Origin of the sequence: Catellatospora coxensis (genome assembly GCF_016862635.1) — a bacterium.
Taxonomy (GTDB): Bacteria; Actinomycetota; Actinomycetes; order Mycobacteriales; family Micromonosporaceae; genus Catellatospora; species Catellatospora coxensis.
Genome location: NZ_BONI01000063.1, coordinates 1 through 56,852, shown reverse-complemented (window position 1 = coordinate 56,852; position 56,852 = coordinate 1). Strand labels below are relative to the sequence as shown.

Here is a 56,852-nt window from a genome sequence, read left to right as displayed (position 1 = left end):
CACACCGTGGCTCATCTCGTGGCCCGCGACGTCCAGCGAGACCAGCGGGCGGCTGTTGCCCGAGCCGTCGCCGTAGGTCATCTGCGCGCCGTCCCAGAACGCGTTGACGTACGCGTTGCCGTAGTGGACCCGGCTGGGCACGCCCGAGCCGTTGCCGAAGATGCCGTTGCGGCCGTGCACGTTCTTGAAGTAGTCGAACGTCTTGGCCGCGCCGAAGTGCGCGTCCACACCGGCGGACTGCCGGTTGGAGTTGGCCCCGGTGCCCCACGCGTTGTCCGCGTCGGTGAACGTCGTACAGGTCGACGTGCCGTTGTTCATGTCACAGGTGCGGCCGTTGCCGCGAACCGGGTCGATCATCTGGTACGTCGAGCCCGACAGCGTCGTGTCGATGCTGACGTTGCCCGAGTAGATGCCGTTGCCGGTGCCGGTGACCGTCTCGATCTCGTCGAACGAGCCGATGAGCGCGCCGGTCTGCGCGTCGGTGATGACGTGCAGCTTGGACGGGGTCTGGCCGTCGGCCAGCCAGCCGTGCAGCGTGGTCTCCCAGGCCAGGCGGCCCTGACCGGTGCTGGCGTCGACGAACAGCTCCGAGCCCCGCTCGGCGGTGATGGTGCCGGCGAAGTTGGCCTTGGCCGTCTCCAGCGCCTTCGCCGCGGTGACCTTCGGGGTGGTCGCCACGGTGATGGGCGCGATCAGGCCGTTGGACACGCCGGCGTAGGCGCCGCCGGCCTTGGTGTGCACCACGAAGTCACCGCCGTACACGCGCAGACCCTGGTAGGTGCGGGTGTACTTGGTGTGGGTGGCGCCGTTGGCGTCCTTGCGGACGCGGTCGACGGCGTAGCCGTCCGACGCCGACGAGCGGATGTCCGCCGCGTTCGCGCCGACGGCCGCGGCACGTTCCGCCGCGGCCGTGTCGGGCGCTGCCGCGCCCGAGGTTGCTGACACTGCCACGAACGCGACCGCGGTGACGGCCACGCCGGCAGTGGCGAGGATCTTCCTCACGAGTCCTCCCCGACTCTCCACAAAGTTCTCGTGGCGGTAGCCACGAGTTCCCTATGGATACCCTGTTACCCCCTTACATAGAAAGACTTGAGTATGCAGATTCATCTGTGACATACTCGCGCGCGATTCCGCGATGGCCGTCACACATTCTGACCATCCGGTCACTCAGGGATGTGCTGTGTACCGATGCGCTTGCGGAAGACCCAGTAAGTCCAGCCCTGGTAGAGCACCACGATCGGCGCGAACACCAGAGCCACCCAAGACATGATCTTCAGGGTGTACGCCGACGACGCCGCGTTCAGCACGGTGAGGCTGTTGACGGCCGGCTCGACGGTCGACGGCAGCACGTACGGGTGCAGCCCGGCGAACAGCGACGCCACGGCCAGCGCCACCGCCGCCGCGGTGCCCGCGAACGCCCAGCCCTCCCGGCGGCCCTCGCCGTCACGCGCCGGCACCCGGTTCGCGACCAACCCGCCGATCAGGCACAGCGCCGCGAGCGCCGACAGCACCACGGCCGCCGTGCCGCTCCGGTGCGCCAGCGTCAACCCGAGGAACAGCACCGCCAGCGCGGCCGCCCCGAGCCCGGCCCGGCCCGCCAGCGCGTTCGCCCGCCGCCGGATGTCGCCGCTGGTCTTCAGCGCGATGAAGATCGCCCCGTGGGTGAGGAACAGCGCCACCATCGTCGCCCCGCCCAGCAGCGCGTACGGGTTCAGCAGGTCGAGCACGCCGCCCACGTGGTTGTGGCCGCTGTCGAGCGGCACGCCGCGCACCACGTTGGCGAAAACGACGCCCCACACGAACGCCGGCACCGCCGAGCCGAACACGATGCACCAATCCCAGCGCCGCCGCCAGGCCGCCTCGGGCCGCTTACCGCGGAAGTCGAAGGCGACCCCGCGCAGGATCAGCGCCAGCAGGATCAGCAGCAGCGGCAGGTAGAAGCCGGAGAACAGGGTGGCGTACCACTCCGGGAACGCGGCGAACATCGCCCCGCCCGCGGTGATCAGCCACACCTCGTTGCCGTCCCACAGCGGGCCGATGGTGTTGATGACGACCCGGCGCTCGCGGTCGTCGCGGCCGAGCACGGGCACCAGCATGCCCACGCCGAAGTCGAAGCCCTCCAGCACGAAGTAGCCGACGAACAGTCCCGCGATCAGCAGAAACCACAGGGTGGTCAGTTCCATGGCGCACCTCTCCTAGTACGCGAAGGCCAGCGGGCGGTCCTCGTCGGACTCGGCCGGGGGCGGCGGGGTGACGTCGGGCAGCCCGGCGCGGGCGTACTTGAGCAGCAGCCGTACCTCGATGAAGGCCAGCACGCCGTACACCAGGGTGAAGACGGCCAACGACGTGATCAGCTCGCCCGCGCCGACGTTGGGCGAGTTCGCGGCGGCCGTCTTCAGCTCGCCGAACACCACCCACGGCTGGCGGCCCATCTCGGTGAAGATCCAGCCGGTGGAGTTCGCCGCCAGCGGCAGCAGCGGCAGCAGGGGGAGCCCGCGCACCAGCCACCGGTTCGTCGGCGCGCGCCCGCGGCGGATCGACCACAGCGCCCACAGCGCCAGCAGCGCCGCCGCCGCGCCCAGGCCGATCATGAAGCGGAACGTCCAGTAGGTCAGCGGGATGTTCGGCGAGTAGTCGCCTTCGCCGTACTTCTGCTCGTACTCGGCCTGCAGGTCGTTGATCCCCTCGACCCGGCCGTCGAAGCTGCCGGTGCCGAGGAAGGACAGCAGGCCGGGGATCTCCACCGACCAGACGGGCCGGCTGCCGTCGAGCGTGCCGACGGTGAACACCGAGAACGGGGCGGGCTGCTCGGATTCGTAGAGCGCCTCGGCGGCCGCCATCTTCATCGGCTGCACCTCGGTCATGATCTTGCCCTGGATGTCGCCGGTGAGCAGCATCGCGCCCATCGCGACCAGGGTGGTCCACGCGCCGATCTTCACGGCGCTGCGGTACGTGCCGGTGTCCTGTCCCGGGCGGCGCACCAGGTGCCAGACCGCGACCGCGGTGACCAGGCCGCCCGCGACCAGTAAGCAGCCGGCCACGGTGTGCGGCACGGTGATCAGCGCGACCTTGTTGGTCAGCACGGCGACGATGTCGGTCAGCTCGGCGCGGCCGGTGTCCGGGTTGATGCGGTAGCCCACCGGGTTCTGCATCCACGAGTTCGCGGCCAGGATGAAGTACGCGCTGAGCACCGTGCCGACCGCGACGACCCAGATGCATGCCGCATGGATCTTCTTCGGCAACCGGTCCCAGCCGAAGATCCACAGCCCGAGGAACGTGGATTCGAGGAAGAAGGCGACCAGCGCCTCCATGGCCAGCGGCGCGCCGAACACGTCGCCGACGAAGCGCGAGTACTCGCTCCAGTTCATGCCGAACTGGAATTCCTGCACGATGCCCGTGACGAGGCCCATCGCGAAATTGATCAGGAAGAGCTTGCCGTAGAACTTGGTGAGCTTCAGCCACTTCTCGTTGCCGGTGCGCACCCAGGCCGTCTCGAAGGCGGCCACCATGAACACCAGACCGATGGTGAGCGGCACGAAAAGGAAGTGGTAGACGGTGGTGACACCGAACTGCCAGCGGGCCAGATCCGTCACGTCCATGCCGGGACTCCTGCCTGTGCGAGGCTACTGGCAGCAGAGTGCTCCCTGAATATGAGCTGAATGACGGGGTATCCCCCGGGTGCGAGCTGAGTCACGCCCGTACGTCACTGTCCGGCTTCGGGGCCGTTCCCGAAGACATTTCGAAACGTCTATGAGAATGCCGGTCCCGGCTGAATCCTGAGGTTCTGGAAGCGCTCCCACACTCGCTCCCAGGAAAGGGATTCCCGTGTATCTCTCAGCCAGGCGCCCACCGCCCGGAAAGCGTGCCGCACATCTCACCGCGGCCGCCGCCACGGCGCTGACCGGGGCCGTCACGCTCGCCTCCGGCCTGCTGCCCGGCCAGCCGGCACACCCCGCCCACGCCGCCACCGTCGAGTCCGTCATCACCGTGTACGCCGACCGTGCCGGCGGCCCGCTGAAGAAGGCCGGACTGGGCACCCTGTTCGGCGTCGCGGCCACCCCGGACACCCCCGCCGACCTGGCCGCCGGCACGCAGCGTTATCTCAGCCAGCACCAGAGCGCCCAGGGCGACGCGTCCTACCCGACCTCGACCGAGGCCGTGGCCGGCAAGATGCGCGCCGCGGGCATGAAGATGATCGGCCGCTACAACGACCTCATGGACGGCTGGCCCTACCAGTGGAAGGGCACCGCCGACTGGTACGCCAAGGTGGACAGCGCCACCCGCGGCATCCAGGCCTACAAGGACGTGCTGCTGGCCGTGGCCCCGTTCAACGAGCCGGACAACAAGCTGCAGGGCGGCTTCGCCCAGGACACGAGCGTGCCCGGCGCGACGTACGACCAGAAGTTCTTCTGGCTGTGGACGCAGACCTTCCGGCGCATCCGGGCCATCGAGCCCACCGTGCCGATCATGGGCCCGAACTTCGAGCACTACCGCGGCTGGGAACCCGCGCTGCAGGAGCGCATGCGCGGCTTCCTGGCCAACGCGGTCGCCACCGGCACCGTGCCGAACATGATCGGCTGGCACAGCCTCGGCCCGAGCCCCGGCGACGTGCCGGAGAGCCTGTCGCGCTACTACCGGCCGCTGGAGAACCAGCTCGGCGTGCCCGGCCGCCCGCTGCCCGTGGTCATCGAGGAGTACGGCCCCGGCAACGGCGAGTTCGAGGGCGTGCCCGGTGCCATGGTCAAGCACTGGGCCGAGTTCGAGCGCTACGGCGTCGACCACGCGGCCATGGCCATCTACACCAACCCCGGCCTGCTCGGGAACACGCTGCGCCGCACCGCTTCCGGCACGCTCGCGCCGAACGCGGGCTGGTTCATGATGAACTGGTACAAGACGCTGCGCGGCGACCGGCTCGACGTCAGCCGCTGGGACACCCGCCGCTACCAGGCCAGCGACGGCGTCGCGAGCTGGGACGCGGCCGCGCGCACGGTGACCCTGCTGGCCGGCGGCGAGGACGGCGACGTCGACGTGGTGGTGACCGGCCTGGCCGCCCGCGGCCTGACCGGGCAGGTGCGGGTCCGCCTGGAGGCCGTGTACTGGGACAAGGAGCCCACCGACACCGACTCGCGCACCGAACGCGGCGGCGACCCGCTGACCGGGCCGTACAGCCAGTTCGACAAGACGATGACGGTCGACGCGGCGGGCCGCCTCACGGTCCCGATCCGCACCATGCGCCGGCACGACGGCTACCGCGTCCAGATCTCCCCCGCCGCCCCGCCCACGGCGTACCCCGGCAAGTACGAGGCCGAGACCGCGTCCCGGCAGCACGTGGTGGTGCACGGCGGCACGGACGGCCGGGCCCTGGCCTCCGGCGACGCGTACGTCGGCGGCCTCGACTTCGCCGACAGCGCGGTCACCTTCGCCGTCGACGTGCCGACAACCGGCATGTACCTGATGCGGGTCCGCTACGCCAACGGCACCGGCGCGGCGGCGAGCCACGCCGTCACTGTCAACGGCACCGCGCAGGGCACGGTCGACTACCCCGCCACCGACGGCTGGGCGAACTCCGCCCTGTCCACCGCGAACAAGCGGGTCGTGCTGGCGGCGGGCCGCAACGAGATCCGGTTCGGCCGCGGCGCCGGGTACGCCGAGCTGGACTTCATCGACGTGCGCCCCGACACCCACCGGTACGAGGCGGAGCTGGCCGCGGTCACCGCCGCCCGGATCACGCACTACGGCTACAACGAGTTCCCGGACCTGGTCGGCGGCATCGACCTGGCCGAGTCCGCGGTCGAGTTCACCGTCGACGCCCCGGTCGCCGGGTCGTACCGGCTGACCGTCGGCTACGGCAACGGCCTGCCCGGCACGGCCACCCACCGGGTGCTGGTCGACGGCGTCGAACGGGCCACGGTGTCCTACCCGAGCACCGGGGCGTGGCTGACCGGGCCGCGTCAGGACCAGGTGCTGCGCCGCGCCGAGGTCACCGTGCCGCTGCCCGCGGGCCGGCACCGGGTGCGCCTGGCCAAGGGCGACGGCTACGCGGAGCTGGACTGGCTCACCGTCACTCCGCGCCCCGCCTGACGCCCCGGCGGGCGGCGCCTGCGTCCGTGCCGGGGCAGGCAGGGCCCCGGCACGGTTCACCCGCAGGTAGCGGCCGGGTGGCGGCCGATCACCGCCACCCGGCCCCGGGGTCAGCAGAGGCCGCCGCACCCGCCCGTGCCGGGCACCGTCGGCGGCACTCGGTCCATCGGGTCCGGCAGGTCGGGACGGCTCTCCGGCAGCGGCATGGCGGCCAGCCGGGTCGGCTCGACCAGCAGGAACACGTCCCCGGCGGTGTCGTCCACCAGCATGATCGTGCTCGGGTCGCGTACGTCGTCGGGCGTCCCGTCGGTGCCGGGCGCGTGCCAGCCCTGGACCACGTCGACCGCCGCGCCGCGCAGCCGCAGCACGCCGTCGACCATCTCCTCGGTGACCATGCCGCTGTACGCCTCATCGGGGTTGACGTAACCGCCGTCCTCCTCGGGGTACTCCGTCTCGCCCGAGTAGCTGTCCTCGGGGCCGTCGAGGTCGTCGCGGGAAGTCCCCTCGTCCGTCGACTCCTTCTCCCCGTCCGGCTGATAGCGCTCCCCGCGCATCTCGCGGACCGCCGCCGCGCCGTCCACCCGGGTGTCGTCGAACCCGTTCCAGTTGCTGTTGGTCTGGCCCTTCTCGTCGCTGTAGACGATCTGCACGTGGTGGCCGGTCCGGGTCACCTGCTCGGTCGAGCCGTCGCGGTAGCGGTTGACCGTGTCACCGTCGCCGAGCTTCTCGGCGCCGATCCAGCCGCCGTGCGCGAAGTGGGTGTTCGACGTACCCGCGCTGACCAGGCTCGCGTCGAAGCGGCCCAGCTTGACCCCGGCCGGCAGGCCGGGCTTGGCCGTCAGCCCGTCCAGGCCGAGCGAGAAGCCGTCGCGCTCCAGCGAGATCCCGAACTTGTCGAGCTGCTCCGCGGAGACGCCCAGGCGGGTGAGCGTGTCGGCGCGCCCGTGCAGCGGGAACGCGCCCAGCGGGTCCACGCCCAGCTTCTCGCGGGCGGTGATGATCTCGGCGGGGAACAGCACGAAGCCGCCCACGCCGTACTCGAACGTCGGCAGCGCCCGGCCCGCGGCCAGCTCCGCCACGTGCCGCAGCGGCGGCCTGCTCGCCGGGTCGTGCGGGTCGGTGCCTGCGGCGACCTCGTCGGCGTCGCACACGCCGTCGCGGTCGGAGTCGTACGCCCGCCAGGCCACGTAACAGCCGGTCGGGTCGCACAGGCGCAGCACCCGCCGCTCGCGGTTCGGCTCCTCGGCCGCCGCCGCGGGCACACCGCCGCCGAGGACGAGCACTCCGGACAGGACGGTCGCCATAGCGATACTGATAATTCCTCGAGGCATGCGGCGACGGTCGCACCGGCCCCTCCGGCAGGCCGCCCGCTGTCGGCATCCCGCCACTCGCACCCCCTCGTCACCTGGGGATTTCCCTGGTGCCACCCCACTACTCTGTCCGCGTGCTCCCCGATGTCGATGCCGATCAGCTCCTTGCCGCCGCCCGGCGCGCCGGCGAGCCGGTGGCCGCCGCCCGGCTGATCGCCGAGGCGTTCTTCAACATGTCCCGCACCGCGGACGCGACCACCCTGCGGCCGCTGGCCGACCGGCTCGCCGCGCTGCGGTCCGACCCGGCCCGGCCGCAGACCGAGGTGCTGTTCCACACCGTCGCCGGGGTCGTCGGCGTACGCACCCGGAAACCGCACGCCACCCGGCACCTGGAGACGGCGCTGCGGCTCATCGAGACGCACCGCCTGCACGCCGACCCGCTCCACCTGGAATGCGCGGTCATCTGCACGCTGTCGATGATGCGTCCGGAGGACACCCGGCCGCGCTACGCCCACCTCATGGCCCAGGCCGACACCGAACCCGCCCGCCAGGCCAGGCTCGCGTCCATGCTCGCGCTCGGCGACGCCTGGAGCGGCGACCTGCTGCGCGGCCGGGCCGGGCTGCACGAGGCGCGTCGGCTGGCCCGCGCGGCGGGACGGCTCGACATCGAGGCCGAGGCCGTCTCGTGGCTGGTCAAGATCGAAGCGATGTGCGGGGACCTGACCGCCTCGGCCGCCTGCCTGGCGCAGGCCCGCGACCTCGCGGCGCGCGCCGGGTCGAGCTGGGTCGCGGCGCACATCGCCGAGTGCGCGGCCGCGCTGCACCTGGCCGCGGGCGACGCCGACGCCTGGCTGGGCGTGCTGGAGTACCTGGTCGGCACCGTGGTCGGGGCCAACTCCGGCCTCATCTTCGAGCACCGCTGGGAACTCGCCACCCACTACGCCCTGCACGGCCGCCCCGAGGCCGCCGCCGCGCTGCTGGCCGGGATGCCCGACCCGCCGCTCGGCTGGCCCGGCGCACCGGCGCTGCCCGCCTGGCGCTCGTGGATCGCCCAGCCGGCCGACCCGGCCGCGATGGCCCGCTTCGAGGCGTCCCTGGCCGGGCTGAACCGGCCGGTGGAGCGGCTCTCCCGGCCCCGGATGGCGTGGCTGCTCGGCGCCCAGCACGCCCGGCTCGGCCGCCGCGCCGACGCGGTCCGCCTGCTGGAGGTCGCCTGCACCGGGTACGCCGCGATCGGCGCGGCCGGCCTACTCGCCCGCGTCATGGCCGACCTGCAGCGCGTCGGCGCCACGGGCGGTGTGCCCCGCATCCCCGCACCCCGCTCCGCCGAGTCCCGGCCCACCACACCGGCTCCGCCCGACGGGCCGCAGCTGACCGAGGCCGAGACCAGGGTCGCCCAAGCCGTCGCGGGCGGGCTCAGCAACCGGGAGGTCGCGGAGTTGCTGAGCGTCTCGGCCAAGACGGTCGAGTTCCACCTCGGCAACATCTTCCGCAAACTCGGCGTACGTAACCGCACCGAACTCGCCTCGGCCACCCTGACCCTCCGATCTTGACGGTTTCCGGTCGTCCCGGTGACCACAGGCCGTCAAGAATCCGACGTGCTCGGGTCCGGTGCGAGCAGCGCGTCGGCGAGGGTGCGCGCGAGCCAGTCGTGGCAGTCGGCGAGGCTCCAGCCGCACCCCTCGACGAGCCGCTCGAACAGCTCGATCGACGTGAGGACGTAGATCTGGTCGGCGGCTCGATCGACGGCCAGGCCGGGACGTAACGCGCCGACCTGCGCCAGGTGCTCGGCCGGCCCTCGGCTGCCGGTCCGGCGCTGCTGCTCGGTCTCGGCCATCAGGTCGGTCAGCCCGCCACCAGACGCCGCGGAGCGCAGCACCCGGTGCACCGGGCCGATCCGCGCGTAGATGTCCACTGCCATCTCTGCGAACAGGAACAACTTCCGGACCGGGTCGGGCTCGGCGATGATCGCATGCACCTGGGGCCGTTCGGCCTGCGGAACGAGTTGTCCGTCGCCCGCGAGCGTCACGTCGTAGACCAGCTTGGCGAGCCCAGGTTTGCCGCCGGGGCAGGACGTGTAAAGCGTCTGCACGGCCACCCCCGCGGCCTGTGCCACGTCGGCCATGGTGGTCGCGGCGTAACCGCGGTCCAGCATCAGGGTGCGCGCGGCGTCGGCGATCCGCTGCCGGGTGGCCTGGGCGTTCTCCTGCCGCAGCTCGCTGCGGTAGCGCCGCCGGGTGTGCTCGGTCATCGCCGTCATCATGCCAGACGATTGACTGGAACCTCTTCTATTGAAATGATTCCGATCCAGTAGATCCAATGTCGACACGGAGGCAGCACCCCATGCCGCAACTGCTGATGCTCATCCGCCCGACGGCGACGGCGCTGGTCGGCCTGTTCGCCGGAGGCACCCTGTTCCTGCTGATCGCCCCGTCGCTGAGCCGGCTGCCGGCCACCGCGTACGTGCCGTACTGGCAGGCGCTCAACCGGGACTACGGCCGGGCCATGCCGCCCCTACTGCTCGGCGCGCTCGCCCTGCTCGTGACCGCGTCCGCGCTGTCGCACCGCCGGGGCGGGCTGGTGTTAGGGCTCACCGTCGCCGCCACGGTCCTGGTCACGGCGGTCGTCGTGCTCACCGTGACGCAGTTGGAGCCCCTGAACCGGCTCGCCGACACGTGGACCGCAGAACAGCCGCCGGCCGATTGGGCAGACCTCCGCCGCAGGTGGTGGAAGCTGCACACGGTACGCACTGTGCTCGCCCTGCTGGCCTTCGCCGCCCTCCTGGTCGCCTCGTCGGCGGACCAGGGCACCAGGGCTCCGGCGAGCACCGCCGGACCCCAGGCGGCCGCGCTCACCTGACCGGACCGACGTAGGCGTGCGCTTTAGAGTCGCGGAATGCGCGGCGTATTGCGAATCGGTGCCTGCCAGACGCCTGAGCTACTGGGCGACGTCGACGGGGCGCTCGCCTGCATGGTCGGCTTCGCCGCCGCGGACGCGGCACAGGACCTCGACCTGCTGCTGTTCCCCGAGGGGTTCCTGCAGGGCTATCTGGTGGAACCCGCACACCTGAACACCCACGCGCTGAGCCTCGGCTCGCCCGGGTTCACCGACGTGCTGCGACGGCTGCGCCCGGTGCGACAGACGCTGGTGTTCGGCCTGATCGAGAGCGACGGCGACGAGCTGTACAACTCGGCAGTCGTGGTCACCGGCGGTGAACTCGCCGGGGTCTACCGCAAGACGCATCTCACCGACGGTGAGCGGTACTTCGACAGCGGCGGGTCGTATCCGACCTTCGTCCGCAACGGGGTCCGTTTCGGCATCAACATCTGCCACGACACCCGGTTCCCCGAAGCCGCCGCCGCGGTCGCGGGGCAGGGCGCGCGGGTGCTGCTGGTGCCGGCGCAGAACATGATGCGGCGGCCGGCCGCGTTGCAATGGCGCGACCGGCACCACGAGATCAGGGCGGAACGCGCCAGGGAGACCCGGATGTGGCTGATCTCTGCCGATGTGACCGGAGAGCGCGACGAGCTGCGGATCGGCTACGGTCCGACCAGCGTGCTGGACCCCGCGGGCCAGGTCGTCGTGCAGGTCCCCCTAGGCACGACGGGCATGGTGACGGCGACCGTCAGCTGATCTGCTCGACGGCCGGGACGCGCCGAACCCTGCGGGCCAGTTCGCCGAGGCCGATCAGCAGCAGGCCGAGCAGGAAGAACAGGACCGAGAAGACCAGGGCGTTGACCGCGACCGCGCCGTAGCCCAGCGCCGCCACGTCGATGAAGGGGTACGGGTACCGGCCCGTGATCGCGCCGCGTACCAGCGCGAAGGCCAGGTAGGCCAGCGGGTAGGCCAGCCAGGCCCCGGCGTGCCACCAGCGCACCCGGTCGCGGTTGACCAGCAGCCAGTCGGCGGCCGCGAGCAGCGGCGTGACCGTGTGCAGCAGCAGGTTGTGCACGGTCTCGGCACCCGGGTCGGCGGTGAAGAACGGGCTGGCCGGGTTCGTCAGCACCAGGTGGTACACGGTGCCGGTGATCGTGATGTAGAGCGTCGCCGCCCCGCGCAGCCGCACGTCGCCCCGGCCGAACGCGGCGAGCCCGAACACGGCCGCGACGATCAGGTTGCTCTGCACCGTGAAGTACACCGCGATGCCCGCGTCGCCGCCGGTGTGCGCCAGCAGCAGCGCCACGCCCGCGAGGGCGCAACCGGCGGTGAGGGCGCGCAGCGCACGGGCGGTCGGCATGCGCGAGAACGTACCAATGGGCGGCCGCGGTGAACAGCCCTCGTTCACGAGCCTGTTGCGTTCGGACGGTCGGCGGTATTTCATGGCGTCCGGCGATCGAAAGATCGGCATGGTCATGCCTTGGAGGACGCGATGCTCGCACGGCTCGGTCGGATCGCGGCCCGGGGGCGGTACGCCGTGCTCGCGGTCTGGGCCGGGATCGCCCTGTGCGGGGCGGTCTTCGGCGGCACCGTGTACGACCGCACCCAGCCGCTGGACGACCTGCGCCCCGGCGCGCCCTCGACCGTCGCGCAGGCCCGCCTCGACGCGCTGACGCCGACCGGCGAGCAGGTGGTGGCGGTGCTGTCGGGGCGCAACTTCTTCGCCACCGACCTGGTCGACCAGGCCACCCGGGTCATGTTCGAGATCCGGGCCATCCCCGGCGTCGTCAAGGTCACCGACCCGTACACGGCCGGCTCGTCGCAGATCTCCACCGACAGCGAGAGCTCCCTGGTCGTGGTCGAGCTGTCGCCGGAGCTGAGCGACGACGAGGCGCTCGCCGCCGCCGACAAGGTGCGGGCCGCGCTGCACCGGATCGACGTGCCGGAGGTGCTGGTCGGCGGCAAGCTGCTCGCCGAGCGCGACTTCGGCGACCAGGCGATCGCGGACGCCGCGCTGGGCGAGTCGGTGGCGCTGGTGGTGCTGTGCGGGGCGCTGGTCGTCATGCTGGGCGGCCTGGCCTCGGGCAGCCTGCCGCTGGGCGCGGCCCTGGCCACGGTCGCCGCGACCCTGCTCGCGCTGACCGGGCTGGCCGGGGTGACCGGCGTCAGCGAGTACACGGTCAACGTGGTCACCCTGCTCGGCCTGGGCCTGGCCGTGGACTACAGCCTGCTGATCGTGGCCCGGTTCCGCGAGGAGCGGGCCGCCGACCCGCGCGCGCCGATCCCGGATCTGCTGGCCCGCACGGTGGCCACCGCCGGACGGGCCGTGCTGGTGTCGGGGCTCGCGGTCGGGGTCGCGCTGTCGGGCCTGTTCGTGTTCGCCGATCCGCTGCTGGCCGCGATGGCGCTGGGCGGCGCGCTGGTGGTGCTGCTGGCGACCGCGACCGGCCTGACGCTGGTGCCCGCGCTGATCGCGGTCGCGCACCGGCGCGTCCCCGCGCCGGGCACCCGGACCTGGGTGTGGCGGCGGCCCGCCCGGCGCGGCCCGGGGCTGCTGGCCCGCTCGGCGGCGTTCGCGCAGCGCCGGCCCGCCGCGGTCGCGCTCGCCGTGAGCGCGGCCCTGCTCACGCTGGGCGTGCCGCTGCTGCACCTGAACCTGGCCGACTCCGACGCCCGCTCGCTGCCCGCGAGCAGCGAGGCCCGGCAGGCGTACGAGGCGTACGAGCAGCACTTCGCCGCGAAGTATCCGCAGCCGGTGCCCGTGGTGATCGAGGCGGCGGCCACCGACCCGGCGGTGCGGTCGCTGCTGGCCCGGATCCGCGCGCTGCCCGGTGTGACCGATGTGGACCTGCGCGAGAACGTGCCGCCGCAGTCCGTCGTCGCCGAGGTGGAGCTGCCCGGCCCGGCCGCGGGCGAGCGCACCCAGCAGCTGGTACGCGACCTGCGCGCGCTGGACACGACGGTGCCGGTGCTGGTCGCCGGGCCCGCCGCGCAGCTCGTCGACGCGAAGGACGCCACCGGAGACCGGCTGCCCGTCGCGCTCGCCGTCGTCGTGGCCGCGACCGCGCTGCTGCTGTTCCTGCTCACCGGCTCGCTGGTGGTGCCGGTGAAGGCGCTGCTGATGAACCTGCTGACGATGGTCGCCACGCTCGGCGTGCTGGTCGCGGTGTTCCAGTGGGGCTGGGGGTCGGGCCTGCTCGGCTTCACGCCCTGGGGGGCGCTGGACCTGACGACGCCATTGTTGCTGTTCGTGTTCATCTTCGGGCTGTCCATGGACTACGAGGTGTTCCTGCTGGCCCGGATCAGGGAGGAGTGGGCCCGCCGCGGCGGCGGCTCCCGCGCCGCCAACGACCAGGCCGTGCTCGCCGGGATCACCGCCACCGGCCCCGTGGTCACCGCCGCCGCCGTGTCGATCGGCATCGTGTTCCTCGGGTTCGCGCTGGGCGAGCTGATCGCGGTCAAGGAGATCGGCGTCGGCATGGCCGTCGCGGTGCTGCTCGACGTGACGGTGGTCCGTGGACTGCTGCTGCCCGCCGTGATGTCCCTGCTCGGCCGTGCCAACTGGTGGCCCGCCCGAGGCACCGCCCTGCCGACCGGCACCGCCCCGCCGACCACTCCCGCAACCGCCCCGCCGACTCCTCCCCGCCCCCGCCGCGCACAGCCGGCGACGGCGGCCTCCGCCACCCGCCCACCCCGCTCCCCATAAACGATCCCGCCCCTCGCAGACCATCCCGCCCGCCGCGGAGGATCCCGCCTGTCATAGACGGTGGCCTATTACATCGACTGGCTGTAGATCGAATTCGATGTGATAGGCCGACGTCGATGCAAGTCGCCTCCGGCGCAGCGGGCTCGGCCACCGCGTTAAGGTGCCGTGTGCCGATCCCCCACCCTGACGCCGCGCTGCTACGCGCCCTGCTGGTCCAGCACGAGGACGCGTCCGGCACCTGGCCGGCTCTGCTGTGGCGAGCCGGCGACGGCTGGCAGATGATCTCCAGCGCCGTGCTCGGCGGCGGCACGGGCCCCCGCACGTGGGTGCTCAACGCCCAGGTCGGCCACGGGTACACCCGGCTCGACCCGGACCGGCACCTGACCGAGATCGCCCAGCGGCACGGCATGACCGGCCGAGGCGTCGGCCTGATGACGGCCGCCCGCGTCACCGAGGGTGCCTTCGCCACCGACGGCGGCGTCGAGGCGCTGGTCACGGCAGGGATCGGCGTGTGCGGCTGGGCCGCGGACCCCGCCACGCCCGCACGGGACACGGTGCCGACGCCGCCCGCACCCGCGGCCACCGTCCTCGCGCCGCCTGCACCCGCGGCCGCGGCGGACCGCGCCATGCCGGTCCCGGGGACCATCAACATCGTCGTCGCACTGCCGGTGGCACTCTCCCCCGCCGCGATGGTCAACGCGGTGGCCACCGCCACCGAGGCGAAGGTGCAGGCGCTGCTCGACGCCGGCTTCGACGCCTCGGGCACCCCCACCGACGCGGTGTGCGTGGCCGCCCGCGAGGCGGGCGAGGAGGTCCTGTTCTGCGGGCCGCGCTCGGAGTGGGGGTCGCGACTGGCACGAGCAGTGCATACGGCCACTTTGGAGGCCGCGCTGCGATACCGCGCCCGGCGACTTTCGTAGATACGGCAAGAACTTTTGCAGTATCGATCAGAAGATATGGACATCGCGATCGAAAGCGTCTAATGTCTCGATCCACCCTCCGATGTTTCTGGTGTGTTAATCGTCGGCGTCGATGACCACCCGGGCACGGCCACCTCTCTCCTCCCCCAGGAGCAACGATGGGCAGACGACTGCTACGCCGAATCCGCGGTCCCGTGCTGGTGTCCCTGGCGCTCGCCCTCGCGGGCGGGGTGTGGGCCGCGCCCGCCGCCGCGATCCCCACCCAGGAACCCGGCGTCACCCTGCGCGTGTTCGACCTCCAGGTGCCGCTCAACGAGATCTGCGTGCTCAAGACCGGGCAGACGCCCAACGTCGACAAGCTGATGCCGACGATCAACTGGACCACCGCCGCCGACTTCGGGTTCGAGGACCTGTTCCTCGCCCAGGTGATCGGCAACGTCAACATCACCACCGCCGGCTCGTACACCTTCCGGCTCACCAGCGACGACGGCTCCGAGCTGATGATCGACGGCGCGATGGTGGTCAACCACGACGGCCTGCACGGCGCGACCGCGATGGAGGGCACGGTCAACCTGACCACCGGCTACCACGCGCTGCGCATCGACTACTTCGAGCGCACCGGCGGCCAGCAGCTCACCCTGGAGTGGCGTACGCCGGGCTCGTCGACGTTCACGCTGGTGCCGAACTCGGCGCTGAGCACCGACGCGGGCGTGGTGCGGGTGACCGCCCCGGGCCGCAAGGAGTGCGAGGGCGTCGCCGACTCCCCTGGCGACGGCCTGCCGCTGACCGGGGTGCACCCCGGGTACACGCTGACCAACCTGCGGCCGGGCACGTTCCAGCCGAAGGTGACCGGCATGGACTGGCTGCCCGACGGGCGGCTGGTCATCTGCACCTGGGGCGGCACCGACCAGTCGGGCACGTCGCAGGCCGGTGAGGTCTTCGTGCTGGCCAACACCGGCGGGGCGACCAGCCCCGGCAACGTGACGACGAAGAAGATCGCCGGCAATCTCAAGGAGCCGATGGGCCTCAAAGTGGTCGACGGCGTCGTCTACGTCACCGAGAAGCAGCGGCTGACGCAGCTGCTCGACACCAACGGCGACGACGTCGCCGACCAGTACAACACCGTCGCGACCTGGCCGTTCGGCGGAAACTTCCACGAGTTCGCCTTCGGCCTGCTGTACGCCGACGGATTCTTCTACCTGAACCTGTCGGTGTCGATCAACTATGGCGGCGCGACCACCGTGCCGCAGCCCGCGAGCAACCGCGGCACCACGATCAAGGTGAACAAGGCGACCGGTGCGGTGTCCTACATCGCCGGTGGCCTGCGTACCCCGCACGGCATCGGGTGGGGGCCGGAGAACGGCGTCTTCGTCACCGACAACCAGGGCGGCTGGCTGCCCTCGTCGAAGCTGCTGCACATCAAGCAGGGCCGCTTCTTCAACCACTACACCACCCCGGCGGGCCCGTTCGACACCGCGCCGGTGACCCCGCCGGTGCTGTGGATGCCGCAGAACGAGATCGCCAACTCGCCGAGCACCCCGATCCTGCTGCCCAGCGGTGCCTACGCCGGCCAGTTCGTGATCGGCGACGTGACCTACGGCGGCCTGCAGCGGGCCTTCGTGGAGAAGGTCAACGGGGAGTACCAGGGCGCGCTGTTCCGGATGACGCAGGGCCTGGAGGCGGGTGTCTCCGAGGTCAACATCGGGCCGGACGGGGCGATCTACCTCGGCGGGCTCGGCGCGGGCGGCAACTGGGGCCAGTCCGGCAAGCTGACCTACGGCCTGCAGAAGCTGACCCCGAACAGCACGTCGGTGTTCGACATCCTGGCCGTGCGGGCCACCGGGGCCGGGTTCGAGATCGAGTACACCCAGCCCCTGTCGGCGGCGACGGCGGCGAGCCTGGCCTCGGCGTACAAGCTCAAGCAGTGGCGCTACCAGGCCACGGCCGACTACGGCGGCCCGAAGCTCGACGAGCAGACGCTGACCGTCACCTCGGCCACCCTGTCCGCGGACGGCAAGAAGGTGACCCTGGCGGTCGACGGCCGGCTGGCCGGACGCGTGGTGCACATCCGCTCGCCGCGCCCGTTCACCTCAAGCAGCGGCGCGTCGCTGTGGAGCACCGAGGCGTGGTACACCCTCAACGCCATCCCCGGCCAGACCCCGCCCCCCTCGGACGGGATCTACCAGGCCGAGTCGGCGGCCCGCAGCGGCGGCGCGACCGTCGCCACGGACCACACCGGCTACACCGGCACCGGCTTCGTCGCCGGGTACGGCACCCTCGGCGCGACCACGACGTTCACCGTGACGGCGGGCACGGCCGGGACCTACCAGGCGGGCCTGCGCTTCAGCAACGGCCCGAACCCGTTCGTCGGCCCGAAGACGGTCAGCCTGTACGTCAACGGCGTCAAGCAGCGCCAGGTGACCATGGGCAACACCGGCAACTGGGACACCTGGTCGACGATCACCGAGAGCGTCGTGCTGAACGCGGGGGCCAACACCGTCGCGGTCAAGTACGACAGCGGCGACACCGGGCACGTCAACCTGGACGCGCTGACGCTGACCGGCGGGGCCGGGCCCATCGTCGGCATCGGCGGCAAGTGCGTCGACGTCGACAACGCGGGCACCGCCAACGGCACGAAGATCCAGCTGTACACCTGCAACGGCACGGCCGCGCAGCGCTGGAGCCGGGTCGGCAGCACCTACCAGGCGCTGGGCAAGTGCCTGGACGTCGACAACGCGGGCACCGCCAACGGCACCAAGGTGCAGCTGTGGAACTGCAACGGCACCGGCTCGCAGGTCTGGCAGCCGCAGCCGGACGGCACGATCCTCAACCCACAGTCGGGCAAGGTGCTCGACGCCCTGTCGGGCAGCTCCGCCGACGGCACCCAGCTGCACATCTGGCAGGCCGCCGGGGTGCTCAGCCAGCGCTGGGCGGCGGCCGGCAGCGGCCAGCGCATCCAGCTGTTCGACGGCGATGACGTGGCTTCGTGGCAGAACTCCAGCGGCGGCGCGGCGACGTGGCCGTTCTCCGGCGGCTCGCTGGAGTCGCTGGGCGGCGACATCCGCTCCCGGCAGGCGTTCGGCGACTTCAAGCTGCACGTCGAGTGGTACGAGCCGCTCTACCCGGCCAACGTCACCGGGCAGCAGCGCGGCAACAGCGGCATCTACCTGCAGGACCGCTACGAGCTGCAGGTGCTGGACTCGTACGGCGACACTGCCCTGGACAACACCGAGGCGGGCTCGATCTACACCAAGGCGGCCGCCAGCGTGAACGCCGCAGGCGCGCCGGAGACCTGGCAGTCGTACGACATCGTGTTCCGGGCGGCCCGTTTCGACGGCTCCGGGAACAAGACGTCCGACGCCCGGGTCACGGTCGTGTGGAACGGCTTCGTGGTGCACAACGACATCACGATCAACGGGCCGACCGGCGCGGGCGCACCGGAGGGCGCGTCCGGCGGGCCGCTCCGGCTGCAGGACCACGGGGACGCGGGCGCGAACCCGCGGTTCCGCAACATCTGGCTCGAACCGCTGTAGCCACCACTCGCAAATAGGACGAAAGCTGCGCCCCTGCTGCTACAACAGCAGGGGCGCAGCCCTGTGACCAGGCAGGAAATCTAATCTCGACTAATCCTACCGGCCTTGTATAGAATAAGCGCCGTCGCCATCTCCAGCCCCGAAAGGCGTACGCCATGAGTGACCTCACCCCACCGCAGACCGCCACCGACTCCAACGCCGTCGCCCGCGCCCTGCGCGCCGCCCTCAACGAGGACTGGCTGGCCACCGCCGTCGGCCTGCTCCTGGTCGCGCTCGTGCTGACCGGCGTCATCCCGACGGGCCTGGTGCCCTGATGGTCGCCACCGAACAGGACCTCGCCGCGCCGCCCGCCGAGCGGCCCGCCCGCACCTGGCCGTGGCTCGTCCTCGGCGTGCTCGTCGTGCTCGTCCTCGGTTCGGTGGCCCGCTACCTGGAGGACACCGTCCCGGCCGCGGCCAAAGGCACCGGCCTGGAGAAGTTCGCCGCCGCCGTCGAGTACCCGATCTACGCGATCGCGCTCGGCCTCATCGGCAACGTCATCGTCTATTACGCGGGACTGCGCGAGCGCATCGCCGACGCGGTGCGCACCGAGTTCTTCATCAAGACCGGCCTGGTGCTGCTCGGCGCGTCGATCAACCTCAGCCTCATCGCCAAGGCGGCCGGCCCCGCGATCGGCCAGGCCGTCCTGCTGATCAGCAGCGTCTTCCTGATCACCTGGTATCTCGGCGGCCTGCTCGGCCTCGACGAGAAGCTGCGCGCCCTGCTGTCGGCCGCCGTGTCCATCTGCGGCGTCAGCGCCGCGATCGCCGCCGCCGGAGCCGTGCGGGCCAAACGCGAGCAGCTCGCGTACGCGGCCAGCCTGGTCATCATCTTCGCGCTGCCCTCGATCTTCCTGCTGCCGTGGCTCGCCGACGTGCTCGGGCTCAGCCCCGCCGTCGCCGGAGCCTGGATCGGCGGCAACATCGACACGACCGCCGCGGTCACCGCCGCCGGAGCGATCGCGGGCGAGCAGACCCTGCAGATCGCCACCATCGTCAAGGCCACCCAGAACGCGCTGATCGGCATCGTCGCGGTCGCGCTGACGGCCTGGTTCGCGTTCAAGGTCGAGAAGGACGCCGACGCGCGGCGCCCCGGGCTGCGCCAGCTGTGGGACCGCTTCCCCAAGTTCGTGCTCGGCTTCATCGCCGCCTCCGCGATCGGCACCTGGTACGCCGGCACGGTCAGCGCCGCCGAGGCCAAGGCCCACATCGGCGTCATCAACGACCTGCGCACCTGGTTCCTGATCCTCGCCTTCGTCAGCATCGGCCTGCAGCTGCGGGTCAGCGCCCTGCGCGAGGCGGGCTGGCGGCCGGTCGCCGTGTTCGGCGGCGCGACCCTGGCCAACCTCGCCATCGGCCTCGGCCTGGCCTCGATCCTGTTCGCGGGCTTCACCGCCTGACGGACCCCGACTCCGCGCGCCGGCCGCTGGGCCACAGGACCGGCGCGCGGCCCATGTCCCGGCCCGGCGACCGGCGCGCGGCCGCTGTCCTGAACCCGGCACCCGCGCCGGGCCTGTCCGCGAAGCTCAGGGCGGCGCGCGGACCTATCGTTCGAGCATGGACACGCCTGGACTGATCGACGCCTTCAACGGCGCGTGGAACGACCACGATCTCGAAGCCGCGCTCGACCTGTGCACGGCCGACGTGGTGTTCGAGAGCACGAACCCCGCCCCGGACGGCCGCCGCCACGAGGGCCGCGACGAGGTACGCGAAGCCTGGCGGCCGGTGTTCGAGCAGCTCGAGGGCCGGTTCGACGTCGAGGAGCTGACCATCGCGGACGACCTGGTGGTGCAGCGGTGGCGGTACGACTGGGGCACCGGCCACGTGCGCGGCGTCGACGTCATCCGGGTCCGCGACGGCCGGATCGCGGAGAAGCTCTCCTACGTCAAGGGCTGAACCGGGCCGCCCGCGGGAACGGCGCTCCCCCGCGGACGGCCCGAAACCTGCTCAGCCGAGTGGTGCGTCGACCTCCGCCGGGTTCATGGTGGCGGGCGGCGTACGCGGCTCCGGGTCCACGGCCCGCAGCAGCTTCGTCGGCTGCGGCACGGGCTCACGCAGCGGGGGCGGCGGCAGCGCCACCGGCGACTCCGGAGCTGCCTGACCCGCGACGGCTGAAGCCGCACCCGGGACGGTTCCGTCCGATGCCGACGGGCCTGCCGAAGGCGTCACCGACGGCGTCGTGGACGGGGTCAGGGGCGGCGGTGCCAGGCCCGCCTGGGCCGTCGCAGTCGCACCGGGCTGCGCCGTGGTGCTGGGTTGTGCCGTGGTGCTGGACTTCGGCTGCTGCGTGGCGCTGGGTTGGGCCGTCGCGCTGGGCTTGGGCTGCGGCGTCATGCTGGGCTGCGTCGCGCCTGTCGCCGGCGGACCGGCGCTCAGGCTCGCCGAAGGCGTGACACCTGGCGAGGCCACCGGGGCGACCACCGGCTGCGCCGTAGCGGGCGCACTCGGCGAGACCGATGTCGACGGGCTCGGCGACGCCGAGGCAGATGCGGCGGCCGAAGGCGGCGGCGCGGGGAGGGCCGAGGCCGGTGGCACGGACGGGCTCGTGGACACCGACGGGCTCGGCTTCGCGGACGCGGAGGGCGACGAGCCGGGCTTCGCGGAGGGCGACGGGCTCGGTTTCGGCGACGGGCTCGGGGCCAGGTCGGCGTCGTCGTCGGAGCAGCCGCCGCAGCTGTAGTACAGGATGTCCCAGTGGTTGCCCTCGTCGGTGTAGACGTTCCCGGACGGGGCCTTGTACTGGTAACCCCAGCCTCGGATGTAGCCGACGTAGCGGAAGTACCGCTTGATGTAGCGGCCGACGCAGTCGTACTTGCTGATGTCGATCTTCCAGCCGTTCCAGTGCGTGTACGTGCCGGAGCCGTGGCCGGTCTCGGTGCCGCCGGTGACCCGCAGGTCGCACTTGCTGGCCTTGCGCAGGGTGAGCAGGCCGTCGACGGTGCTCCGGCGGATGCGCTCGAACGACGTGCAGTTCGGGTTGTCGCGATCGGAGCACTTCCCGCTGGACCAGATCGAGATCCCGGCGTCGCGGAAGATGTCGACGGTGGTGCGGTGGCTGAGATAGGCGGCGGCCTGCGCGCCGGCGCCGGGCCAGCCGAGGACGAGGACGGTGGCCGTGGTCAGCAACAAGAGACCACGTCGCACGGTGCGGCGCATGGGTTCTCCACTGCTAGGGGAAGGTCGGGCTGCCCTGACGCTACCGACAAACAGCGTAAACCGGACAAGAATTCGCAAAATTGCCGAAATGCCCCATTACCCGGCCGGCGCGCGCCTCACCCGCCGAGCACCCGGCGCACCGAAGCCGCAGCGGCCTCGTGCACACCCCGGTCGAGCTGCGGGGCACCGGCCCGCACCTGGCCCGCGCCGCCGACCAGCGGGCCGCCCGGATGGCTCGGGGCCAGGTTGAAGTGCAGGTGCGGCACCCGGTCGCCGAAGACGTACACGTAGACCTTGTCGGCCCCCGTCGCCTCGCGCACCGCCGCGGTGGCCCGGGCCAGCACCGGCCCGAGGGTCGCCGCCTCCGGCCCGGCCAGGTCGGTGATGTACGGGATGTGCCGGCGCGGCTCCAGGTGCGCGAACCCCGCGACCGCACCCCGGAGCACCACCGACAGCCGCCAGTGCTCGTCCTCCCACACCCGGCGGCGCTCGAAGAACCCGTCCGCCTCGGCGGGCCGGCACAGCAGGCACTCCTCGGCCGGCGGCCCTGCGCTGTCGTCGTGGGTCACGCGGCCCAGTATGCGGCGGTCGCGCATCCGATCACCCGATGTCGCGGCCGGACGGGTCACGGGGCAGGAGGCAAGGTCGTCCACAAGCCGGCGCGGGAGGTGAGCAGGGTGAGGGCGTCGGGGGCCAGGCCCGCGTGGTCGTCGGCGGTCAGGTTGTACACGCCGGTGACGCCGACGCAGCAGGCGCGTTCGAGCTGGTCGCGGGCGGCCATCTTGTCGCGGTGGCCGAGGAACGCCTGGTGCAGCAGGGTCACCGCGTCGGCGGCGTACCCGGCGGACGGGGCGGGGGCGGTGCCCAGCTCGGCGGCGAAACGCCGCACGCCCGACCAGTGCGGCAGCGTCTCCGGCGCTTCGGCGGCCGCCGGCAGCCACGGGCTGACAGCCCGCACGCCCGCCGCCGCCTCACCCGCGAGCTGGTGGAACATCGCCGACGCGGCGTCCGGTGTGGACAGCACGGGGCCGGTCCAGCCCCCGGTCTTGGCGGCCGCAGCCGCCGCGGCGGCCAGGGACGCGGGCAGGTCCAGCAGCAGCGCTTCGGGAGTCGCCGCCAGCAGGGCCTTCACCTTGTCCGCGAGGCCCGTGCCGTCGAGCGGCACCGGTTCGGTGGACACGATGCGCGCGCCCTGCCCGGCGGCCTCGGCGGCGAGCGCCTCCCGCAGCGCCGGGGTGTCGCGCGCGTCGAGGCGGAGCACCCCGGCGGCGCGCTGGCCGCCCGCCGTCATCGCGGCGAGCAGCGCCCGGTGCACCTGCGCGTCGGTGGGCGCGCTGCGGAAGGCGTACGGCGACCCCGGGGCCGGGCCGGTGGCCGGGAGCACGAGCGGGGTGCAGGCGGCCTGCGCGGTGCCGGTGACGGCGTCGTCGAGCCAGCCGGCGGGCGGTCCGACGATGGCGTGCACGCCCCGGTCGAGCAGCCGGGACACGGCTTCCCGGGCGGTCGCCGGGGTGTCGCCGACGTCCTGGAGCAGCAGTTCCAGCTGCGGGGCGGGGTGTGCGCCGCCGTGCCCGGCCGCGCCGTTCAGCCCGTCGGCCCGCCGCTGCGCGCCGAGCAGGTGCTGGCGGCCGTGCTCGACGAGGCCGCCGGTCCGCGCGGCCAGCACGCCGACGCGCAGCGGGGGTTCGGCGGCGGCCGAGCGGTGTGCGGGCAGCAGTGGCGCGGCGGCCAGTCCCAGCCCGGCGGCGAGCACGGTTCTGCGGGTCAGCTGACGGGACATGGCATACCTCCGCGCACCGGGTCGTTGCCGCTCATGATCGGACCCGGCGCGCGACCAGTACATCCGATTTGTCCACATCGCGACACCCCGTCACACCCGTGGCGCGGCGGCCCGCCCGTCCGTGGTTACCTGTACGGGTGATCAAAGCGGTGGTGTTCGACTGCGACGGCGTGCTGGTGGACTCCGAGATCATCAACAACACGGTGTTCGCGGAGCTGGTCACCCGGGCCGGCCTGCCCACGACGCCGGCGCAGAGCATCGAGCGCTACATGGGCCGGGCCACCGTCGAGTGCGTCGCCGAGGTCGAGCTCGAACTCGGCCGCCCGATCGGCTTCGACCTGCCCGCCGCGTACGAGCGCGAGGTGCTGGCGCGCCAGCGCGACGAGCTGACCGCCGTCGACGGCGTACGCGAGCTGCTGGACCTGCTGCGTGCCGCGGCGGTGCCGGTGTGCGTGGCGTCCAGCGGCACGCCGCACGAGATCGCGTTCCGGCTGCGGGTCACCGGGCTGGCCGGCTACTTCGGCGAGCACCTCTACAGCGCGTCGATGGTCGCCCGGGGCAAGCCCGAGCCCGACCTGTTCCTGCTGGCCGCCGACCGGATCGGGGTCGACCCGGCGGACTGCGTGCTGATCGAGGACAGCCCGTTCGGGGTGCGCGGCGGCCGGGCGGCGGGCATGACCGTCATCGGGTATGCCGCGCTGGCGTCCGCGGACACGCTGCGCGCCGCCGGGGCCGAGCACGTGGTCACCGCGATGGCGCAGGTCCCGCCGCTGCTCGGCCTCGGCTGAGGCGTCACAGCTGCTTCAGCCGGCCCACCACGTGCTCGCCGAGGCCGTCGAGGAAGGCCACCGGCTCGGCCGTGTACGGCATCACGTGCACCTGGGTGACGCCCAGCTTCGCGTACGGCTCCAGCGACGCGGCGAACTCCGCCCCGCCGGCCGCGTCCGGGGTCACCGGGGCCGACCAGGCGATGGTCTTGCGGATGCGGTCGTAGTCGGTGCCCTCGCGCTCGCAGTGCCGCTGGAGCACGTCGAGCTTCGCCGCGATCTCCTCCGGCGCGCTGCCCGGCCCGGCGAACAGGTTGCAGGCGTCGGCGTACCTGGCGACCAGGCGCAGCGTCTTCTTCTCGCCCCCGCCGCCGATCATGATGGGCGGGTGCGGGGCGGACAGCGCCTGCGGCGAGTTGACCGTCTCCGCCAGCTGATAGTGCCGGCCCTCGAACGGGCCGTCGTCGTCGCTCCACATCTGGCGCACGATGCGCAGCGCCTCCTCCAGCCGCTCGAAGCGCTCGGCCACCGGCGGGAAGGGCACCCCGTAGGCGGCGTGCTCGCGGTCGTACCAGGCCGCGCCGATGCCGAGCACGGCCCGGCCGCCGGACAGCACGTCCAGCGTGGTCACGATCTTCGCGAGCAGCCCGGGGTGCCGGTACGTCACGCCGGTGACCAGCAGCTGCAGCTTGACCGTGCGGGTGTTCGCGGCCAGGAAGCCCAGCGTGGTGTACCCCTCCAGCATGGGCATCAGCGGACCGCCCAGGTCCATGCCCTCCATCTGCAGGTAGTGGTCCATCACCGACAGGTTGGCCACCCCGGCGTCCTCGGCCGCCCGGCCCGCCGCGGCCAGCGTCGGGCCGATCGCCGCCGTGCCGCCCGGGAACGTGAAGCTGACGAGGTGCACTCCGAGATCCATGGTGATTCTCCTGCCGTCGGCCGCCCGGCCCGCCACACCGCGGCACCCGGCGAACATGCACGAAAGCACCATCCTATGTCCGCTCCGGCCGCGTCGCGGCCCCACGCCAAGATCACCCATGGCCGGTACGGCGTGCCCGGTGGCACAATCGCCCGGTGCATCTAGACGACGTGTGGCTGCGCTACCGCCGCGGCGGCCCGTGGGTCCTGCGCGACGTCACGGCCCGGGTGGAGCCCGGCGGCATCGTGGTGGTGCTGGGCCGCAACGGTGCCGGCAAGTCCACATTGCTCCAGCTCATCGCCGGGGTGCTGCGCCCGGCGAAGGGCCGGGTGACCGGCCGCCCCGCCGTGGTGGGCTGGGTCCCGGAGCGCTTCCCCGCCGAGCAGCCGAGCACCGTCGACGGCTACCTGCGGGCCATGGCCGCGGTGCGCGGGCTCGGCCCCGCCGCGGCCGGGCGGGCCGTCGACGAGTGGGTCCAGCGGCTCGGGCTCGGCGAGTTCCGCGACGTCAAGCTGCCCGAGCTGTCCAAGGGCACCGCGCAGAAGGTCGGCCTGGCGCAGGCCCTGCTCGCCCCGCCCGACCTGCTGATCCTCGACGAACCGTGGGAGGGTCTGGACGCCGCGACCCGCGACCTGGTCCCCGAGATCGTGCTGGAGGTCGCCGCGCGCGGCGGCTCGGTGCTGGTCAGCGACCACCGCGGGGAGACGGTGCGGCTGCCCGGCGCGGGCACGTGGACCGTCGCCGACGGCACGCTGAGCACCGCCGCCGCCGACACCGGACCGCGCTGCGTCGTGGAGGTGGCGGTCAGCGCCGCCGACCTGGCCGGCGCCGTCGCGCGCCTGCGCGAGCAGGGCCACCACGTGCTGCGGGTACGCGAGGAGGTCGGCTCGTGATCGCGCTGACCCGGATGCGGCTGCACGGCTTCGTCCGCACCGGCCGGGCCGTCGCGCCCCTGATCGCCGCGCTCGCCGCGCTGTCGATCCTCTACGGCGGCGGGCAGGCCGAGGCCGGTGAGGCGTACGGCGTCTCCGCGCTGGTCGCCTTCCCCGTGCTGGCCTGGCAGACGAAGATCCTGCTGGACGTCGAGCCGGACGTGCAGCGCCGGCTGGCCCGGGTGGCCCTCGGCTCCGCCGCCCGCGAGACCGCCGCCGGGCTGCTGGCCGCCGCCGTGGCCGGGCTCGGCACCATCGCCGTCGCGCTCGCCGCGCCCTGGGTGTTCCAGGCCGTCAAGGCCGACGCGAACGTGCCCGTCGGAGTCGCCGTCCTCATCGGACTCGGCGTGCACCTGCTGGCACTGGGCCCGGCCGTGGCGCTGGGCGCGCTGGCGAGCCGGGCGGTCGTCCGTACCGCCGGAATGGGCGTCGCGGTCCTGGTCACCGGCTCCGTCCTGGCCGTCGTGCTGGGCCTGCAGGGCTCCCCCGCCCCCTGGCTGGTGCCCCCGCTGATGGCCGCCGCCCGCTACACCGCCTCCGGCGGCCCCACCCTCACCGCCCTCACCCTCACCACCCACGCCTTCCTCTGGACCACCGCCACCACCTACGCCTACACCCGCCTCCGCCGAACCCGCCCCTGACCTTTGGCAGGATGGGATGGGTGGAACGCTTCCGATCGTGGGACGGGACCGAGCTGGCCTACCGGGTGAGTGGGGGCGGGCCGCCGCTGGTGTGTGTGCCGGGCGGGCCGGGGCAGGCGGTGCGGTATCTCGGGGAGCTGGGCGGGTTGTCGGCCACGCGGACGCTGATCCTGCTCGACAACCGGGGCACCGGCGATTCGGCGGTGCCCGCCGATCCGGACACCTACCGCGTCGACCGCATCGCCGACGACGTCGAGGCGCTGCGGGCGCACCTCGGGCTGGACACCATGGACCTGTTCGGCCACTCCGCCAGCGGGGGCGTGTGCTTCCTGTACGCCGACAGGCACCCGCACCGCCTGCGCCGCCTGGTCGTCGTCGACCCGTCGCTGCGGGTGCTGGGCCTGCCGTCCGATCTGGACGTGGCGCACGTGCTGGCCGAGCGCTCGCACGAGCCGTGGATCGACGAGGCCGCCGCCGCGCTGACCGCCGAGGCCGCCGACGACGAGGAGCTGGAACGGCTGCGATGGCTGTCCGCCCCGCTGCTGTACGGGCAGTGGAACGACGCCGCGAAGGCGCAGGCCGCCGCCGAGCCGGCCGAGTTCGCCAAGCCCGCGACCGACGGCTTCTACGCCGGCTACGAGCCCGATCCGGCGCTGGTGGACCGGCTGACCGGGCTGGCCGCGCCGATGCTGCTGGTGGTCGGCGAGCACGACATCTGGCCGACCAGGCACGCCGTACGGGCGCTCGCCGGGCGGCTCAGCTCGGCACGGCTGACGGTGCAGCCGGGGTCGGGTCACTTTCCGTGGGTGGACGCTCCGGCGACGTTCGCGGCGGCGGTGGAGACGTTCCTGAGCGAGGCCGCAGCAGCAGCATGAGGCCGCCGGCCAGCAGCCCCCAGAAGGCCGCCCCGACCCCGAGCAGCGCCACCCCGGACGCGGTCACCACGAAGGTGACGACGGCCGCCTCCCGGCCCTCGGCCTCGGCCATGGCCGAGGTGACCGCCGCGCCGAGCGCGCCGAGCAGGGCCAGGCCCGCCACCGCCTCGATCAGCAGCGGCGGCGAGCTGAGCACGAACGCCGTCGCCGCGCTCGCGCCCAGCCCGAGCGTGATCATGCCGGTGCCCGCGGTCACCGACGCGATCCAGCGCCGCCGCGGGTCCGGGTGCGCGTCAGGGCCCGCGGCCAGTGCGGCGGTGATGGCGGCCAGGTTCACCGCGTGCGAGCCGAACGGCGCGGCCACCGCCGTGGCGGCCCCGGTGCCGAGCAGGATGCCGCGCAGCGGCGGGGTGTAGCCGTACCCCTGCAGCACGGCCATGCCGGGCACGTTCTGCGAGGCCATGGTGACCAGGAACAGCGGCACGGCCAGGCTCACCAGCGCCTGCCAGGTGAACACCGGCGCGGTGAGCACGACCTCCGGCGCGGCGGCGGCCCCGCGCAGCGCGCCCGGCGAGTCCAGCACGATCACGGCCGCGGCCGTGGCGAGCGCGGCGGGCACCGCCCAGGCCCGGGCGAAGCGGTTGAGCACCAGCCACACCAGCACGATCGGCGCGGCGAGCAGCGGCACGTCGACCAGCGCGCGCACCGGGGCGATGCACAGGTCGAGCAGTACGCCCGCCAGCATGGCCGCCGCGATCGGCCGCGGGATCGCCGCGATCGCCCGGCCCAGCGCCGGGAACAGCCCTGCCGCGACGATCAGCGCGCCGGTGACCAGGAACGCGCCCACGGCTGCGGCGAATCCGCCGTCGACCGCGCCGGTGGCGACCAGCAGCGCCGCGCCCGGGGTGGACCAGGCGATGCTGATCGGGATGCGGTGGCGCAAGCCCAGCACGATCGCCGTCGCACCGGCCGCCACGCATACCGCCAGCAGGCCCGACGCGGCCTGGCCCGAGTCCGCGCCGACCGCTCGCAGCCCGGCCAGCACCACGGCGAACGTGCTCGCGAACCCGACCACCGCCGTGACCACCCCGGCCAGCACCGGCTGCAGCACTCCCCTGCCCACGCCCACCCGCCTCCGTCCCGTGCCCCGCCCACCCCACCCGCCTTTCGATCGACGTTGGCCTATCACATCGAATGAATCGCGATCATCTTCGATGAGATAGGCCAACGTCTACGTCAGGCGGGGTCGGGTGAGCGCGGTGCCCTCGTTGCCGTTCCGCAAACGGAACGGTCGCTCGTGGTGCACGATAGCCCCATGAGCGCGCGTCCGGCAACCGTCCCCGGCAGCCAGCCCCCGGCCCTGGAGCCCGGCGCCGAGAGCGTCGGCCCGCGGCTGCGGCGGCTGCGCGAGGCGGCCGGCATCTCGCTGTCCGAGCTGGCCCGGCGGGCGAACGTGGGCAAGGCCACGCTGTCGGGGCTGGAGAACGGCACCCGCAACCCGACCCTGGACACGCTGTGGTCGGTGACCGCCGCGCTCGGGGTGCCGATCACCGCGCTGCTCGCCGGCGGGCAGACCGGCGTGGTGCGCGGCACCGCCGTAGAGGCCACGCTGCTGCAGGTGTTCGACGACGAGGCGGTCACCTACGAGCTGTACCGGATGGTGGTGCCGCCCGGCGCGGTCCAGTCCTCGCCCGCCCACCACGCCGGGGTGACCGAGCACATCACCGTCTTCAGCGGCGTGCTGCGCGCCGGCCCCGCCGACGACCCGCGCACCGCCCACCCCGGCGAGCACCTGTCCTGGCAGTCCGACGTGCCCCACGTGTACGAGGCCGTCGGCGACCAGCCCGTGCACGCCAGCCTGCTGATCCGCTACCCGCGCCGCTGACCGTCAGGGTTTGCGGGCGGTGAGCAGGAAGCGCTGGGAGTGGGCGACGAACGGGCCCTCGGCACGGATCCGCGCGTCCATGGCCACCAGCCGGTCGTGGTATTTCACCACGTCGAAGCCGGGCACGGTCCAGATCACCTTGCGCAGGAACACGATCACCGCGGCGACGTCGAAGAACTCGGTGCGCAGCGCCTGCGGCCGCAGCTCCGTCACGGTGAGCCCGGCGGATTCCGCCCCGGCGGCCGAGGTCTGCGGCAGCCGGCCCGTGCCCGGGTCGACGGGGCCGAGGAAGAACTCGCTCAGCTCCCGCATCGAGCCCGCGCCGATCTGCTGGGACAGGTAGTCGCCGCCGGGGGTGAGCACCCGGGCCGTCTCGGCCCAGTTGGTGACCGTCGGATGCCGGCTGGCCACCAGGTCGAACGACGCGTCCGGGAACGGCAGCGCCGCCCCGTCGGGGGCCTCGGCCACGGTCACGCCCAGCGGGGTGAGGGTGCGACGGGCCAGCGCGAGGTTCGGCGGCCAGGACTCGGTCGCGGCGGCGGTGGCCGGTCGGCGCGCGGCCCGGGCCAGCACTTCGGCGTACACCTCGCCGCCGCCGGTCTGCACGTCCAGCACCGCGGTCGCGGTCGCGGCGCGTTCGGCGAGCAGCCGCGCGTAGCCCCAGGACGGGCGCTGTTCGGTGGCCCGTCCGGCGAACCAGCCGAAGTCCCACCCGTCGACCGGTGCCTCCGCACCCTCCACCAGCAACTCTTCGAACGATCTCACCAGGCCAGTCCATCGCAGGGCTTCCGCCCGAGCAACGGGTTTACGACAGCTCGGCACCTTTGCGCTCCGTAGCGCGTTATGCGGGATGACGGCAGGAGAAGATTGATGTCAAGGCCGCAGCCACGACCCAGATCCTCTAGCGACGCCCGGCGCACGTCCCACGGCACGACTTACGTCGGCCGGACGGCGATCCAGAGCCGCGCCCTGACCATGGTCACCGAGGGGCGCCAGCGCTGGAACGAGCACCACATGCAGGTGCAGGGCATCTGCGACCGGTGCGGGCACACCTACCCGTGCGAGGACGCGCTGCAGGCGGCCTGGCAGATCGTCTACTGGGAGCCGTACCTGCCGGCCCCGGGCCTGGTCCGGCCGTACGTGGACTGAACAACCCTCCCTAGCCATCCTAGGCTGAAACCTAGTATGCTTAGGTTCATGGCACGGGCAGGGCTTTCGGCGCAGCGGGTGACGCTGGCGGCGGCCGACCTGGCGGACACCGCCGGGCTCGACGGCGTCACCATCTCCGCGGTGGCCCGCGGGTTCGGGGTCAAGGATGCGAGCCTCTACTCCCACGTCCGCAACCTGCAGGACCTGCGGCACCGCATCGCCCTGCTGGCCGCCGGCGAGCTCGTCGACCGCATCGGCGCGGCCGTGGCAGGACGCTCCGGCCGCGACGCGCTGCTCGCGTTCGCCGACGCCTACCGGGCCTACGCCCTCACCCACCCCGGGCGGTACGCCGCCACCCAGCTCCCCCTGCCGCCCGAACTCGTCACCGCCGACCCGGTGGCGTTCCGGCGCACCTACGAGCTGACCTACGGCATGCTGCGCGGGTACGGTCTGTCCGAACCCGATCTCACCGACGCGGTGCGCCTGCTGCGCAGCACGTTCCACGGGTTCGTGAGCCTGGAGGCGACCGGCGGCTTCGGCCACCCGCGCGACGTGGAACTGTCGTGGCGGCGGTCCGTCGAGGCGCTGCACGTGCTGCTCGAACACTGGCCGGCCGCGACGCCCGGCGACACCCCCCGAGAGGACACCCCCGCACCATGAACCGGCACCACCTCCAGCAGCGTGTGCAGCAGCGCGTCGACGAGCTCGTCGACTCCGGGCAGGAGACCGGCGTGCAGGTCGCCGCGTACCTGCACGGCGCGCCGATCGTCGACGCCGTCGCCGGGCTGGCCGACCCCGCGACGGGGCGGGCGGTCACCCCGGGCACGCCGTTCTTCAGCTTCTCCACCGGCAAGGCGCTCACCTCGACCGTCGTGCACGTGCTGGCCGAGCAGGGGCGGCTCGACTACGACCTGCGGCTGGCCGAGGTGTGGCCGGAGTTCGCCCGCAACGGCAAGTCGGGCGTGACGCTGCGGCACGTGCTCACGCACACCGCCGGGCTGCCCGCGCTGCCGCCCGACGTGACCGCCGCCGATCTGGCCGACTGGGGCCGCATGTGCGCGATCCTGGCCGACACGGCCCCGGAGTGGGAACCGGGCACGGCGCACGGCTACCACGTGTGGACGTACGGCTGGCTGGTCGGCGAGACGGTCCGGCGGGTCACCGGCCGCACCCTGTCGCAGGTGCTCGCCACCGACGTGGCCGCGCCGCTGGGCGTGCCCGGCGAGCTGCTGCTCCGCGTACCCGATGAAGATCTTGACCGGCTCGCCGTGCTCGACGAGCGGAGCTGGTCGGACGCGCTCAAGCAGCTCAGCGCGCAGCTGCCGAACTTCGACCGGGCGGTGCCGCACGGCGCGCGGCCCGACGCCGACCTGGGCAACGACCGCTCCTTCCTGCGGGCGGAGGTGCCCGCCGTCGGCACCATCACCGCCCGCGCGGCGGCCCGCATGTTTGCGGCGCTGCTCGGCGAGGTGGACGGGGTCCGGCTGATCTCCCCGGCGCGGCTGCGCGAGGCGACCAGGCCGGTCACCCGGGGTCCGGAGTGGACATTCGGCATGCCGGTGCGGTGGACGCTCGGGTACGCCGTCGACGGTCCGATGATCGAGGTGGGCGGGATCGGCGGCAGCCTGGCCGGGGCCCTGCCCGAGCTGGGGCTGACCATCGCGGCGACGAAGAACTCGCTGGCCGTCGGCGACGGCGACCCGATGGAGCAGCTCCGCGAAATGATCATCTCGGCGGTCCGGGAAGGGGCGCCGACGACCCTGCCGTCCCGGATCCGCCGCGAGTGATGCGCCCGGATCCGCCGTGAATATCCGGCTTTTTCATAGAATGGGCATCGACTTCGGGACTGACCCACACTACCATCCATAGAGTTGAATTCGTACGCACACGAGGGGGCGACGATGTCGACCGGCAGTGAAGTCATGGCGGCCCGCACCTACCCGTTCAGCGACCCCGACCGGCTCAACCTCAACCCGCTCTACGAGCAGCTGCGCCGCAGCGAACCGCTGACCAGGGTGCGCCTGCCGTACGGCGAGGAGGCCTGGCTCGCCACCCGCTACGACGACGTGCGGATGGTCCTCGGCGACGCCCGGTTCAGCCGGGCCGCCAGCGTCGGGCGCGACGAGCCGCGCACCCACCCGCACCAGGGCGAGTCCGGCATGCTCGCGATGGACCCGCCCGAGCACACCCGGCTGCGCAAACTCATCGCGAAGGCGTTCACCGCCCGCCGCGTCGAGACGCTGCGCCCGCGCACCCAGGAGATCGCGAACCAGCTGCTCGACGACATGGCGCGGCACGGCTCCCCCGCCGACCTGGTCGAGCACTTCGCCACCCCGCTGCCCGTGGCCGTCATCTGCGAGCTGCTCGGCGTGCCGTTCAGCGACCGGGACAAGTTCCAGCTGTGGTCCGAGGCGATCATCTCGACCACCTCGCTCACCCCGCAGCAGATCATGGAGTACCTGGGCAACCTGCACGGCTACATCGCCGGCCTGATCGCCCAGCGCCGCGTCCAGGAGACCGACGACCTGCTCGGCGCCATGGTCAAGGCCCGCGACGAGGACGAGGACCGGCTCACCGAGGCCGAGCTGGTGCAGCTGTCGGCCGGGCTGCTCGCCGCCGGCCACGAGACCACCGTGACCCAGATCCCCAACTTCGTGTACGTGCTGCTCACCAACCCCGACCAGCTCGCCGAGCTGCGCGCGGACCCGTCCCTGATCCCGGCCGCGGTCGACGAGCTGATGCGCTACGTGCCGCTGGGCACCGCCGCCGCGTTCGCCCGCTACGCCACCGAGGACATCATGCTCGGCGACGTGCTGATCCGCGCCGGGGAGCCGGTGCTCGGCGCGCTCGCCTCCGCCAACCGCGACGACAAGGTCTTCGACAACCCCGACGAGCTCGACTTCCGCCGGGAGAGCAACCCGCACCTCGGCTTCGGCCACGGCCCGCACCACTGCGTCGGCGCCCAGCTCGCCCGCATGGAACTGCAGGTCGCGCTGCACAGCCTGATCACCCGTTTCCCGAACCTGGAACTGGCCGTCGCCGAGCAGGCGCTGCCCTGGAAGAAGGGCATGCTGGTGCGCGGTCTCAAGGAACTGCCGGTGCGCTGGTGAGCGGGCAGTGGAAGGTCACCGTCGACCGCGACCGGTGCATCGGGTCCGGCCTGTGCGCGGGCACCGCGCCCGAGTACTTCGCCCTGGTCGACAAGAAGTCCACGCCGCTGCGTGACCTGATCGACCCGGACGAGGCCGCGAGCGACGCCGCCGACTGCTGCCCCGTCGAAGCCATCCTCGTCACCGACGCCACCACCGGCGCCACCATCGCCCCCGCCTGACCCACCACCGCGGCCCCGCCGGCCCGCCCCACCCCGATTTGTCATAGACGTTGGCCTATCACATCGACTCCGCGCGCGAAAAAGTCGATGTGATAGGCCAACGTCTATGGCGATCCTGGCCGGGTAGCGCGGAGGCGAGTGGGGAGGGCGTGGGGCGGCGAGGGCGGGTGGGTGAGATGGGCGACAGTGCGGGGGTGCGTTCGGCGGCTGGTTCGGTCATCGTGCGGGCTTTTGCGTACAGTTTCCGGGCGAGGTTGCAGGCGAGCACGGAACGGGCAGCGGGATGACGATCACTGAGCAGGGGCGCACCGGGATCGATGCCGCCCGCCTTGAGGCGTGCCTGAGCGTGCTGGCGGAGGTCGAGCACCTGCCGACCGAGCACCCCGACGCCGTGGCGGTGCGCCGCGCCGTGGGGCGGCTGTTCAAGACCGTCAAGCAGCAGCGCCGCCGGGACAAGCGCGAGGAGATCCTCGCCGCCGACGAGGCGGTGACCGCGGCGACCGCGACGGGCGCGCCGGGCCGCATCGACGACGAGACCGCGGGCGTGTTCGGGCTGACCTCCCCCACCAAGGGCGACGTCGCCGGGCACCTGCGCCAGCCGCGGGCCTGCTACATCTGCAAGGACCGCTACACCCAGGTGGACGCGTTCTACCACCAGCTGTGCCCGCCGTGCGCGGAGCTGAACCACGCCCGCCGCGACGCGCGTACCGACCTGACGGGCCGGCGCGCGCTGCTCACCGGCGGACGCGCCAAGATCGGCATGTACATCGCGCTGCGGCTGCTGCGCGACGGCGCGCACACCACGATCACCACGCGGTTCCCTGCCGACGCGGTGCGCCGGTTCAAGGCGATGCCGGACAGCGCCGAGTGGCTGCACCGGCTGCGCGTGGTCGGCATCGACCTGCGCGACCCCGCCCAGGTGGTGGCGCTCGCCGACTCCGTCGCGGCGCAGGGCCCGCTGGACATCCTGATCAACAACGCGGCGCAGACGGTACGCCGGTCCGCGCAGGCGTACGGGCAGCTGCTGGCGGCCGAGTCGGCCCCGCTGCCGGACGGGCCGCTGCCCGAGCTGATCAGCTTCGGCCACTACACCGGGTCGAGCCCGGCCGCGGCGGCCATCCAGGCCATGCCGCACCAGCAGCTGAGCCCGGAGCTGGTCACGTCACTGGCGCTGACCACCGGCGGGGCGAGCCTGGAGCGCATCGCCGACGGCTCCGCGATCGACGCGGGCGGCCTGGTGCCCGACCTCGACCCCAGCAACAGCTGGGTGCAGGTGGTGCAGGAGGTCGACCCGGTCGAGCTGCTCGAAGTGCAGCTGTGCAACGTCACCGCCCCGTTCGTGCTGGTCGCCCGGCTGCGCGCGGCGATGGCCGCGGCACCGGCGCGGCGTAAGTACGTGGTGAACGTGTCGGCGATGGAGGGGCAGTTCAGCCGCAAGTACAAGGGGCCGGGCCACCCGCACACGAACATGGCCAAGGCCGCGCTGAACATGCTGACCCGCACCAGCGCCGGGGAGATGCTCGACGACGGCATCCTGATGACCGCGGTCGACACCGGCTGGATCACCGACGAGCGCCCGCACCCGACCAAGATCCGCCTGGCGGACGCGGGGTTCCACGCCCCGCTCGACCTGGTCGACGGCGCGGCCCGGGTGTACGACCCGATCGTGCGCGGCGAGCTCGGCGAGGACCTGTTCGGGTGCTTCCTGAAGGACTACAAGCCCTCGCCCTGGTGACGCAGCAGCTCGGCGGCGTCGTGCTCGGTGACCGCCGACGGCGTGCCGAGCACGGTCAGCGCCCCCTGGTAGCCCGCGCCCGGCACGAGGGTGAACATGCGCGCGGCCTCGACCACCTCGGGCCGCCCGTCGAAGCGGTGCAGGCGCGGGGCCTGCGCCGGGGCCGACACCTCGATCTTGGTCATGGCCACCCGCAGGCCGTCGCCGGTCGCCTTGAGCACCGACTCCTTGCGCGTCCAGTACGTGTAGAAGCCGTCCCGGTCGAGCGGAGCCGAGGCGGCCAGCTCGGCCTCGGACAGCGCCAGCCGGGCCACCCCGAGGATGTCGCGCTGCGGCTGGGCCTGCTCCACGTCGACGCCGACCGGCCCGGCCAGGCTCAGCACGACGGCGATGCGGTCGCCCGAGTGCGACACGGACACGTCCGGGCCGCCCGGCACGGTGGGCCGGCCGTGCGGGACCGCGCAGGTGGTGCAGGCGCGCTCGACGCGTACCCCCGCGGGTTTCTCGCCCAGGTGCCGGCCGACCAGCAGGCGCAGCAGCGCCGCGGCCACCGTCTGCCGGGCGCGGTCCTCGGGCCTGCGCAGCGACTCGCGCCGGGCCCGCTCGCCCGCGCTCAGCAGCTCCTGGTGCCAGGGCTGCTCGTCGGCCGGGTCCGCCCAGTAGACCCGGCACTGCCCGGGTAGCAGGTTCACAGTTTCGCCTCGAACTTGGCCACGCCCGCGCGGGTGCCGTCGGCGGACAGCCGGCCCTTGGCCGCGGCGTCGCCCCACAGCGCCCAGCGCAGGAAGTCGGTCATGGTCTTGATGGTCTGGTCGAAACCCTTCGCGCCGGGCCCGAGGAACGCGCCGTGGTCGCCGCCGAGCAGCGTCAGGAAGGCCCGCGGCCAGGACGTCGCGTTGTACGCGTCCCGCCCGGCCTGGTAGCGCACCACCGCGTCGGCATCGCCGTGCACGAACAGCACCGGGGTGCGCGCGCCCTGGAACGCCCCCATGGAGCCGCCCGAGATCACGATCGCCGCGTCGACCCGGGCGTCGCGGTTGTTCGCCAGCATGCCCGCGGAGGTGTACCCGCCCGCGGAGTGCCCCGCCACGCCGATGTGGGCGCCGTCGAGATGCCCGGCGAACAGGTCGCCCGACTTCGTGTCGAGCTTGAGCAGCGCGGTGAGCACCGCGGACCCGTCGGCGGGCTGGTTGGCCATGTCGAGCTGCTTGAACGGGTCGGCATTGTGGTTGGTGAACGGGTACGCCGGACCGGCCACCACGAAACCCGCCGCGGCGAACCTGGTGGTGAGCTGCTGGTAGTACGTGGGCAGCCCGCGCAGGCCGTGGCTGAACAGCACCACGGGGAAGCGCCCGGCGGCGGCCGCGGCGTCCTTGCGCGGCGAGCCGCCCGCCTTGCCGGTCGCCGGATACCAGACGGTGGTCGGCAGGGCGCGGTCGCCGCGGGTGAACTTCAGCGTGCGTACGCCCACCGCGAAGGCGCTCTTCGGCGCGACCCGCACCACCGGCGTCGCGGTCGGGCGCACGCTCGCGCTCGCCGACGGCGCGGCGGACGGCGCCCCCGAGGCCGCGGCGGTGCCGCTGGGCGGGGTGAACACGGGTGTTTCGGGGGCGGGCGAGGAGCACGCGGCGACGCTCAGCACCAGGCACAGCGCGAGCAGGCGGCGGGGGGCGCGACGGTCCGGCACCCCGCCGACTCTACCGGCGGGGGCGGGCTGTGGAAGGCCACCCATCCGGATGCCGCCAGGCCCCGAATCCCTGCCGAGACCAAGCCGAGATCAGGGGGTGGACCGTGAAATCAGCGAAGCACGGCCGGGGCGGGATGCCCGTGACGGCCGCGTCGATCCGGCTGCCGGGCGGCCGGGCCAGCAACGTCCTCGCCCGGCAGTTCGTCAGCACCCAGCTCGGCGCGTGGAACCTGCGCGACCCGGACGGCGACGCGCTCATCCTCGCCTCCGAGCTGGTGAGCAACGCCGTGCTGCACGGCGGCGGGGCGGTCGCGATCCGGCTGGCCCGCACCGGCGCGGGGCTGCGCATCGAGGTGACCGATCGCAGCCCGCGACCACCGGAGCAGCGCTCGCCGGGGGTGGACGGCGGCTTCGGCCTCGGCCTCGTCGACGGCCTGTCGGCCCGCTGGGGAGTGGTGAGCGGCCGCACCGGCAAGGTGGTCTGGCTGGAGTGCCGCCTGCGCTGAGCCGTCAGGCCAGCAGGGAGGCGTCGCCGAGCAGGCGTGTCACCACGATCTCGAGCGCAACGCGGTTCGGGTTGACCCGGGGTTCGCGGTAGCGGGCGGTGTACCGGGCGACGGCGTCGGCGACCCGCTCCGGGTCGCCGGTGACCGTCGCCTCGCCCTGAAGGGTCAGCCAGAAGCGGCCCTCGAACTGGCACAGCGCCACCGCCGGGTTGCGGCGCGCGTTGGCGGCCTTGCGGCTGGCCCCGTCGCAGATGACCCGGGCCAGGCCGGTCGCCGGGTCGTAGGTGAAGCCGACCGGGGTGACATGCGGGGTGCCGTCGGGCCGCAGGGTGCTCAGCGTCGCCAGCCGCCGCTCCGCGAGGAAGAGCAGGCCCGCGCTGGAAAGGTCCCGTCTGCCGCCGTCCATCGCACTCCCCCGCCGTCGTCAGCTCCGTCCACACCGATCCAACAGCATGGACGGAGCTTCGAGCGCGCCTACACGCGGGTGACCCGCACCGCGTCGGCGATGACGTAGCCGGTCGCGCTGGTCCATCGGCTGACGCCGACGGCGTTGTAGTCGCCCGCGGCGAGGTTGAACGTGCCCAGCGAGCGCCACCCGCCGCCGCCGGTGCGCTGGTCGAGGTGGACGGTCTGGTTGCCGCCGGTGGTCACCACGACATGCGGCGCGGAGCTGCTGTAGCCGGGGTCGGCGGCGTGCCAGACGTCGACCCGGTAGTTGGCCGTTGCCGGGATGTTCACCTTGAACCAGGCGGAGTCGCTGGCCAGCACCGGGTTGGCGAAGCGGTAGTCGGCGCCGTAGCGCTGGCCGGAGAACGTCGAGGTGCCCCAGTTGGCGCTGGCCGTGAACCGGCCCGCGGTGGCGTTGTCCACGATGGTGCTGAAGCTCGGCGGCGGGGCGGTCAGACCCAGGTAGGACGCGATGCCGTTGACGTGGCCCTGCGCCGTGGCGGTGAGGAACGCCGCGTTCTTGAGCATGTTGGCGTCGGCAGCGGTGTCGATGAACAGGTTCTCGGTGAGCACCGCGGGCATGTTCGACTCTCGCAGCATGTGGAAGTTCGCGGTCTTCAGGCCGCGGTCGGTGACCGAGCCGACGGTGCGCATGCCGGAGAGCACCCGCGGGTGCAGCGCGTTGTGCAGGTTGACGGTGGCCGCGTCGGAGGTCGGGTAGCGGTAGCTCTCGAAGCCGGTGCCGCCGCCGGAGTTGATGTGGACGCTGACGAGGATGGTCGCGCCCCAGGCGTTGGCGTCGGCGGTGCGCTGGGCGAGGCTGACGGTCGCGTCGGTGGTGCGCGACATCCGCACGTCGACGGCGTAGTTGGCCTGCAGGATGTTGCGGATCTGCAGGGCGATGTTCAGGGTGAGGGCCTTCTCCTGCAGTCCGTTGGCGACCGCGCCGGGGTCGGTGCCGCCGTGGCCGGGATCGAGGTAGACCTTCGGGTTGGCGGCGAAGGCGGGGGTCGCGGCGAACGGGGCGGCCGCGAGACCGGCCGCGGCGGCCAGCAGGGTGCGGCGGCGCACGGAGGGGTTACCGAGCATGAGCACCTCTCAGGGTGTGGGGGTCGGCTCGGCGCGACTATAACGACGTTCGGTAGATCAAAGAAAGATGTCTACCGAACTCGTTGAATGTATGTAGTTTTCTTACTGACCAGCCTTACTTGATTTTGATGGAGACCGGGGCGCTGCGGTCGGTGCCGACCCTCGCGAACAGCTGGTAGGACCCTGCCGCGGGCACGGGCCCGGTGGCCACCCGCACCTGGTTCTTGGCGCAGGAGCTGCTGGACTTGCCGTTCCAGGGCACGGTGAACACCATCTCCCGGCCCGCGGCGAGCGCGGTGACCTGCTTGCCCTTCGGCGCACCGCAGTGGTCGGACGACCAGACCTTGTCCGTGCCGTGCATCAGGAACAGCTCCTGCGCGTCGGCCCCGATGTCGCGGTTGCAGGTGTGCTTGGACAGGTTCTTGATCACCAACGTGAAGCCGATCGGGGTGCCGCCCTTGACCTCGGTCTTCGACGCTCGCGCGATCACCTGCAGGTCGCCGTCGGTGCAGGACTCCTTCGCGGCGACCGGCTTCGGCTTGGCCCCGGCGGCCTGCGGCGCGTACCGCACACGGTAGATCTTCGCGGTGGACAGGATCGGGTTGTAGCCCTGGTCGGGGTAGAGCCCGGAGAAGTACAGCCCGTCCGGGCCGGCGGCGATACCGGCGACCGTCGTCTTGCCGTACCCGTTGTATTCGACCAGGGTCTTGGGCTTGGACACCGAGCCGTCCTTGGCGAAGGTGAACTCCACGATGCGCTTGCCGCGCAGCTGCGGGCCGGTGCCGTAGGTGGGGCCGCTCTCCGACACGAACGCGTTGCCGAGCTTCGTGTCCGGGAACCCGGCGGTCTGGTTGCCCTCCTTCTGGATGAAGGTGATGCCGACCGGCGCATGCGTCGGCGCCCAGTTGTAGAGCGCCTTCTTCTTCAGGCTGGAGGTGTTCGAGTTCCAGCCGTAGTCGCCGCCCTTGACGATCCGGGCCAGCCGGTCGTTGTTGGTCGAGCCGTTCTCCACCGAGTAGTGCTGGCCGTCCGCGGCCCGCCAGGCCCCGCCGAACGGGTTGCGGAACCCGGATGCCCAGACCAGATCCTTGACGGCGCTCTTGTCCGCCGGGTCGTAGAACGGGTTGTCCTCGGGCGCGGAGCCGTCCAGATTGACCCGCAGCACCTTGCCCCGGGCGTCGGTGAGATCGCGGGCACTCTTCGGCACGAACCCGTCGCCGATGTGGATGTACAGCTTGCCGTCCGGCCCGATGGTCAGGTTGGAGATCTGGTGCGAGGCGACCAGCGGATCGTCCTTCAGGTCCAGGACGGTGGTGACGGTCTTGCCGGTCAGGCCGCCGTCCTCGCTGTGGATGCGCACGACCTTCGGGAAGTACTCCGCCCCGGCCTGGTACAGCATGCTGGCGAACACGTCGCCGGTCGCCGGGTCGACGACCACCCCGGTCAGGCCGATCTCGCCGGTGCCGGGGAAGTCCGCGTACGGGTTCCAGTTGAGCAGGTTCTTCGCGTACACCCCGACCTTCAGGTCGCCGCGAACCACCTTGATGGTGCCGTACAGCTCGGTGACGTAGAACATCGGCTTGTCAGGCGCGACGGCGTGCGAGGGCACCATCGCGATGTTCACCGGCAGCTCGAAACCCGACGCCACCTCCTCGACCTTGTACCCGGGCTGGGCCACCACCCACTGCGGCGCACCGGGCAGCGGCTTGCGCTCCTTGTCCGTGCGGAACGGCCGCGAGGTGTACGGGCTCCACTCCGTCGCCGGGTTGCCGCTGCTGTCCTTGTGCCGCACCCGCAGCTCGTAGTCGCGGTCGCCGGGCAGGTCACGGCGCTGGGCGAAGGAGTTCTCGAAGACGCCGTCGCCGAAGTGGGTGTGTGTCTTCTGCACGCCGCCGATGCAGCCGGCGAACCAGACCCGCTCGTGCGGCTGCGCCGTCCAGATCTCCCAGTCGGTGCAGACGTGCTCGCTGCCCGCGTCGACGTCCTGCATGGGGCTGGTCTCCATGTGCACGTCCGCGCCGCTGAGCAGCTGGCCGTCGCTCTCGGGTTCGGTGATGACCGGGCCGAGCGGGGCCGACGTGGCGGGCAGCACGGGGCCGCCGGTGTGCTCACACGCGGCGACCACGCCCATGATGGTGAGCAGGACCGCGACCAGGATGGACTCGCCGGCGAGCGCGATCTTGCGAGCGTTCATGCGGGCTGTCCCCCGGGGTCGTGTCGTCACCTCACGCAACTCGGCGAGGGTACAGAGACTTTTGGGGGCTGTTGTGTATTACACGCCCATTATTACAATTTGCGGCCTTTTTGTCCGTTTATCAGGCCTCGTGTCATCCCAGCCGCCCGGACCGCCGGCGCGTTCTATTTCGGCCGTCCACGGCGCGGGGTCCGGGCCGTGCAGCGAGAATTCAGGCATGTGGGAGCCCGTGCTGGACCGCGACGCGCGCGGTGCCGCCGCACGGGCCGCCGCCGCACGGCTGGTCTCCGCGGGCATCCATGCCGTCGCCCTGACCTGGGTCGACAACGCCGGGGTGACCCGGGTCAAATCGGTGCCGACCGAGCGCCTCGACCATGCCGCGGCCTGGGGTGTGGGCATGTCGCCGGTGCACGACGTGTTCTGCGTCGACGACGCGATAACGGCCGGTGACCTGATCGGCGGTCCGGTCGGCGACCTGCGGCTGCACCCCGACCTGGACGCGCTGACCGTGCTCGGCGCGATGCCCGGCTGGGCCTGGGCGCCGGTGGACCGCTGGACCCAGGACGGCGAGCCGTACCCGGTGGACCAGCGGCTGTTCGCCAAACGCATGGTCGAGCGCGCCCACGCGGCCGGACTGCACCTGCGCATGGCCTTCGAGATCGAGTGGCTGCTGGCCCGGCCCGACGGCACGCCCGCGGGCGACGGTCCGGCGTACGGCATGGCGCGGCTGGCGGAGCTCGCGGACTTCGGCCGGGACCTGCTCGCCGCGCTGGCCGCGCAGGGGGTGGCCGTGGAGCAGTTCCATCCCGAGTACGGCCCGGGGCAGCTGGAGGTGTCCGTCGCGCACGCGGACCCGGTCACCGCCGCCGACCGCGTGGTGCTGGTGCGCGAGACGATCCGGGCGCTGGCGTTCCGCCACGGGCTGCGCGCCTCGTTCGCCCCGGTGGCCGTCGCGGAGCAGGTCGGCAACGGCATGCACCTGCACTTCTCGGTCTGGGCCGGCGGGGTGAACCTGTTCGCGGGCGGCGACGGCCCGTACGGGATGACCCGGCGCGGGGAGTCGGTGCTGGCCGGGGTGCTGCAGCGGCTGCCCGCGCTGGCCGGGCTGGGCGCGCCGAGCCCGGCCAGCGCGCTGCGGCAGGCTCCGCAGCGCTGGGCCGGGGCCTACCAGTGCTGGGGGCACGAGAACCGGGAGGCGGCGCTGCGCTTCGTCACCGGCGCGTCCGGCGGCCGGGACACCGCCGCCAACGCCGAGATCAAGTGCGTGGACGCGTCGGCGAACCCGTACCTGGTGGCGGGGGCGGTGTGCGCACTGGCCACCGACGCCGCCGGGGCCGGGATGCGGCTGCCCGACGAGGTGCGGGTCGACCCGTTCACGCTGGCCGAGGCCCGCCGCCCGCCCCGGCTGCCGGACTCCCCCGCGCTGGCGGCCGAGCGCCTGCGCGCCGACGCGGGCCTGGTCGCGATGCTCGGCGAGCCGCTGCTCGACGCGTTCGGCGCGGTGCACCGCGCCGAGGCCGACACCCTCGGCAGGCTCAGCCCGTCCGACCTGGTGGCGGCGGTGCGATGGCGGTACTGACCGCGGACCTGCCGCTGATCGACGGGCACTGCCATGCGATCACCACGGCTCCGCTGGACGACGCGGCGTTCGAGCTGTGGTGCACGGAGGCGGACGAGCCGGCCGCGCCCGGCACGTCCTACCTGGACAGCAGGGTGGGTCTGGCGCTGCGGCGCTGGTGCGCGCCGGTGCTGGACCTGCCCGTGCACGCCCCGGTCGAGGACTACCTGCGGCGGCGGCGCCGGCTCGGGCCGGACGAGGTCGCGACGCGGCTGCTGCGGGCCGCGAACCTGTCCGCGCTGCTGGTGGACACCGGTCCGGTCGCGGGTGGGCTGGTGGACCGCCACGTGCTGGGCACGCTGGCCGGAGCCTCGACCCATGCGGTGGTACGCCTGGAGCTGCTGGCCGAGCGGGTCGCGCCCGGCACGGACGCCGCCGGGTTCGCGGCCGCGTTCGCCGAGGCGCTCGACGAGGCCCGGCCGGGGGCGGTGGCGACGAAGTCGATCGCGGCGTACCGGCACGGCCTGGACCTGGACCCGGCGCGGCCGGAGCCGCACGAGGTGAGCGCGGCGGCGTCCCGCTGGCAGCGCGACGGCGGGCGGCTCACCGATCCGGTGCTGCTGCGCCACCTGCTGTGGAGCGCGGTCGACGCCGGGCTGCCGGTCCAGCTGCACACCGGCTTCGGCGACCGGGACGCGGCGCTGGCCCGCGCCGACCCGGCGCTGCTGCAGCCGTTCTGCGCGGCCACGCTGCCGTTCGGGGTGCCCCTGGTGCTGCTGCACTGCTACCCGTACCACCGCCAGGCCGGCTGGCTGGCGCAGGTGTACCCGCACGTGCACGCCGACCTGGGGCTGACCGTGCCGCACCTGGGCGCGCGGGCCACGGCGGTGCTGGGCGAGTTCCTGGAGCTGGCCCCGTTCGGCAAGCTGCTCTACTCTTCCGACGCGTACGGCCTGCCCGAGCTGTACGTGATCGCCGCCGCGCAGCTGCGGCACAGCCTGGGGCTGGTGCTGGCGGAGGCGGTCGACGACGGCGCGGCGAGCGCGGCCGACGCGCGGCGCATCGCCGAGCAGATCGGCGCGGGCAACGCCGCCCGCGTCTACCGGCTGGACTGATCGGGCCCGGCACACCGCCCGCCGGGTAGACGATCAAAACGTGAGGGAATGGGTATGGGCCAGAGGTCAGCCGCACCCACCGGATCGAGGTGACACATGAACCCCGCCGCCAGAACGCGCTACGGCGCCCCCGCTGGTACCACCCCGTACCGCAGGCCCCGGCGGAAACTGCTGCCTCCTCCCGCCCCGCCCGTGCCGGAGCACGAGGAGGCGGCCGGGCCCGAGGCCGGCACCGGCCCCACCCCGATGACGCCGCACGACCAGGTGCTCGTGGAGGGGCCGTTCACGCGGATCGACCTGCGCCGGATCCGGCAGCGCATCCACGAGCTGGGCGAGGCGTGGCGGCTGCCCGAACCGGTCGGCTGGGCGCTGGAGCTGGTCACCACCGAGCTGGTCGTCAACGTCGTGATGCACGCCGACGGGCACGGCCGGCTGCGGCTGTCACGCTACCCCGACTGGGTGTTCTGCCAGGTCAGCGATGTCGGGCCGGGGGTGAACCGGCCCTACACGGCGGGCTGGCAGCCGCCGACCGGCACGCAGACCTCCGGCCGGGGGCTGTGGATCGCCCGGTGCTTCTCGGAACGGCTGACCATCGACTCCAGCACGCTGGGCACCACGGTCACCGCGAAGATCTGGGCCCCGGCCGGGGCCCGCTGACTCAGGGCCAGCTCGGGCGCAGCGGCATGCCGCTGCCGCCCCGCGGGTCGAGGCGTACGCCCAGCACCTGGTGCAGCTGCACCTGGTCGCGCTCGAAGCCGAGCCGGCAGCCGGCCAGGTAGAGCCGCCACACCCGGGCCCGGCTCTGCCCGATCTCCTCGATGGACTCTTCCCAGTGCCGTTCCAGGTTCGCCGACCACTGGGCCAGCGTCAGCGCGTAGTGCTCGCGGAGGTTCTCCTCGTGCCGGATCTCGAAGCCGTTGGCGTTCATCACGCCGATCAGGTGCCCGACGCCTTCGAGCTCCCCGTCGGGGAACACGTACTGGTTGATGAACGTGCGCCGGTAACGCCCCGGGTCGCGGTTGTCGGGCCGGGTGATGCAGTGGTTGAGCAGCCGCCCGCCGTAGCGCAGCCGCTGCTGCAGGAACCGGAAGTAGCCGGGCAGCTGGGCGCGGCCGATGTGCTCGGTGAGCCCGATCGAGCTGATCGCGTCGTAGTGGCTGACCGGCACGTCGCGGTAGTCCAGGTGGCGCACCTCGGCCAGGTCGGACAGGCCCGCCTCGGCGATGGCCTTGGCCGCCCACTCGGCCTGCCGTCGGGACAGGGTCACCCCGAGCGCCTTCACGCCGTACTCGCGGGCCGCGTGCATGACCATGCCGCCCCAGCCGCAGCCGACGTCCAGCAGGCGTTTGCCGGGTTGCAGGTCGAGCTTCCTCGCCACCAGGTCGTGCTTGGCGAACTGGGCCTGCTCCAGGGTCGCCGCCGCGTCGGGGAAGACCGCGCAGGTGTACGCCATCGACGGGCCGAGCAGCCACTCGTAGAACCGGTTCGACACGTCGTAGTGGTGCGCGATCGCGGCCTGGTCACGCTCCTTGGAGTGCCGGCGGCCGTGCAGCCGCGCCTCCATCGGCGGCCGCGGCGGCGGGTTCAGCAGCCGCAGCCCGCCCAGGTCGCGCAGCGCGTGATAGCGCCCCGACCAGGACTGGTCCAGCTTCAGCCCGTTGACGGCGACCAGCGCCTCGTACATGTCGCCGTGCACCTCGAGGTCACCGGAGACGTACGCGCGGGCCAGGCCCAGCTCGTTGCGGCCGGTGGCCAGATAGGACAGCGCCCGCTCGCTGCGGACCTCGATGCCGACGGCCGCGTCGGACGGCCCCGCGGCGCTGCCGTCGAACGCGGAGAACCGCACCGGAACCGGGCCCGTGACGAGCCCCTGGACGACCTTCGCAATAGCCATCTCCGCCTCACCGAACACACTTGTCGTACAGGTCGGGCAGCCGACCGTCGGGGTCGTACTCGCCCTTCACCGCCGCGTACGCGGGGCCGTTGTAGAGCTCCCAGAACTCCTCGCGGGGGTAGTGCACCGTGGAGTAGAGGGACTTGTGCCCGCCGAGCGCGTCGACGCGCGCCTCGATGAGCCGGTTGTGGAAGTCCGCGGCCTGGCCGGGCCGCCGCGCGACGCTGGACCAGAAGCCGAAGTTGACGTACAGGTCGTCGGGCTTGAGCGGGTACAGCGGCCACGGCACGGGATCGCGCAGCCGCAGCGGGCACAGCCAGACCGGGGTGATGCCGACCTCGTCGAGGAAGAAGTCCAGGAACTCCGGGCCCTGGCGCACCGGCACCTCGACGTCCTGCACCACCGCCTCCTGCGGTGGGCGGCCGCGCACCTTGTCCAGCCGGGCGCTGAGCCCGTGCCTGCGGTCGAAGCCGACGATGCGGTGGTAGACGTCGGAGCGCCGGTAGCGGCGCGGCCACAGGCGGCGTACCAGCGGATGCTGCGCGCCGAACGCCCGCGAGCACCAGAACCAGTCGGTGTCCCAGCGCCACAGGTAGTCGCGGACGGTCAGGTAGTCGATGGGCCGCCGGGACGGCGACCGGTAGTAGATCTCCTGGCCGGTGTAGTCGCTGGTCCACGGCGCGGTGTCGGTGAACGTGCCGATGGTCAGGTACATCTGCCGGCCGTGGAAGACGGTGCCGTCGAGGAAGTCGACCCGCGCGTCGCCGTCGCGGCCGGTGCTGCACAGCTCGTCCAGCGCGGCGAAGCAGGCGGCGGCGTTGTCGAAGCGCCGGTGCCGCAGCCGCACGTACGGCTGCACCGGCTCCAGCTCGATGGTCAGCCGCAGCGCGTAGCCGAGCGTGCCGTACGAGTTGGGGAACGAGCGGAACAGCTCGGCGTGCTCGTTGTCGGGCCGGGCGGTGACCACCCGGCCGTCGCCGGTGAGGATCTCCAGCTCCAGCACCGACTCGTGCGGCAGGCCGTTGCGGAACGACGACGACTCGATGCCCAGCCCGGCCACCGCCCCGCCGATGGTGATGGTCTTGAGCTGCGGCACGACCAGCGGCATCAGCCCGAAGCGCAGCGTCTCGTCGACCAGCCGCTCGTAGGTGACCATGCCCTGCACCTGGGCGGTGCGCTCGGTCTCGTCCACGTAGATCACCGAGTCGAAGGCGCTGACGTCCAGTCCGGGTCCGGCGTCCGCGCGGCCGAAGCGGAACAGGTTGGACGTTCGCTTGGCCAGCCGTACCGGTTCTGTGCGGGGCAGAGCCTGGTACTGCGCCTTCAGCGCGCGTACCGCACCGGCATGGTCCTCAACGGATGGCCCCACGCTCGCAACGTACCGCCGCCCGGTGTGCCGGGCGTCATAAATCACTCAACACCGATACCCACCCGTGATTGACTTCATGTGTGCGCAAGTACGTGATCATGGGCGTTCAGGGCAGCGGCAAGGGCACCCAGGCCAAGCAGCTGGCCGCCGACTTCGACCTGGTGCACATCAGCGTCGGCGACGTCTACCGCTGGCACGTGCAGTACCACACCAAGCTCGGTGCGCAGGTGCGCCGGGCGATGAACGCCGGCGAGCTGGTCGACGACAGCACCACCGAGACCGTGGTCCGCGACCGGCTGGCGCTGCACGACTGGAACTACGGCTTCATCCTCGACGGCTTCCCCCGCAACCGCCGCCAGGCCCAGTTCTTCCTGGAGAGCTACGACGTCGACGCGGTGATCCACCTCGACCTGCCCGACAGCGAGGTGCGCCGCCGTGTGCTGGCCCGGCGGCTGTGCTCGAACTGCGGCATGGACTACAACCTCATCGAGCACCGCCCGGCCCGCGAGGGCCGCTGCGACGCGTGCGGCGGCGAGCTGGTCACCCGCGCCGACGACACCGAGGAGGCGCTGGCCGCCCGGCTGGCCGACTACCACGCCAAGACCGATCCGGCGCTGGACCTGTTCCGCGGCAAGGAGCTGGTGATCAGCGTGGACGCCACGGCGGCCAAGGGCGCGGTGCAGCGGGCCATCCGCGAGCAGCTCGGCCTGCCCCAGCCGGTGCGCAAGGCGCAGGCTGACCGGCGCAGATAATCTGCTACGGATCTATCCCGCGTACACTGGCGGGCATGACCGCGATGGCGCCCACCCGCACCAGCCCCGACCTGTCCTTCCTGCTGGACCACACGAGCCACGTGCTGCGCACCCGGATGGCCGCCGCGCTGGCCGAGATCGGCCTGACCGCGCGGATGCACTGCGTGCTGGTGCACGCGCTGGAGGAGGAGCGCACCCAGATCCAGCTCGCCGCGATCGGGGACATGGACAAGACCACGATGGTGGTCACCGTCGACGCGCTGGAGAAGGCGGGTCTGGCCGAGCGCCGCCCGTCGAGCACCGACCGGCGCGCCCGGATCATCGCGGTCACCCCTGCGGGCGCGAAGATGGCCGCCCGCAGCCAGGAGATCGTCGACCGGGTACACGAGCAGGCTCTTTCCGCGCTGCCCGCGACCCAGCGCGAAACCCTGCTGCGCGCCCTGGAAAGCCTGGTCACCGAGCATCTGGCCACCCCGGACAAGTCCGCCCAGCCGGTGCGGCGGGCCCGCCAGTAGCCGATCCGGTTCCGTGAAAGATTGTCTGCAACGGAACTATCCGCTACGGTCTCTCCTGTCGGCACCGTCCACAGGAGGACCACATGTCCACGTCCGTGTCCACTCCGTCCCGCTCCCGCTGGATCGCCCTGGGGGTGATCGCGACCGGGCTGCTGATGACCGTCCTCGACGGCAGCATCGTCACCGTCGCGATGCCCGCCATCCAGCAGGACCTCGGGTTCACCCCCGCCGGCCTGAGCTGGGTCGTCAACGCGTACCTGGTCGCCTTCGGCAGCCTGCTGCTGCTGGCCGGGCGGCTCGGCGACCTGATCGGCCGCCGCCGCCTGTTCCTGGCCGGCACCGCCGTGTTCACCGCGGCGTCCCTGCTCGCGGGCATCGCCGACACCCCGGCCCTGCTCGTCGCCGCCCGCTTCCTGCAGGGCGTCGGCAGCGCCATGGCCGCGGCGGTCGGCCTGGGCATCCTGGTCAACCTGTTCCCGGCGCCGGCGGAGCGGGCCAAGGCGATCGCGGTGTTCAGCTTCACCGGCGCGGCCGGGGCCTCACTCGGCCAGGTGCTCGGCGGCGTGCTCACCGACGCCCTCGACTGGCACTGGATCTTCTTCATCAACCTGCCGATCGGCGTGGCCGCCCTTGCGGTCGCCGTCGCGGTGCTGCCCGCCGACCGCGGCCTCGGCCTGTCCGCCGGAGCCGACGCCGTCGGGGCACTGCTGGTCACCGCCGGGCTGATGCTCGGCATCTACACCGTGGTCAAGGCCGAGGAGCGCGGCTGGACGTCGACGCCGACGCTGGCCACCGGCGCGGTCGCGGTGCTGCTGCTGGCCGCGTTCGCGATCCGGCAGGCCACCGCGCGGCGGCCGCTGATGCCGCCGCGGGTCCTGCGCTCGCGCAGCGTCGCCGGGGCGAACCTGGTGCAGATGCTGATGGTCGCCGCGCTGTTCTCGTTCCAGATCATCACCGCGCTGTACCTGCAGAAGGTGCTCGGCTACGGCGCGGGCGAGACCGGGCTGGCGATGCTGCCCGCCGCGCTGATCATCGGAGCGGTGTCGCTGGGTGTCTCGGCCCGGCTCAACACCCGCTTCGGCGAGCGCCGGGTGCTGCTGACCGGCCTCGCGCTGCTGACCGTGCTGCTGGCGCTGCTGGCCCGCGTCCCGGTGCACGCCTCGTACGTCACCGACCTGCTCCCGGCCATGCTGCTGGCCGCCGGGTTCGGGCTCGCGCTGCCCGCGCTGACCACGCTCGGCATGTCCGGCGCGGGGCCGGACGACGCGGGCCTCGCCTCGGGCCTGTTCAACACGACGCAGCAGATCGGCATGGCGGTCGGCGTCGCGGTGCTGTCCACGCTGGCCGCAGGGCACACCGGGCACGCGCTGGCCGGGGGCGCGAGCCAGGCCGAGGCGCTGACGGGCGGCTACCGGCTCGCGTACGCCGTCGGCGCCGGGCTGATGGTCGCCGCCTTCGCGGTCGCGTACACCCTGCTCCGCGAGTCTCGGCAGCCCGCGCGGCTGCCGGACGACCGGCCTGCCGTGCCCGCCGCCGCCTGACCTTCACCCGTCTCGACGCGGCGAGAACCGCGCCTGCCGGCACGGGGCAGCAGGCGCGGCTCCCGCGGCACCACCAGGCACCGACCCCCACCACGAAAGGACTCGCCATGAACCCGACCGTTGTTGCCACCGCTACCTCGACCGTTCCTGACACCGTTACCGAGACCGCTGCCGACGACCGGCCCGGCGCTGGACCGGCACCCCGCCCACTCACCGACCAGGAGGCATCCGAGCTGCTGGGCGGGCAGCAGTTCGGGGTGCTGGCCGGGCTCAAACGCAGCGGGCACCCGCACCTGTCCACGGGCACCCGGCGCCGATCCCGCGGCCCAGCCGCAGCTCCGCGCCCTGCGAAGTCGGAAAGACACCTCCTCCACCGAACCGACCCTCGCGATTTCCATAAACGTTGGCCTATCTCATCGAAAATCCGGCGACGGAATTCGATGAGATAGGCCAACGTCTACGCCGGGCGGGGTGGGCGGCGGTCGTCGGCAGGGAGGCCGTCGGCGGGGATGAAGCCGGCGGGGACCTGGGGTGAGGCGGAGAGGGCGTGGCGGCCGGGGTCGGGGACCGGCTCGCAGGCCAGGTCCAGTTCGGCGGCCTGGGGTGGGACCAGGCCGAGGCGGACGGACGGGGTGGGCAGGATCGCGTCGAGCAGCCAGTCGGCCGCGACCCGGGCGCGGTTGCCGGGCAGCGAGAGCAGGTGGTAGCCCCGGGTCACCGCCATCGCGGGCAGCCCGGACAGCGGCACGCCGAACGGGTTCGCGGCCGCGTCGAGCCCGCCGAGATCGACGAGGAAGCCCAGGTCGTGGTGCCGGTACGGCTTGCGCGTGCCGACCCCGCAGGAGGCGGCGATGTTGTGCGCGGCGACCCGGCCCTGCCGTACGGCGTGCTGGGCGGTCATCGGGGTGTGCTGGCCGGGGCGGGTCAGGTCGGGCACGGCGGCGGCGTCGCCACAGGAGAACACCTCGGGGTGGCCGGGCACGGCGAGGTACTCGTCGACGATCAGGCGGCCGTCCACCGACGGCAGCCCGAGGCCGTCGACCAGCGGGTCAGGGCGTACGCCGACACACCAGATCAGCGAGCGCGTCGGCACGTACGAGTCGTCGGTGAGCTGCACGCCCTCCGCCTCGGCCTGGCGCACCGAGGTGCGCATCCGCACGTCGACGCCGCGCCGGGCCAGCACCCGCGCCGCGGTGCGCGACAGCCGCGGATCCAGCTCGGGCAGCACCCGCTCGGCGGTGTCCAGCAGCAGCCAGCGGGGCCGTTCCCGCAGCCGGGGCAGCGACCGGGCCAGCGCGTCGGTGAACAGCTGCCCGTGCGCGGCGACCTCGGTGCCGGTGTAGCCCGCGCCGACCACCACGAAGGTGCAGCGGGCCCGGCGCTCCTCCGGGTCGGTGGCCTGGGCGGCGAGTTCCACCTGCAGCGTGATGTGGTCGCGCAGGAACATCGCCTCGGCCATGCCGCGCAGCCCGTGCGCGTACATGTTGACGCCCGGGATGGGCAGCAGCCGGTTCACGCTGCCCGGGGTGAGCAGCAGCCGGTCGTAGTCGAGCACGTTGCGCGCGCCCTCGGGACCCGTGTAGGCGAGCCGGCGCCTCGCCAGGTCGACGGCGGTGACCATGCCGGGCACCTGGCGTACGTGGCGCAGTGTCGCGGCCAGCGAGACCGCGATCCGGCGCGGCTCCAGCAGGCCCGCCATCACCTCGGGCAGCAGCGGCACGTAGAGCAGGTAGTCCGCCGGGTTGACCAGCGTGATGTCGGCGTGGCCGCGGGAGCTGCGCGCCAGGCTGCGGGCAGCGTGGAAGCCCGCGAATCCCGCTCCGACGATGACGATGCGAGGCCGGGCCATGGCCGACTCCATTCCCCGGAACGGCGTTCGGCAAACCCGCCGCGACCGGTTCCCGCCACGCTCTGTCACAGAATCGCAACGCTGCGCCGCCGGTTCCTCGCGCTTGGTAGTGTCCTGTCAGGCCTCGGGTTCCGCGTGGCTCACCGGTTCCCATACGGCCTTCGGTTCCGGATCGGCGCTCGCGCCGGCAGAGCAGGGGGTGCGACACATGTTGGACGTTCGGAGCGAGCGGCTCGCGCGGCGGTTCCGGCTGTGGGACACCGACGGCAACGGCCACGTCGACCAGTCGGACTTCGAGGCCGAGGGCCGGCGCATCGTGGCGGCGTTCGGCGAGGACGAGCAGTCCCCGCGCGGCCGCGCCGTGCTCGACTCGTACCTGGCGATGTGGGAGTACCTGGCCGCCAAGGCGAGCCTGGCCCCCGAGGACACGCTGTCGGCGAAGCAGTTCGACCGCATCGCGCAGACCGAGATCATCCTGATGGGCAACACCGGTTTCAGCACCGTGCTGCGTCCCACCATCAGCGCCACCCTCGACCTGTGCGACACCGACGGCGACGGCCAGGTCAACCCGGCCGAGTTCCGCCGCTGGATCGAGGCCATCGGCGTCACCAAGCCCCACGCCGAGGAAGCCTTCGACCAGATCGACGAGAACCACGACGGCCAGCTGAGCATCGACGAACTGGCCCAAGCCGTCCGCGACTACCACGCCGGCCTCCTCGACATCCCCCTCCTAGGCCGCTAAGGAAGGGCACCTTCTTAACATCGCAGGGGCGCCGACCTGCGGCGATGACGTGCACCAGCGGGCTCGCGGAAGCCTGGCGGGCACACCGCCAGGTCACGGCCGAATCCGGCGCGCGGGCCGCTCCGCGGTCAGGACTCGGGCACGACGTCGGACGGGGACTTGTCCGGGCGCAGGCCGCGCCAGGCCGGGTGGCGCAGCCGGCCGTCGCGGGTCCACTCGGTGAAGCGCACCTCGCCGACCAGCTTCGGCGTGACCCAGTGTGCGTCCTTCGCGTCGCGAGCAGGCAGCGCGCCCGCGAACGGTGACGTCCGGCGCTCCAGCCTGGACAGCCGCTGCCGCAGGTCGTCGAGCATCTGCCGGGTGAAGCCGGTGCCGACCGAGCCGGCGTAGCGCAACCCGTCCGGCCCGGGAATGCCCAGCAGCAGCGCCCCGATCGTGTCGGCGCGACTGCCCTGGCCGGGCCGCCACCCGGCGACGACGACCTCCTGCGTACGCAGGTTCTTCACCTTGATCCACGCTCGTGACCGCCGCCCCGGCTCGTACACCGAGTCCAGCAGCTTCCCGACGACGCCCTCCAGGCCCTGCTCGCGCGAGGTCTCCAGCAGCCGCTGGCCGCCGCCCTCGGTGTACGGCGGCGTGTCCCAGTGCGCCCCCGACAGGCCCAGCCCCTCCAGCAGCTCGCGCCGCTGCCGGTAGGGCAGCTCCGTGGTGTCCCGCCCGTCCAGGTGCAGCAGGTCGAACAGGACGTACGTCACCGGCGTCCGCGCGGCCAGCCGCCGCACCCGCGCCGCGTCCTGCACGTGCATCCGGGGCTGCAGCGCGCCGAACGAGATCCGCCCCGAGCTGTCGAAAGCCACCAGCTCCCCGTCGAACACGGCGGTGGTCGAGCCGAGCGCCTCCCCGAACGCCCGCAGCTCCGGGTACGCCGCCGTGACGTCCAGGTCGTTGCGGCTCATCGCGCGCACCCGGCCGCCCTCCACGTAGACGACCGCCCGCACCCCGTCCCACTTCAGCTCGTAGCCGTACCGGCTGTCCTGCGCCTTCGGCGGCAGCTCCCCCAGCGTCGCCGTCATGGGCCGGACCAGGTCGGGCGGCGCGGTCCGGTCGGCCGGCGCCGGGTCCATGCGGTGCATCAACCACTGGGTGCCCCTGGTACGGATGAGCACGTAACGCCCCTGCACCCGGTGCCCGTGCAGCACGACCTTGACCTCGCGATCGCTCCACTTCTCCAGGTCGTAGGTGCCCCGGTCCCAGATCAAGACCTCGCCCCCGCCGTACTCGCCCTCGGGGATGTGCCCGGCGAAGTCCGCGTACTCGAGTGGATGATCTTCAGTGTGCACCGCGAGGCGGTTGTCCTTCGGGTCCAGCGGCAGGCCCTTGGGCACGGCCCAGGAGACGAGCACGCCGCCGTGCTCCAGGCGGAAGTCCCAGTGCAGCGCGCGGGCGTGGTGCTCCTGGATGACGAAGGTGTCGTCGTGCCCGCGCGGCACCGGCCCGGCCGCGGGCACCGGCTCGGGCGTACGCGCCGCCGACCGCTTCCCCCGGTACGGCGCGAGCTTGTCGGCCACACTGCAGTTCTACCCCGGCCAGACCCCACCTCACCGACGATCACGAACTCTCCGCCCCCGCGCCCCGCGGGTCGCGCCTGCACTTTCCCCGAAACTGCACGTGGGACTGGGCGGCCGGGCGTACGCGAAAGGGCTTGTATCCTCGCGGGATGTTCGACGCCGCCGTGGCCGTGGGGATCGCCGCCTTCCTCAACAATCCCGACCGGGACGACGACGAGATCGTCGTGGTGCTGCGGGAGCAGGGGGTGGCCGGCTGGCTGGCCGAGCGCCTGGTGACGTACCTGCCGATCGTGTTCGGGCGGTACCTGCTGCGGGGCTGCACCTTCGATCCGGACGTCGTCGAAGGCGAGGTGCGCCGGCGGCTCGACAGTGACCCCGTCTTCCGGGCGGCCCAGTCCCGCGCCCTGCGCCCGACCCACGAGGAGCTGAAGGAGATCGGGCTGCGCAGCGCCGAGGTGAACGTGGTGAACCAGATGCGCGACTCGAAGCTCGAAGACCTCGTCTTCAGCGCGACCCACCTGCCGAACCCGCTCCCGCCCGCGGAGCCTGGCGACGGCGGTGTGCCCTCGCCCGCCGTGCGGTTCGCCCAGCTGCTCTCCCGCCACGGCCTGACCGTCGGCCGGGACGAGCGCGGCCGGTACGCGGGCGAGCTGCGCTTCGACGCGAGCCTGATCACCCACCCGGCGCCCCGGGTGCTGGGCCAGCTCGACTTCGCCGTGCAGCATCCCACCCTCGCCGTCGACTGGCTGCTGGAGAGCGTCGCCGCGCACGGGGACACCTGGCAGGCGTCCATCGACGGCGGCACGGCGATGTTCGCCGAGTGCAGCCTGCATGTCCTGCTCGCCGCCCTGGTGGACCGCGCCGCCCATACCGGTCAGGTCGAGTGGGAGCGGTACGAGCACCCCTCCGGCCCGTTCGACGTCTGCGTCGGACCGCAGATCAACTTTTTCGCGCAGGACGTCCCCCCGGCCGGTGACGCGTTCTACGCCGTGCTGGGCGCGCTGCGCGACATGCCGCTCAGCCGGCAGGCGCACGGGCTGCGGGTGTTCCTTTGCTATCGGGACGGCCGGTTGATGACCAACGAGGTGCTGCTCGACAACGAGCCGTTCCCGGCCGGCATGGCGACGGTCCCCGAGCAGCGCGACGACCTGCCGCAGCCGATGGCCGCGTTCCGCATCTTCGCGATGCTCGTGCCCGCCTGACCGTCCGGTCGTGGCCCGGATCACGTGACACGGTGTCGTCCGACCTCATCGGAGTGTCACCGCGAATCCGTGACACGGCCGCGACAAGGCCACCATCCGTACACATGATTTCGATCTCCATCGATCATCCCTAGCGTCCCTCCCACATGCATGGGAACGGCGCGGACAACCCCACCGCGCCAGGGGCAGGAGAGGTGAATCGATGAACCTGAGGCGCTCCCTCAGCACACTCGGGCTGACCGCGCTCGTCGCGGCGTCCACGCTCACCGGAGGGGCGGGCGTCGGCGTCGCCGCGGCGCCCGCGCCGACGTGCGTGGAGCCGGCCGCGGCGGCGAAGGCCAAGCCGGGCGGCTCCGCCAAGCAGGACCCCAACGAGCTGACCACCGAGCAGGTGGCCGCCAACGAGAAGGCCCTCGAAGCCGCGCTCAAGGCCAAGGGCAAGGCTCGCGCCGGCACGGCCGCGGCTGTCGCGGCGGCCACGGTCACCATTCCGGTGGTCGTACACGTGATCTCCGAGGACGGCACCCGGGCCAACGGCAACATCCCGGACTCGATGATCACGAACCAGATCAACGTGCTCAACCAGGCGTACTCCGGTGGCACCGGCGGGGCGGCGACGGCGTTCGCGTTCCAGCTGCAGTCGATCAACCGGGTCACCAACGCCGCCTGGTACCCGATCGTCTACAACTCGAACTCGGAGAAGGCGATGAAGGCGGCGCTGCGCGTGGGCGGCGCCGGCACCCTGAACATCTACACCGGCCTGCTCAGCCAGGACCTGCTCGGCTGGGCCACCTTCCCGCAGTCGAACATCACGTCGTACGACGGCGCGGTGATCCTCGCCGAGTCGCTGCCCGGCGGCAACGCCAGCCCGTACAACCTGGGCGACACCGCAACCCACGAGATCGGCCACTGGCTGAACCTGTACCACACCTTCCAGGGCGGCTGCAACGGCCAGGGCGACCAGGTCGCCGACACCCCGGCGGAGAAGACCGCCGCGTTCGGGTGCCCGACCAACCTGGACACCTGCAAGAGCAAGCCGGGCCTGGACCCGATCCACAACTTCATGGACTACACCGACGACTCGTGCATGTACGAGTTCACCGCGGGCCAGGCGACCCGCATGCTCGACGCCTGGAACGCGTACCGCGCGTGACGCCAAGGCGGGGTCCGGCGTGCGCCGGACCCCGCC

General features: G+C 72.6%; 52 protein-coding genes. 31 read left to right on the top strand and 21 right to left on the bottom strand.

The features are described 5' to 3' along the window. From Cco03nite_RS30275 to Cco03nite_RS30265, 3 genes are all read right to left on the bottom strand, one after another. A partial coding sequence (locus tag Cco03nite_RS30275) for a M4 family metallopeptidase (RefSeq protein WP_239167783.1) occupies positions 1-1,002 on the bottom strand: 1,002 nt, incomplete at its 3' end. 161 nt (positions 1,003-1,163) lie between these two features. Further along, positions 1,164-2,183 (bottom strand): cytochrome d ubiquinol oxidase subunit II, encoded by a 1,020-nt coding sequence (gene cydB / locus Cco03nite_RS30270; protein WP_203696280.1) that lies wholly within the window; start codon positions 2,181-2,183, stop codon positions 1,164-1,166. Positions 2,184-2,195: 12 nt separating this feature from the next. Continuing rightward, complete coding sequence (locus Cco03nite_RS30265; protein ID WP_203696278.1) at positions 2,196-3,599, bottom strand: cytochrome ubiquinol oxidase subunit I; 1,404 nt, start codon at positions 3,597-3,599, stop codon at positions 2,196-2,198. 226 nt (positions 3,600-3,825) lie between these two features. Here Cco03nite_RS30265 and Cco03nite_RS30260 point away from each other — a divergent pair, with 226 nt between their 5' ends. Further along, positions 3,826-6,081 (top strand): CBM35 domain-containing protein, encoded by a 2,256-nt coding sequence (locus Cco03nite_RS30260; RefSeq protein WP_203696276.1) that lies wholly within the window; start codon positions 3,826-3,828, stop codon positions 6,079-6,081. A gap of 110 nt (positions 6,082-6,191) precedes the next feature. On the opposite strand, the gene Cco03nite_RS30255 is transcribed toward Cco03nite_RS30260, so the two are convergent. Then, a complete protein-coding gene (locus Cco03nite_RS30255) occupies positions 6,192-7,385 on the bottom strand; it encodes a thrombospondin type 3 repeat-containing protein (RefSeq protein WP_203696274.1) in 1,194 nt (397 codons plus the stop codon). Positions 7,386-7,525: 140 nt separating this feature from the next. Between Cco03nite_RS30255 and Cco03nite_RS30250 the strand changes: the two genes are divergently transcribed. Next, positions 7,526-8,944, top strand: coding sequence for a helix-turn-helix domain-containing protein (locus Cco03nite_RS30250; RefSeq protein WP_203696272.1), 1,419 nt, complete (start codon positions 7,526-7,528; stop codon positions 8,942-8,944). A gap of 32 nt (positions 8,945-8,976) precedes the next feature. On the opposite strand, the gene Cco03nite_RS30245 is transcribed toward Cco03nite_RS30250, so the two are convergent. Next, positions 8,977-9,642, bottom strand: coding sequence for a TetR/AcrR family transcriptional regulator (locus Cco03nite_RS30245; protein ID WP_203696271.1), 666 nt, complete (start codon positions 9,640-9,642; stop codon positions 8,977-8,979). A 92-nt stretch (positions 9,643-9,734) separates the two neighbouring features. On the opposite strand from Cco03nite_RS30245, the gene Cco03nite_RS30240 reads away from it, so the two are divergent. Next, positions 9,735-10,250: an anthrone oxygenase family protein gene (locus tag Cco03nite_RS30240; protein WP_203696269.1), complete on the top strand. Its 516-nt coding sequence runs from the start codon at positions 9,735-9,737 to the stop codon at positions 10,248-10,250. 36 nt (positions 10,251-10,286) lie between these two features. Then, entirely contained in the window at positions 10,287-11,024 is a 738-nt protein-coding gene (locus Cco03nite_RS30235) for a carbon-nitrogen hydrolase family protein (protein ID WP_203696267.1), read from the top strand. Here Cco03nite_RS30235 and Cco03nite_RS30230 read toward each other — a convergent pair. After that, entirely contained in the window at positions 11,017-11,628 is a 612-nt protein-coding gene (locus tag Cco03nite_RS30230) for a Pr6Pr family membrane protein (protein WP_203696265.1), read from the bottom strand. The genes Cco03nite_RS30235 and Cco03nite_RS30230 overlap by 8 nt on opposite strands. Positions 11,629-11,760: 132 nt before the next feature. Here Cco03nite_RS30230 and Cco03nite_RS30225 point away from each other — a divergent pair, with 132 nt between their 5' ends. From Cco03nite_RS30225 to Cco03nite_RS30200, 6 genes are all read left to right on the top strand, one after another. Next, a complete protein-coding gene (locus Cco03nite_RS30225) occupies positions 11,761-13,974 on the top strand; it encodes an MMPL family transporter (RefSeq protein ID WP_203696263.1) in 2,214 nt (737 codons plus the stop codon). Positions 13,975-14,141: 167 nt separating this feature from the next. Beyond that, a complete protein-coding gene (locus Cco03nite_RS30220; RefSeq protein WP_203696261.1) occupies positions 14,142-14,894 on the top strand; it encodes an adenosylcobinamide amidohydrolase in 753 nt (250 codons plus the stop codon). Positions 14,895-15,052: 158 nt separating this feature from the next. Further along, a complete protein-coding gene (locus tag Cco03nite_RS30215; RefSeq protein WP_203696259.1) occupies positions 15,053-18,427 on the top strand; it encodes a 3-keto-alpha-glucoside-1,2-lyase-like domain-containing protein in 3,375 nt (1,124 codons plus the stop codon). Positions 18,428-18,582: 155 nt separating this feature from the next. Then, positions 18,583-18,741: a hypothetical protein gene (locus Cco03nite_RS30210; RefSeq protein ID WP_203696257.1), complete on the top strand. Its 159-nt coding sequence runs from the start codon at positions 18,583-18,585 to the stop codon at positions 18,739-18,741. Beyond that, positions 18,741-19,865 (top strand): YeiH family protein, encoded by a 1,125-nt coding sequence (locus Cco03nite_RS30205; protein WP_203696256.1) that lies wholly within the window; start codon positions 18,741-18,743, stop codon positions 19,863-19,865. The genes Cco03nite_RS30210 and Cco03nite_RS30205 overlap by 1 nt, the downstream gene beginning before the upstream one ends. Positions 19,866-20,022: 157 nt before the next feature. Next, a complete protein-coding gene (locus Cco03nite_RS30200) occupies positions 20,023-20,361 on the top strand; it encodes a nuclear transport factor 2 family protein (RefSeq protein WP_203696255.1) in 339 nt (112 codons plus the stop codon). 51 nt (positions 20,362-20,412) lie between these two features. Here the strand turns inward: Cco03nite_RS30200 and Cco03nite_RS30195 are convergent, their stop codons facing one another. The 3 genes from Cco03nite_RS30195 to Cco03nite_RS30185 form a co-directional block, all read right to left on the bottom strand. Beyond that, positions 20,413-21,621 carry a hypothetical protein gene (locus Cco03nite_RS30195; protein ID WP_203696254.1) on the bottom strand — a complete coding sequence of 403 codons (1,209 nt, stop codon included), beginning with the start codon at positions 21,619-21,621 and terminating at the stop codon, positions 20,413-20,415. Between the two features lie 116 nt (positions 21,622-21,737). Continuing rightward, positions 21,738-22,190, bottom strand: a complete 453-nt coding sequence (locus tag Cco03nite_RS30190; protein ID WP_203696252.1) for an HIT family protein — start codon at positions 22,188-22,190, stop codon at positions 21,738-21,740. Between the two features lie 56 nt (positions 22,191-22,246). Next, the gene (locus Cco03nite_RS30185) at positions 22,247-23,401 is read right to left on the bottom strand and encodes an ABC transporter substrate-binding protein (RefSeq protein ID WP_203696250.1); all 1,155 of its coding nucleotides are present in this window, start codon (positions 23,399-23,401) and stop codon (positions 22,247-22,249) included. 137 nt (positions 23,402-23,538) lie between these two features. Here Cco03nite_RS30185 and Cco03nite_RS30180 point away from each other — a divergent pair, with 137 nt between their 5' ends. Next, the gene (locus tag Cco03nite_RS30180; RefSeq protein ID WP_239167782.1) at positions 23,539-24,189 is read left to right on the top strand and encodes an HAD family hydrolase; all 651 of its coding nucleotides are present in this window, start codon (positions 23,539-23,541) and stop codon (positions 24,187-24,189) included. 4 nt (positions 24,190-24,193) lie between these two features. Here Cco03nite_RS30180 and Cco03nite_RS30175 read toward each other — a convergent pair whose 3' ends face one another. Continuing rightward, positions 24,194-25,087: an LLM class F420-dependent oxidoreductase gene (locus tag Cco03nite_RS30175; RefSeq protein ID WP_203696246.1), complete on the bottom strand. Its 894-nt coding sequence runs from the start codon at positions 25,085-25,087 to the stop codon at positions 24,194-24,196. A 155-nt stretch (positions 25,088-25,242) separates the two neighbouring features. Between Cco03nite_RS30175 and Cco03nite_RS30170 the strand changes: the two genes are divergently transcribed. The 3 genes from Cco03nite_RS30170 (at position 25,243) to Cco03nite_RS30160 (ending at position 27,535) form a co-directional block, all read left to right on the top strand. Beyond that, entirely contained in the window at positions 25,243-25,980 is a 738-nt protein-coding gene (locus Cco03nite_RS30170) for an ATP-binding cassette domain-containing protein (RefSeq protein WP_203696245.1), read from the top strand. After that, positions 25,977-26,660 carry a hypothetical protein gene (locus tag Cco03nite_RS30165; RefSeq protein ID WP_239167781.1) on the top strand — a complete coding sequence of 228 codons (684 nt, stop codon included), beginning with the start codon at positions 25,977-25,979 and terminating at the stop codon, positions 26,658-26,660. The genes Cco03nite_RS30170 and Cco03nite_RS30165 overlap by 4 nt, the downstream gene beginning before the upstream one ends. A gap of 119 nt (positions 26,661-26,779) precedes the next feature. Continuing rightward, entirely contained in the window at positions 26,780-27,535 is a 756-nt protein-coding gene (locus Cco03nite_RS30160) for an alpha/beta fold hydrolase (RefSeq protein ID WP_308440669.1), read from the top strand. Here Cco03nite_RS30160 and Cco03nite_RS30155 read toward each other — a convergent pair. Next, the gene (locus Cco03nite_RS30155; protein WP_203696235.1) at positions 27,417-28,658 is read right to left on the bottom strand and encodes a benzoate/H(+) symporter BenE family transporter; all 1,242 of its coding nucleotides are present in this window, start codon (positions 28,656-28,658) and stop codon (positions 27,417-27,419) included. The two genes, Cco03nite_RS30160 and Cco03nite_RS30155, sit on opposite strands and share 119 nt — an antisense overlap. A gap of 192 nt (positions 28,659-28,850) precedes the next feature. Here Cco03nite_RS30155 and Cco03nite_RS30150 point away from each other — a divergent pair, with 192 nt between their 5' ends. Beyond that, positions 28,851-29,420, top strand: a complete 570-nt coding sequence (locus Cco03nite_RS30150; RefSeq protein ID WP_203696227.1) for a helix-turn-helix domain-containing protein — start codon at positions 28,851-28,853, stop codon at positions 29,418-29,420. A 3-nt stretch (positions 29,421-29,423) separates the two neighbouring features. Here the strand turns inward: Cco03nite_RS30150 and Cco03nite_RS30145 are convergent, their stop codons facing one another. Then, a complete protein-coding gene (locus Cco03nite_RS30145; protein WP_203696225.1) occupies positions 29,424-30,185 on the bottom strand; it encodes a methyltransferase domain-containing protein in 762 nt (253 codons plus the stop codon). A 210-nt stretch (positions 30,186-30,395) separates the two neighbouring features. Here Cco03nite_RS30145 and Cco03nite_RS30140 point away from each other — a divergent pair, with 210 nt between their 5' ends. The 6 genes from Cco03nite_RS30140 to Cco03nite_RS30115 all read left to right on the top strand — a co-directional run bounded on the left by Cco03nite_RS30140 (position 30,396) and on the right by Cco03nite_RS30115 (position 35,635). After that, entirely contained in the window at positions 30,396-30,569 is a 174-nt protein-coding gene (locus Cco03nite_RS30140; RefSeq protein WP_203696223.1) for a hypothetical protein, read from the top strand. 48 nt (positions 30,570-30,617) lie between these two features. After that, a complete protein-coding gene (locus Cco03nite_RS30135; RefSeq protein WP_203696221.1) occupies positions 30,618-31,229 on the top strand; it encodes a TetR-like C-terminal domain-containing protein in 612 nt (203 codons plus the stop codon). Continuing rightward, positions 31,226-32,356 (top strand): serine hydrolase domain-containing protein, encoded by a 1,131-nt coding sequence (locus Cco03nite_RS30130; protein WP_203696219.1) that lies wholly within the window; start codon positions 31,226-31,228, stop codon positions 32,354-32,356. The genes Cco03nite_RS30135 and Cco03nite_RS30130 overlap by 4 nt, the downstream gene beginning before the upstream one ends. An 84-nt stretch (positions 32,357-32,440) precedes the next feature. Further along, positions 32,441-33,679, top strand: coding sequence for a cytochrome P450 (locus Cco03nite_RS30125; RefSeq protein ID WP_275412086.1), 1,239 nt, complete (start codon positions 32,441-32,443; stop codon positions 33,677-33,679). Beyond that, positions 33,676-33,900: a ferredoxin gene (locus tag Cco03nite_RS30120; protein ID WP_203696217.1), complete on the top strand. Its 225-nt coding sequence runs from the start codon at positions 33,676-33,678 to the stop codon at positions 33,898-33,900. Before Cco03nite_RS30125 ends, Cco03nite_RS30120 begins: the two co-directional genes overlap by 4 nt. A gap of 283 nt (positions 33,901-34,183) precedes the next feature. Beyond that, a complete protein-coding gene (locus tag Cco03nite_RS30115; protein ID WP_203696215.1) occupies positions 34,184-35,635 on the top strand; it encodes an SDR family NAD(P)-dependent oxidoreductase in 1,452 nt (483 codons plus the stop codon). Here Cco03nite_RS30115 and Cco03nite_RS30110 read toward each other — a convergent pair. Both Cco03nite_RS30110 and Cco03nite_RS30105 read right to left on the bottom strand, forming a co-directional pair. Next, positions 35,614-36,327, bottom strand: a complete 714-nt coding sequence (locus Cco03nite_RS30110; protein ID WP_203696213.1) for a 4'-phosphopantetheinyl transferase family protein — start codon at positions 36,325-36,327, stop codon at positions 35,614-35,616. The genes Cco03nite_RS30115 and Cco03nite_RS30110 overlap by 22 nt on opposite strands. After that, on the bottom strand, positions 36,324-37,322 hold the full coding sequence (locus tag Cco03nite_RS30105; RefSeq protein WP_239167779.1) for an alpha/beta hydrolase family protein: 999 nt from the start codon (positions 37,320-37,322) through the stop codon (positions 36,324-36,326). The genes Cco03nite_RS30110 and Cco03nite_RS30105 overlap by 4 nt, the downstream gene beginning before the upstream one ends. A 104-nt stretch (positions 37,323-37,426) precedes the next feature. Between Cco03nite_RS30105 and Cco03nite_RS30100 the strand changes: the two genes are divergently transcribed. Beyond that, positions 37,427-37,828 carry an ATP-binding protein gene (locus Cco03nite_RS30100; protein ID WP_203696209.1) on the top strand — a complete coding sequence of 134 codons (402 nt, stop codon included), beginning with the start codon at positions 37,427-37,429 and terminating at the stop codon, positions 37,826-37,828. Positions 37,829-37,832: 4 nt separating this feature from the next. On the opposite strand, the gene Cco03nite_RS30095 is transcribed toward Cco03nite_RS30100, so the two are convergent. The 3 genes from Cco03nite_RS30095 to Cco03nite_RS30085 all read right to left on the bottom strand — a co-directional run bounded on the left by Cco03nite_RS30095 (position 37,833) and on the right by Cco03nite_RS30085 (position 41,558). After that, complete coding sequence (locus tag Cco03nite_RS30095; RefSeq protein WP_203696207.1) at positions 37,833-38,234, bottom strand: PPOX class F420-dependent oxidoreductase; 402 nt, start codon at positions 38,232-38,234, stop codon at positions 37,833-37,835. A gap of 68 nt (positions 38,235-38,302) precedes the next feature. Next, a complete protein-coding gene (locus Cco03nite_RS30090) occupies positions 38,303-39,364 on the bottom strand; it encodes an N-acetylmuramoyl-L-alanine amidase (RefSeq protein ID WP_203696205.1) in 1,062 nt (353 codons plus the stop codon). 115 nt (positions 39,365-39,479) lie between these two features. After that, positions 39,480-41,558 (bottom strand): PQQ-dependent sugar dehydrogenase, encoded by a 2,079-nt coding sequence (locus tag Cco03nite_RS30085; RefSeq protein WP_203696203.1) that lies wholly within the window; start codon positions 41,556-41,558, stop codon positions 39,480-39,482. Between the two features lie 217 nt (positions 41,559-41,775). Between Cco03nite_RS30085 and Cco03nite_RS30080 the strand changes: the two genes are divergently transcribed. The 3 genes from Cco03nite_RS30080 to Cco03nite_RS30070 all read left to right on the top strand — a co-directional run bounded on the left by Cco03nite_RS30080 (position 41,776) and on the right by Cco03nite_RS30070 (position 44,888). Then, complete coding sequence (locus Cco03nite_RS30080; protein WP_203696202.1) at positions 41,776-43,137, top strand: type I glutamate--ammonia ligase; 1,362 nt, start codon at positions 41,776-41,778, stop codon at positions 43,135-43,137. Beyond that, positions 43,125-44,231, top strand: a complete 1,107-nt coding sequence (locus Cco03nite_RS30075; protein WP_239167778.1) for an amidohydrolase family protein — start codon at positions 43,125-43,127, stop codon at positions 44,229-44,231. The genes Cco03nite_RS30080 and Cco03nite_RS30075 overlap by 13 nt, the downstream gene beginning before the upstream one ends. 192 nt (positions 44,232-44,423) lie before the next feature. Further along, positions 44,424-44,888 carry an ATP-binding protein gene (locus Cco03nite_RS30070; protein WP_203696201.1) on the top strand — a complete coding sequence of 155 codons (465 nt, stop codon included), beginning with the start codon at positions 44,424-44,426 and terminating at the stop codon, positions 44,886-44,888. Position 44,889: 1 nt separating this feature from the next. Here the strand turns inward: Cco03nite_RS30070 and Cco03nite_RS30065 are convergent, their stop codons facing one another. Beyond that, complete coding sequence (locus Cco03nite_RS30065; protein ID WP_203696200.1) at positions 44,890-46,125, bottom strand: SAM-dependent methyltransferase; 1,236 nt, start codon at positions 46,123-46,125, stop codon at positions 44,890-44,892. Between the two features lie 7 nt (positions 46,126-46,132). After that, positions 46,133-47,494 (bottom strand): FAD-binding oxidoreductase, encoded by a 1,362-nt coding sequence (locus Cco03nite_RS30060; protein ID WP_203696199.1) that lies wholly within the window; start codon positions 47,492-47,494, stop codon positions 46,133-46,135. A gap of 80 nt (positions 47,495-47,574) precedes the next feature. On the opposite strand from Cco03nite_RS30060, the gene Cco03nite_RS30055 reads away from it, so the two are divergent. The 3 genes from Cco03nite_RS30055 (at position 47,575) to Cco03nite_RS30045 (ending at position 50,302) form a co-directional block, all read left to right on the top strand. Further along, complete coding sequence (locus Cco03nite_RS30055) at positions 47,575-48,246, top strand: adenylate kinase family protein (protein ID WP_203696198.1); 672 nt, start codon at positions 47,575-47,577, stop codon at positions 48,244-48,246. A 35-nt stretch (positions 48,247-48,281) separates the two neighbouring features. After that, positions 48,282-48,761 carry a MarR family winged helix-turn-helix transcriptional regulator gene (locus Cco03nite_RS30050; RefSeq protein WP_203696196.1) on the top strand — a complete coding sequence of 160 codons (480 nt, stop codon included), beginning with the start codon at positions 48,282-48,284 and terminating at the stop codon, positions 48,759-48,761. Positions 48,762-48,844: 83 nt separating this feature from the next. Beyond that, a complete protein-coding gene (locus Cco03nite_RS30045) occupies positions 48,845-50,302 on the top strand; it encodes a DHA2 family efflux MFS transporter permease subunit (protein ID WP_239167777.1) in 1,458 nt (485 codons plus the stop codon). 457 nt (positions 50,303-50,759) lie between these two features. Here the strand turns inward: Cco03nite_RS30045 and Cco03nite_RS30040 are convergent, their stop codons facing one another. Then, positions 50,760-52,151 carry an NAD(P)/FAD-dependent oxidoreductase gene (locus Cco03nite_RS30040; protein WP_203696194.1) on the bottom strand — a complete coding sequence of 464 codons (1,392 nt, stop codon included), beginning with the start codon at positions 52,149-52,151 and terminating at the stop codon, positions 50,760-50,762. Between the two features lie 208 nt (positions 52,152-52,359). On the opposite strand from Cco03nite_RS30040, the gene Cco03nite_RS30035 reads away from it, so the two are divergent. Next, complete coding sequence (locus Cco03nite_RS30035; RefSeq protein ID WP_203696192.1) at positions 52,360-52,893, top strand: EF-hand domain-containing protein; 534 nt, start codon at positions 52,360-52,362, stop codon at positions 52,891-52,893. Between the two features lie 128 nt (positions 52,894-53,021). Here Cco03nite_RS30035 and ligD read toward each other — a convergent pair whose 3' ends face one another. Beyond that, positions 53,022-54,461, bottom strand: a complete 1,440-nt coding sequence (gene ligD / locus Cco03nite_RS30030) for a non-homologous end-joining DNA ligase (protein WP_203696190.1) — start codon at positions 54,459-54,461, stop codon at positions 53,022-53,024. Between the two features lie 149 nt (positions 54,462-54,610). Here ligD and Cco03nite_RS30025 point away from each other — a divergent pair, with 149 nt between their 5' ends. Together Cco03nite_RS30025 and Cco03nite_RS30020 are read left to right on the top strand one after the other, a co-directional pair. Next, positions 54,611-55,663 (top strand): DUF6348 family protein, encoded by a 1,053-nt coding sequence (locus Cco03nite_RS30025; RefSeq protein WP_203696188.1) that lies wholly within the window; start codon positions 54,611-54,613, stop codon positions 55,661-55,663. A gap of 202 nt (positions 55,664-55,865) precedes the next feature. Continuing rightward, a complete protein-coding gene (locus tag Cco03nite_RS30020) occupies positions 55,866-56,816 on the top strand; it encodes a zinc metalloprotease (RefSeq protein WP_203696186.1) in 951 nt (316 codons plus the stop codon). Positions 56,817-56,852 lie beyond the last annotated feature (36 nt).

Coding starts and splice junctions, on each gene's coding strand:
- cydB (WP_203696280.1), bottom strand. CDS start 2,183: ATGGAACTGACCACCCTGTGGTTTCTGCTGATCGCGGGACTGTTCGTC.
- Cco03nite_RS30265 (WP_203696278.1), bottom strand. CDS start 3,599: ATGGACGTGACGGATCTGGCCCGCTGGCAGTTCGGTGTCACCACCGTC.
- Cco03nite_RS30255 (WP_203696274.1), bottom strand. CDS start 7,385: ATGGCGACCGTCCTGTCCGGAGTGCTCGTCCTCGGCGGCGGTGTGCCC.
- Cco03nite_RS30245 (WP_203696271.1), bottom strand. CDS start 9,642: ATGACCGAGCACACCCGGCGGCGCTACCGCAGCGAGCTGCGGCAGGAG.
- Cco03nite_RS30240 (WP_203696269.1), top strand. CDS start 9,735: ATGCCGCAACTGCTGATGCTCATCCGCCCGACGGCGACGGCGCTGGTC.
- Cco03nite_RS30235 (WP_203696267.1), top strand. CDS start 10,287: ATGCGCGGCGTATTGCGAATCGGTGCCTGCCAGACGCCTGAGCTACTG.
- Cco03nite_RS30230 (WP_203696265.1), bottom strand. CDS start 11,628: ATGCCGACCGCCCGTGCGCTGCGCGCCCTCACCGCCGGTTGCGCCCTC.
- Cco03nite_RS30225 (WP_203696263.1), top strand. CDS start 11,761: ATGCTCGCACGGCTCGGTCGGATCGCGGCCCGGGGGCGGTACGCCGTG.
- Cco03nite_RS30215 (WP_203696259.1), top strand. CDS start 15,053: ATGGGCAGACGACTGCTACGCCGAATCCGCGGTCCCGTGCTGGTGTCC.
- Cco03nite_RS30210 (WP_203696257.1), top strand. CDS start 18,583: ATGAGTGACCTCACCCCACCGCAGACCGCCACCGACTCCAACGCCGTC.
- Cco03nite_RS30205 (WP_203696256.1), top strand. CDS start 18,741: ATGGTCGCCACCGAACAGGACCTCGCCGCGCCGCCCGCCGAGCGGCCC.
- Cco03nite_RS30200 (WP_203696255.1), top strand. CDS start 20,023: ATGGACACGCCTGGACTGATCGACGCCTTCAACGGCGCGTGGAACGAC.
- Cco03nite_RS30195 (WP_203696254.1), bottom strand. CDS start 21,621: ATGCGCCGCACCGTGCGACGTGGTCTCTTGTTGCTGACCACGGCCACC.
- Cco03nite_RS30185 (WP_203696250.1), bottom strand. CDS start 23,401: ATGTCCCGTCAGCTGACCCGCAGAACCGTGCTCGCCGCCGGGCTGGGA.
- Cco03nite_RS30175 (WP_203696246.1), bottom strand. CDS start 25,087: ATGGATCTCGGAGTGCACCTCGTCAGCTTCACGTTCCCGGGCGGCACG.
- Cco03nite_RS30150 (WP_203696227.1), top strand. CDS start 28,851: ATGAGCGCGCGTCCGGCAACCGTCCCCGGCAGCCAGCCCCCGGCCCTG.
- Cco03nite_RS30140 (WP_203696223.1), top strand. CDS start 30,396: ATGGTCACCGAGGGGCGCCAGCGCTGGAACGAGCACCACATGCAGGTG.
- Cco03nite_RS30135 (WP_203696221.1), top strand. CDS start 30,618: ATGGCACGGGCAGGGCTTTCGGCGCAGCGGGTGACGCTGGCGGCGGCC.
- Cco03nite_RS30130 (WP_203696219.1), top strand. CDS start 31,226: ATGAACCGGCACCACCTCCAGCAGCGTGTGCAGCAGCGCGTCGACGAG.
- Cco03nite_RS30115 (WP_203696215.1), top strand. CDS start 34,184: ATGACGATCACTGAGCAGGGGCGCACCGGGATCGATGCCGCCCGCCTT.
- Cco03nite_RS30095 (WP_203696207.1), bottom strand. CDS start 38,234: ATGGACGGCGGCAGACGGGACCTTTCCAGCGCGGGCCTGCTCTTCCTC.
- Cco03nite_RS30090 (WP_203696205.1), bottom strand. CDS start 39,364: ATGCTCGGTAACCCCTCCGTGCGCCGCCGCACCCTGCTGGCCGCCGCG.
- Cco03nite_RS30085 (WP_203696203.1), bottom strand. CDS start 41,558: ATGAACGCTCGCAAGATCGCGCTCGCCGGCGAGTCCATCCTGGTCGCG.
- Cco03nite_RS30080 (WP_203696202.1), top strand. CDS start 41,776: ATGTGGGAGCCCGTGCTGGACCGCGACGCGCGCGGTGCCGCCGCACGG.
- Cco03nite_RS30075 (WP_239167778.1), top strand. CDS start 43,125: ATGGCGGTACTGACCGCGGACCTGCCGCTGATCGACGGGCACTGCCAT.
- Cco03nite_RS30065 (WP_203696200.1), bottom strand. CDS start 46,125: ATGGCTATTGCGAAGGTCGTCCAGGGGCTCGTCACGGGCCCGGTTCCG.
- Cco03nite_RS30050 (WP_203696196.1), top strand. CDS start 48,282: ATGACCGCGATGGCGCCCACCCGCACCAGCCCCGACCTGTCCTTCCTG.
- Cco03nite_RS30045 (WP_239167777.1), top strand. CDS start 48,845: ATGTCCACGTCCGTGTCCACTCCGTCCCGCTCCCGCTGGATCGCCCTG.
- Cco03nite_RS30040 (WP_203696194.1), bottom strand. CDS start 52,151: ATGGCCCGGCCTCGCATCGTCATCGTCGGAGCGGGATTCGCGGGCTTC.
- Cco03nite_RS30035 (WP_203696192.1), top strand. CDS start 52,360: ATGTTGGACGTTCGGAGCGAGCGGCTCGCGCGGCGGTTCCGGCTGTGG.
- Cco03nite_RS30025 (WP_203696188.1), top strand. CDS start 54,611: ATGTTCGACGCCGCCGTGGCCGTGGGGATCGCCGCCTTCCTCAACAAT.
- Cco03nite_RS30020 (WP_203696186.1), top strand. CDS start 55,866: ATGAACCTGAGGCGCTCCCTCAGCACACTCGGGCTGACCGCGCTCGTC.